This is a genomic window from Pseudomonas sp. FYR_2, from assembly GCF_043106425.1.
Taxonomy (GTDB): Bacteria; Pseudomonadota; Gammaproteobacteria; order Pseudomonadales; family Pseudomonadaceae; genus Aquipseudomonas; species Aquipseudomonas monteilii.
In genome coordinates this window covers 1-45,745 of the sequence record NZ_JBICMM010000003.1, presented here as the reverse complement: position 1 = coordinate 45,745, position 45,745 = coordinate 1, and the positions used below count along the sequence as shown (strand labels likewise).

Here is a 45,745-nt window from a genome sequence, read left to right as displayed (position 1 = left end):
CCGGACAGGAAAAGATTTGTCTCCAAGCGTGCCACGGTCCGTGCCACGCCCCGTGATATGGTTCCGCATCTGAACCAACTGCCTTCCAGGGAATGCTCAATGGCTATTACCACGCTCCACCCAGGTTTCATGATCGTCCACGGCAACCGCCTCGATGACCTACGCAGCCTGGTGGTGAGCTGGATGCGCCGTTACCCCTTGGCACCTTTGGAAAACGAAATCGCCCTTGTCCAAAGCAATGGTATCGCCCAATGGCTCAAACTGGCCCTGGCTGAAGACCCGCTGGAAAATGACCTGGGTGGCTGCGGCATCGCTGCCGCAATCGATGTGCAATTGCCTGGCAGCTTCATGTGGCAGCTGTACCGCAGCGTGCTGGGCCATGACGAAATTCCCGAAGTATCCCTGCTCGACAAGGCCCCACTGACCTGGCGCCTGATGCGCCTGCTGCCAGCCCTGATAGAGCGCCCGCATTTCGAGCCGCTGCAGCGCTTCCTCAATGACGACAGCGACCTGCGCAAGCGCTACCAGCTCGCCGAGCGACTGGCTGACCTGTTCGACCAGTACCAGGTCTACCGCGCCGACTGGCTCAAGGACTGGGCTGCCGGCAATCATATCCTCAATACTGCCCGTGGTGAGCGCAAAGCCCTGCCGCCGGGCAATCGCTGGCAAGCCGAGTTGTGGCGAGCCTTGTTGGAGGATGTTGGTGAGCAGGGGATGGCTCAAAGCCGCGCCGGGGTACATCAGCGCTTCACCGAGCGCATTAACAACCTGGAACAGGCACCTGCGGGGCTCCCATCGCGGGTGATCGTATTCGGCATTTCCTCGTTGCCTGCACAGGCCCTGGAAGCATTGGCAGGCCTGGCGCGCTTTAGCCAGGTATTGCTGTGCGTGCACAACCCCTGCCGCCACCACTGGGCCGACATTGTTGCCGACAAGGACCTGTTGCGCCACCAGTACAAACGCCAGCAACGCAAACAGGGCATGCCCCTGCAACTGGACGAGCAGTCGCTGCACCAGCATGCTCATCCGTTGTTGGCTGCCTGGGGCAAACAGGGCCGCGACTACATCAACCTGCTCGACAGCTATGACGACCCAGGCAGCTACCAGGGTGCGTTCAGCGATGGGCGCATCGACCTGTTCAGCGACGGCTCGCCCACCACATTGCTCAACCAGTTGCAGGACGACATTCTTGAACTGCGCCCGCTCGCCGAAACCCGTGAGCTGTGGCCGCCAGTCGACCCAGGCAAAGACCGCTCGATCCGCTTCCACATTGCACACAGCCCGCAACGCGAAGTGGAGATTCTCCATGACCAGCTGCTGGCCCGCTTCAGCGCCGACCCTACGTTGCGCCCGCGTGACGTAATCGTCATGCTGCCAGCCATCGACACTTACGCGCCGCATATCCGCGCCGTGTTCGGCCAGTTGCAGCGCAATGACCCGCGCTACATCCCGTTCACCCTCACCGATCAGGGACAGCGCGGGCGTGAGCCTTTACTGATCGCCCTTGAACACTTGCTCAAACTGCCGGATAGCCGTTTCGCGGTGAGCGAAGTGCTCGACCTGCTTGACGTACCGGCAGTCCGTGCCCGCTTCGGTATCCGCGAAAACGACTTGCCTACGCTGCACCGCTGGATCGAGGGCGCCGGTATCCGTTGGGGCCTCAACGCCGAGCAGCGGGCCAGCCTGGGTTTGCCCGCCGGGCTTGAACAGAACAGTTGGCGCTTCGGCCTGCGGCGCATGCTGCTGGGCTATGCCGTAGGTGTGGGAGAGGCCTGCGACGGCATCGAGCCCTACGATGAAATCGGCGGCCTGGACGCAGCACTGATTGGTCCGCTGGTTGCACTGCTCGATGCACTCGACGTCGCTTGTCAGGCATTTTCCGAGCCCGCCACTGTCAGTCAGTGGGGAGAGCGCCTGCACGCCTTGCTGCAGGTATTCTTCCTCGCCGAGGATGAGCACGACGAATTCCTGCTGATGCAGCTACAGGACCTGCGCGATGGCTGGCTCGAAGTGTGCGAGGCTGTTGGGCTGAATGATCCGTTGCCGCTGACCGTGGTGCGTGAAGCCTGGCTGTCAGGCCTCGACCAGGGCAAGCTGTCGCAACGCTTCCTCGCCGGTTCGGTTAACTTCTGCACCCTCATGCCCATGCGCGCCATCCCGTTCCGCGTAGTCTGCCTGCTGGGCATGAACGATGGCGACTACCCGCGCGCCCAGCAACCACTGGACTTCGACCTGATGGCCAGCGATTACCGCCTCGGTGACCGCTCACGCCGCGAAGACGACCGTTACCTGCTGCTCGAAGCGCTGCTGTCGGCACGTGACCAACTGTATGTCAGCTGGGTTGGGCGCAGTATCCGCGACAACAGCGAGCGCCCCGCCTCGGTACTGATCGGCCAGTTGCGCGATCACATCGCTGCGGGCTGGCAGTTGACCAGCGTCGAGCAAGGGCAACCCGCGCAGCCGGGCGAGCACCTGCTGCACGGACTGACCCAGGAGCACCCGCTGCAGCCGTTCAGCCCCCGCTATTTCCAGAAGGGTAGCCCGCTGTTCAGTTTTGCCCACGAATGGCAGGTGCTGCACCAGCAAGGCGAGGAGCAAGGGCAGGGCGACCCAGGCTTGCCACCTTATCTCGACGATGAAGCCCTGAGCCTGACCCAGCTGAATGACTTCCTGCGCCACCCGGTAAGGCACTTCTTCAGCCAGCGTTTGAAGGTGTACTTCGAAGCATTGGAGGCGCCGACCCCGGACGAAGAACCTTTTGTCCTCGATACCCTGCAACGCTACGGTGCCAGTGAGAGCTTGCTCGGCGCCGCCCTGGCCGAGCCGGGCAACGCCGAACAGGCCTTGCAGGCCCAGGCCCGGCGCCTGCAAGCCTGCGGTTTGTTGCCACTGGCCGGCTTCGGCGAGCTACTGCAAAACGAGCTGATCGAACCGCTACCTGACCTGCTGCAACGTCACCAGCAGTTGCTGCAACGCTGGCCACAGCTGGTCGAGGGCGCTTTGCCGGTGCATTTCGAGCACGGCCAGCACCGGCTCGAAGGCTGGCTGGGCCGTGTGTTCCAGGCGAATGACCAGAGCCTGCTCAGCATCACCACCGTACCCAACACCATCAGTGCCGGGCGCAACAACCTCAAGTGGCACCGGCTGATTGCCCCTTGGGTCACGCACTTGGCCGCCTGTGCGGCGGGCTACCCGTATAACAGTGCGCTGGTAGCCAGTGACCTGACCCTGTTGCTTGCCCCGCTGCCGCCCGAGCAGGCCACGCAACTGTTGGGCGATTTGCTGGTGGCCCGTCAGGCAGGGATGAATGCGCCTCTGCCCGTTGCAGCCAAAACCGCGTTTGCATGGTTGGCCCAGGACGATGCCGACAAGGCCCTTGCCGCCGCAGCCCGCGCCTACGAAGGCGACGAGCGCACCAGCTTTGGCGAGCGTGGTGAAAGCATTGCCCTGGCTCGCCAGTTCCGTGACTTTGCCGCACTCACCGCTGACGAAACCTTCGAAGGCTGGTGCGAAACCTTGTACCGCCCGTTGTTCACCGCCCCTTGGCAGACCTTGGGCAATCCGGAGAAAGGCGTATGACCCAGGCCCGTCCCTTGGCACTGAGTTTCCCCCTGCACGGCAGCCAGCTGATCGAGGCCAGCGCCGGTACGGGCAAGACCTTCACCATTTCGGCGCTGTACCTGCGCCTGATCCTCGGCCACGGTGGCGAACAGGGCTTCGACCGCGAGCTGCTACCACCACAAATCCTCGTGGTGACCTTTACCGACGCTGCCACCAAAGAGCTGCGCGAGCGCATTCGTGCCCGCCTGGCTGAGGCTGCACGGTTTTTCCGTGGTGAACTGGAAGGCGCCGACCCGTTGTTGCATCAGCTGCGTGACGATTATCCACAAGAGGCCTGGCCGCGTTGTGCCGGCCGCCTGGAAATCGCAGTGCAGTGGATGGACGAAGCGGCGGTATCGACCATCCATGGCTGGTGCCAGCGCATGCTCCGCGAGCATGCCTTCGACAGTGGCAGCTTGTTCACCCAAACCCTGGAAACCGACCACAGCGAGCTGCTGGGTCAGGTGATGCGCGATTACTGGCGGCGTTTCTGCTACGGCATGCGCGGTGATGCGCTGGCCTGGGTCCGCAGCAATTGGGGGAGCCCCGATGCCTTGCTGCCGCGCATCCGCCCGCTGTTTGGCCGTATACGCGCTCAGCACGACGGGCCAGAGCCCGCTGCGTTGATCCAGGCGTCGCTGCAGCAACGTGGCCAACAGCTGGCCCAGCTAAAGGCGCCGTGGGCGCAGTGGGCCGAAGAGCTGCGCCAAATCTGCCGCGATGCACTGGCCGCCAAGCAGGTCGACGGCCGGAAGATGCAGGCCCGTTACTTCGAACCCTGGTTCGACAAACTTTGCGCCTGGGCAGCCGATGAGCAACAGGTGGAGCTCGACCTGGGTACCGGCTTCACCCGCCTCACCCCGGCGGGCATGGCTGAAGCCTGGAAGGGCGAACCGCCCGAGCACCCGGCCCTCGACGCCATGCAGACGCTGCAACAGCAATTGCAGGCCTTGGACAACCCAGATGCGCCGTTGCTTGAGCATGCTGCCGGCTGGGTATCGACGCGATTCGAAGTGGAAAAGCGCCGCCGTGCGGAAATGGGCTTCGACGACATGCTCGTGCGCCTGCAGCACGCCCTGGCCAGCGAGGCCGGTGAGCGCTTGGCCAGCCTGATTCGCGAGCAGTTTCCGGTCGCGCTGATCGACGAATTCCAAGACACCGACCCGGTGCAGTACGGGATTTTCGAGCGCATTTACCAGATCAGCGAAAACCGTGCGCAAACCGGCCTGTTCATGATCGGTGACCCCAAGCAGGCGATTTACGCCTTCCGGGGTGCCGACATTTACACCTACCTTGCTGCGCGGCGCGCCACCAGTGGCCGCCTGCACAGCCTGGACACCAACTACCGCTCCAGCAAAGCCATGGTCGCGGCGGTCAACCAGGTGTTCCTGCAGGCCGAAGCGCGTGAAACGGGGCGGGGTGCATTCCTGTTCCGCGAAGCTGATGACAACCCGTTGCCGTTCGTCGAGGTGCATGCCAAGGGCCGTAGCGAACAGCTATTGATCGACGGTGAGGCCAGCGCAGCCCTGCAGTGCTGGCAGCTGGAAAGCGAAGAGCCGGTTTCCAGCAGCGTCTACCGCCAGCAACTGGCCGCCAGCTGCGCCAGCCATATCGTCGCCTTGCTCAACGGTGGCCAGCAGGGCACGGCGGGCTTCCAGAATGCCGAGGGCGAATTGCGCCCCTGCCTGCCTTCGGACATCGCCATCCTGGTGCGTGATGGCCATGAAGCACAGATAGTTCGCGCCGAGCTGGCCGCGCGTGATGTGCGCAGCGTGTACCTGTCCGACAAGGATTCGGTGTTTGCCGCCCAGGAAGCCCACGACCTGCTGGCCTGGCTCAAGGCCTGCGCCGAGCCAGACTCGGAACGCCTGCTCAAGGCCGCACTGGCCAGCCTCACACTGGGCCTGTCGCTGGCCGAACTGGACCGGCTGAACCAGGACGAGCGGGTCTGGGAAGGCTGGGTCATGCGTTTTCGCCTTTACCGCGACACCTGGCAGCGCCAAGGGGTGCTACCGATGTTGCGCCACCTGCTGCACGACTTCCACCTGCCGCGCACGCTGATTCGCCGCAGTGATGGCGAACGGGTGTTGACCAACCTGCTTCACCTGGCCGAGCTGTTGCAGCAGGCTGCAGGTGAGCTGGACGGTGAGCAGGCGTTGATCCGCCACCTGGCCGAGCACCTGGCCAGTTCCGGCCAGGCCGGTGAAGAACAGATCCTGCGCCTGGAGAGCGACGAACAGCTGGTCAAGGTCGTAACGATCCACAAGTCCAAGGGGCTGGAATATCCCTTGGTCTATCTGCCGTTCATCTGCACCAGCAAGCCTGTCGACGGCACCCGACTGCCGTTAGCCTGGCATGACAGCGACGGTAATGCCCACCTCACACTCACGCCGAACCAGGAGCAGATCGAGCGCGCCGATGACGAGCGCCTGGCCGAAGACCTGCGCCTGCTCTACGTAGCCCTGACCCGTGCACAGCATGCTTGCTGGCTGGGTGTGGCCGACCTCAAACGTGGCAACCAGAAGCGTTCGCAGCTGCACCGCTCGGCATTTGGCTACCTGCTGGGGGGCGGCCTTGCTCTGGCCGGATCGACGCAGTTGACGGACTGGTTGCAGGCGCTGGCAGCGACGTCCCCGCATATCACCTGCCCAGGTCTGCCGCAGGCGGATGAGCAGGTGTATCGCATGCCGCATGCCGAGCGTGAGCTGCTGCCCGCACGCAAGCCTCGCCGCGCAGCAGCCGAGCATTGGTGGATCGCGTCGTACAGCGCCCTGCGCGTCGGCGACCAGACCCTCGGCGCCGACAGCTCGCAGGCCCAGCAATTGCTGGATGACGAGGTGCTCGATGCCCAGGTGTTGCGCGAGGTCCCGCCCGAGAGCGGCGATATCCACCGCTTTCCACGGGGGCCGAACCCGGGCACCTTCCTCCATGGCCTGCTGGAATGGGCTGGGCGCGAGGGCTTCAGCCAGGTCACCGGCAACTCACAGCTGATCGAGCGAACCGTTGGCCAGCGATGCAACCGCCGTGACTGGACCGGCTGGATTCCCACGCTCACCCAGTGGCTGCAACGCTTGTTGAGCGAGCCGCTGCCGTTGCCGGGCAACGACTTGAGCGTAACGCTCGGTCAGTTGCGCCATTACCAGATCGAAATGGAGTTCTGGTTCGCCAGCCACCAGGTCGACGCCGAACAACTCGATCGCCTGGTCGCTCGCCACACCCACCCTGGCCTGTCACGCCCGGCAGCGCAGCCGACCGTGCTCAACGGGATGTTCAAAGGCTTTATAGACCTGGCGTTCGAGCTGGATGGGCGGTACTACGTGACCGACTACAAGTCCAACTGGCTGGGCCTGGACATCCAGGCCTACGACACAATGGCCATGGAAAAGTCCATCATCGAGCACCGCTATGACCTGCAGTACGTGCTGTACCTGCTGGCCCTGCACCGCCAGCTGCGCGCACGTCTCCCCGATTACGATTACGACCGCCATGTCGGTGGCGCCCTGTTCATCTTCCTGCGAGGCGCCAGCAGCAGCGGCCACGGCGTGTACCACGCCAAGCCACCGCGTGAGCTGATTGAGCGCTTGGATGCGCTGTTCCGTGGCGAGCGCGCGCCCGCACAGCAGGACCTGTTAGCCGGAGTCGCGCCATGAGCCGAAGCCTAGTCGACCTTTTGCCCACGCCATTGCACGCCGAGCACCTGTTGGCGCTGGCACCTCAGCATGACAGTGGTGACCTGCTGCAACTGCTCGACCGCTGGGTGGAGCGGGGATGGCTGCGTGCCCTGGACCGGGCATTCGTGTCGTTCCTTGAAGAGCGCGCCCCTGGCAGTGACCCCTTGCTGTTGCTGGCGGCAGCGTTGGCCAGCCACCAACTGGGCCATGGCCACGTGTGCCTCGACTTGCAGCAAACCCTGGCCGAGCCCGACTTTGCGCTGTCGCTGCCACCGGAGGGTGACGCCTTGACTGGCCCTCTGCTGTTACCCTCGCAGCTGCTGGCCAACCTCGACTTGAATGCCTGGCGACAGCGCATTGCCGCCAGCTCGCTGGTGGCACTCGGCGATAACCCAGGCCAGCAAGCGCGGCCGCTGGTGCTCAGCGGCGAGCGCCTGTACCTGCGCCGTTACTGGCGCTACGAGCGGCGTATCGACCATACCCTGCGCCAGCGCCTGACCCAGGCCGAATCGCCGCTGACCGACCTGTCAGATCGCCTGTCGCAGCTGTTCGCGGGCGGTGCGCCAGCAGGCCAGGTGGACTGGCAGAAGCTGGCGTGTGCGCTGGCCACCCGTGCCGGTTTCAGCATCATCACGGGCGGCCCCGGCACGGGTAAAACCACGACCGTCGTACGCCTGCTGGCCTTGCTGCAGGGGCCGGCGGTAGAGCTGGGCAGGCCGCTGCGCATACGCCTGGCAGCGCCGACCGGCAAGGCTGCTGCGCGCCTGACCGAATCCATTGGCCAGCAAGTCGAGCGGCTGCAAGTCAGCGCCGAAGTCCGCGGGCAAATTCCCACTGATGTCAGCACCGTACACCGGCTGCTCGGCAGCCGCCCAGGCTCGCGGCACTTCCGCCACCATGCTGGCAACCCGTTGCCGCTGGATGTGCTGGTGGTCGACGAGGCGTCGATGATCGACCTGGAAATGATGGCCAACCTGCTCGATGCCTTACCGCCACGGGCACGCTTGGTGCTGCTGGGGGACAAGGACCAGTTGGCCTCTGTCGAGGCCGGCGCGGTGCTGGGGGATTTGTGCCGGGATGCCGAGGAGGGCTATTACTCGCCGGCAACTACCGCTTGGCTGGAACAGGTCAGCGGCGAGTCGCTGGCCGGCAGCGGGCTCAAGGCTGGTGATGAGCAGCGCAACCCGCTTGCCCAGCAGGTGGTAATGCTGCGTTTTTCACGACGCTTCGGCGAAGGCAGCGGGATTGGTCAACTGGCCAGGCTGGTCAATCGCCAGGACGCCTACGCGGCACGCAACCTGCTGTCCACGCCACCGGACGACGTGCACAGCCTGGCGCTCAAGCACGAGCAAGACCGTGCTTTTGACCGCCTGCTGCTCGACGGCCTGAACCGTGGTGCCGAAGGCCCGCAAGGCTATCGCAGCTACCTGCGCACCCTTGGCCGCTACAGGCCGGCACTCGAAACCGCATTTGACGACCCGGCATGGGAGCAGTGGGCGGGCAAGGTGCTGCACAGCTTCGAGGCCTTCCAGTTGCTCTGCGCGGTACGTCGCGGCGCCTGGGGGGTCGAAGGCCTCAACGAGCGGGTGGCGCGGGTGCTGCACAATGCCGGGCTGATCGACAGCCAGCAGCCCTGGTACGAAGGGCGCCCGGTGCTGGTGACCCGCAATGACTACGGCCTGGGCCTGATGAACGGTGACATCGGCATCGCCCTGCGCCTGCCGGATGAGCAAGGCGAGCCGCTGCTGCGCGTGGCCTTCCCGCGTAACGATGGCAGTGGCGGGGTGCGCTTCGTCCTGCCGAGCCGGCTTAACGAAGTGGAAACGGTGTTCGCCATGACCGTGCACAAGTCCCAAGGCTCGGAGTTCAGCCACACCGCACTGGTTTTGCCGGATGCGCTCAACCCGGTGCTGACCAAGGAACTGGTGTATACCGGCATCACCCGCGCCAAGCACTGCTTCAGCCTGGTCGAGCCACGCCAGGGCATTTTCGAAGAAGCGGTGGCGCGCAAGGTACGGCGTATTTCCGGGTTGATGCTGGAGCAGGTCTAGGGGCATGCAACCTGATGCACCTGGCCGCTCTTCCATACAAGGAAGCGGCCATGTGCTATCGTTGCGCCGTTACCGGAAAGGACCATAAGAGATTTCCCACATGAACGTGGCCGGGAGGCGAGCGCCAAGCTGTGCACTGTCGCTGTTGCTGGCCGCCCTGTTCATTTCCATGGGCTGCGCCCGGGCAGATACTGCCACAACCACTGCCCAGGCCCAGCAACGCGCCAAGGCCGTAACCCAGGTCGTACTGGGTATCTTCAGCTATGCCCGCTGGCCGGTCGAACCATCCCCCTTGCGCTTGTGCCTGGTTGGCCCCACCGAGTATGCCGATGACCTGATCAAAGGCCATGTACAGGAGTCCGGCCGCCCGCTGCAGGTGCGGCGGCTGCTGGCAGAGGATACCCAGGTCGCCCAGGCCTGCGATGCCATCTACATTGGCAAGCTTGACCAGGGCCAGCGCGACAAACTGTTCGAGCGCATCAGCGGCCACCCGGTTCTGAGCATCAGCGAAGCGAACGACCCCTGCACGGTCGGCAGCCTGTTCTGCCTGAGGGTCAGCGACCAGCAGGTGGCCTTTGAAGTCAACCTGGATTCGGTGGCGCGTTCCGGCGTGCGCATTCACCCCAGCGTGCTGCAACTGTCGCGGCGCCGGGCGGTGCAGCCATGAAGCCGACCCGCAAGCAGGGCGTGCGCCCGACCCTGCGTTCGGTGCTGGGCCGTGGCCACCTCAGCGTTGCCTTGCTCGCGGTAGGCCTGGCCGGTATTTCGCTTACGCTGCTGGGTGTGCTCGCCCTGCGCGTCTATGCCAATCACAACCTGCACCTGATCGCCCGCTCGATCAACTACACCGTAGAGGCGGCGGTGGTGTTCGATGACAGTGCAGCGGCCAACGAATCACTGGCGCTGATCGCCAGTAACGAGGAGGTGGCCGAAGCCAAGGTCTTCAACAACGAAGGCGAACTGCTGGCGCACTGGCAACGCGGTGATACGGGCATGCTCGGCAAGCTCGAAGTGCAGGTGGCCACGGCCTTGCTGGATGAGCCGGTCAACTTGCCGATCCTGCACCAGCAGCAAAAAGTCGGGCACACCGAACTGGTCGGCCAGGGCCGTAGCCTGCTGTTGTTCCTGCTCAGCGGTCTGGCCGGAATTCTGTTCTGCACGATACTCAGCGCTTTGGCTGCCCAGTATCTTTCGCGGCGCCTGCTCAGCAATATCACCCGCCCGCTGCGCGGCCTGGCCAGTGTCGCCCACGCCGCCCGCCGCGAACGCAGCTTCGACCGGCGCGTGCCGGAAGCGCCAATTGCCGAACTCAACGAACTGGGCAACGACTTCAATGCCCTGCTCGACGAACTGGAGGTGTGGCAAAGCCACCTGCAGAACGAAAATCAGACCCTGGCCCACCAGGCCAGCCACGACAGCCTTACCGGTTTGCCCAACCGCGCTTTCTTCGAAGGGCGTTTGAGCCGCAGCGTGCGTAATGCGGCGCGGCAGCAGGATCACCTGGCGCTGCTGTTCCTCGACAGCGACCACTTCAAGCAGATCAACGACACCCTCGGCCATGCCGTGGGCGACGAAGTGCTGATCAGCGTCGCCGACCGTGTGCGCGCCCAGGTGCGTGAACACGACCTGGTAGCCCGCCTGGGTGGCGACGAGTTCGCGGTGCTGCTGACGCCGTTGCAGTCGCGCCAGGACGCCGAACACATTGCCGACAAGATCGTGGCCAGCATGAAGCTGCCGGTGCAGCTGGACAGCGGCCGCAGTATCGCCACCTCGTTGAGTGTTGGTATCGCCTATTACCCTGATGATGGCGCTGACCCCGCCAGTCTTCTCAATGCCGCCGATGCGGCGATGTACGAGGCCAAGCGTAAACGCCGTGGCCATTGGCAAGTGGCGCAGACGGAACGGTCCGCCAGTGAAATCAAGAACAGGAGTTGAACCCGTGATGCACGCTATACGTTTTCCCCTGTGGGCCTTGTTGCTCGCCGTGCTGGCGCTGACCGGTTGCCAGAGCGCCCCCCCCAAGGGCCTTACCCCTGAACAGATTGCCGTACTCAAGCGCGAAGGCTTTACCCCCACCGATGAAGGCTGGGCCTACGACCTGTCTGGCAAAGTGCTGTTCGGCAGCGACCTTGACAGCCTAAACGGCCAGAGCCAGGCGATTGTCGAGCGCATTGGCAAGGCGCTGCTGGGTGTTGGTATCCAGGGCGTTCGGGTAGACGGGCATGCCGATTCGTCCGGCAAGGCGGCGTATAACCAGCAACTGTCCGAGCGCCGTGCCCAAAGTGTGGCCAAAGCGCTGGTCGGGGTGGGCATGCAGGCCCAGAACATTCAGCGCCGTGGCCTGGGCAGCACGCAACCGGTAGCAGACAACCGCACCAGCGCCGGGCGTACCGAGAACCGGCGGGTGTCTATCGTGGTGGCGTCTTACTGACTGGGTATATCAGGGCGCAGAGCGCCCTGATCATTCCTGAGCAAAACTCATCTCCCGCGTTCCCCCCATCAGCAACGGTGCATTCGCCTCGGTCACCCCCCGGATGTAATCCCACAGCAGGGTTATCCGCTTCAACTTCCTCAAATCTTCCCGGCAATACATCCAGAACTGCCGCGTCACCTCGATCTCCTCCGGCAACACCGTCACCAAACGCGGGTCCTGCGCAGCCAGGAAACACGGCAATATCGCCAACCCACGCCCCTGCAACGCCGCCGTGTACTGCGCAATCACACTGGTGCTGCGCAGGTGCGCAGTGGCACCGGGAATCAGGTTGGCAAGGTACAAAAGCTCCGAACTGAACGCCAAATCATCCACGTAACTGATAAAGGGATGTTTGGCCAAGTCCGCCACCTGACGAATCGGCGCGTGGCTGTCCAGGTAATCCTGCGTCGCATACAGCCGCAAGCGGTAATCACAGAGCTTGCAGCATACATAAGGCCCATGCTCCGGCCGCTCCAGCGCGATGACGATGTCCGCCTCACGCTTGGACAGGCTGATGAAGTGCGGCAGCGGCAGGATGTCCACCGAAATCGCCGGGTAGGCATCAACGAAGTGGCTCAGCTGCGGGGTAATGAAGAAGCTGCCAAAGCCCTCGGTGCAGCCCATGCGTACATGCCCCGACAGCGCCACGCCCGACCCGGATACCTGCTCGCAGGCCATGTGCAGCGTGCTTTCGATCGACTCGGCATAGCCCAGCAGGCGCTGACCTTCGGCGGTGAGCACAAAGCCGTTGGTCCGCGATTTTTCGAACAGCAACGTACCCAGCGCCCCCTCCAGCGAGCTGATGCGCCGCGACACCGTGGTGTAGTCCACGCTCAGCCGTTTGGCGGCACTGCTGGCCTTGCGGGTGCGGGCCACTTCAAGGAAAAACTTCAGGTCGTCCCAGTTGAGTGCGCTCAGGGATGTGAGGTCTTTTTGCATGATGATCCGGTTTTTTTGTGCGTTCTTGTTGGATGTTTGCACATCTATACTCGAAAAAAGCCTCAGGACGCCACCTTGCGTTTGCTTGGCGCTGGCGATCTCGTCCCGACAATAATTCCAAGGAGAACGCAGATGAACGCACCGCAATCCCCGAACCCGACCAAGGTCGAGCAGGTCAAGCTGCTGATCGACGGCCAATGGGTCGAGTCGAAGACCACCGAATGGCGCGACATCGTCAACCCTGCCACCCAAGAAGTACTGGCGCGCGTGCCGTTCGCCACTGTCGAAGAAGTCGACGCTGCCGTGGCTGCTGCCCATCGCGCTTTCCAGACCTGGCGCGACACCCCGATTGGTGCACGCATGCGCATCATGCTCAAGCTGCAGGCGCTGATCCGCGAACACACCAAACGTATTGCCCAGGTGCTCAGCGCCGAGCAGGGCAAAACCCTGGCTGATGCCGAAGGCGATATCTTCCGTGGGCTGGAAGTGGTCGAGCACGCCGCCTCCATCGGCACCTTGCAGATGGGGGAGTTCGCCGAGAACGTCGCAGGCGGTGTCGATACCTACACCCTGCGCCAGCCGATTGGTGTATGCGCCGGCATCACCCCGTTCAACTTCCCGGCGATGATCCCGCTGTGGATGTTCCCCATGGCCATCGTCTGCGGCAACACGTTCGTGCTCAAGCCGTCCGAACAGGACCCTCTCTCGACCATGCTGCTGGTCGAGCTGGCGCTGGAAGCTGGCGTACCGGCGGGTGTGCTGAACGTGGTGCACGGTGGCAAGCAAGTGGTGGATACCATTTGCACCCATCAAGACATCAAAGCCATTTCCTTCGTAGGCTCCACCGAAGTCGGCACCCACGTGTACAACCTGGGCAGCCAGCACGGCAAGCGCGTGCAGTCGATGATGGGCGCCAAGAACCACGCCGTTGTGCTGCCCGATGCCAACCGTACGCAAACCATCAACGCCCTGGTCGGTGCTGCCTTCGGCGCTGCAGGCCAGCGCTGCATGGCCACCTCGGTGGCGGTGCTGGTGGGCAAGGCTCGCGAATGGCTGCCGGATATCAAGGAAGCGGCCAGCAAGCTCAAGGTCAATGCCGGCTGTGAGCCTGGCACCGATGTAGGCCCGGTAGTGTCCAAACGCGCCAAGGAGCGTGTGCTGGGCCTGATCGAAAGTGGCATCAAGGAAGGCGCCAAGCTGGAGCTCGACGGCCGCGATGTCAAGGTGCCGGGCTACGAGCAGGGCAACTTCGTCGGCCCAACCCTGTTCTCGGGCGTGAAGACCGACATGCAGGTGTACACCCAGGAAATCTTCGGCCCGGTGCTGGTGACCCTGGAGGTCGATACCCTCGACGAGGCCATCGCCCTGGTCAACGCCAACCCGTTCGGCAACGGCACCGGCCTGTTCACCCAGAGCGGCGCGGCCGCGCGCAAGTTCCAGAGCGAAATCGACATCGGCCAGGTCGGTATCAACATCCCGATCCCGGTACCGGTACCGTTCTTCAGCTTCACCGGTTCGCGTGGCTCCAAGCTCGGAGACCTCGGCCCGTACGGCAAGCAGGTGGTGCAGTTCTACACTCAGACCAAGACCGTCACCGCCCGCTGGTTCGATGACGACAGTGTGAATGACGGTGTGAACACCACCATCAGCCTGCGCTAAGGAGACGTCATGCGTATTGCATTCATTGGCCTCGGCAACATGGGCGCGCCCATGGCCCGCAACCTGATCAAGGCCGGGCACCAACTGAACCTGTTCGACCTGAACAAAACCGTGCTGGCCGAGCTGGCAGAACTGGGCGGGCAGATCAGCCCGTCGCCCAAGGACGCGGCGGCCAACAGCGAGCTGGTCATCACCATGCTGCCGGCGGCGGCCCATGTGCGCAGCGTATACCTGAACGACGACGGTGTGCTGGCCGGCATTCGCCCCGGCACGCCAACCGTGGACTGCAGCACCATCGACCCGCAGACCGCACGCGATGTGTCCAAGGCCGCAGCGGCCAAGGGTGTGGACATGGGCGACGCGCCAGTGTCCGGTGGCACCGGCGGCGCGGCTGCGGGCACCCTGACCTTCATGGTCGGTGCCAGCGCCGAGCTGTTCGCCAGCCTCAAGCCAGTGCTGGAGCAGATGGGCCGTAACATCGTGCACTGCGGTGAAGTCGGCACCGGGCAGATCGCCAAGATCTGCAACAACCTGCTGCTGGGCATCTCCATGATCGGCGTCTCCGAGGCCATGGCCCTGGGTAACGCCCTGGGCATCGACACCAAGGTGCTGGCCGGCATCATCAACAGCTCGACCGGGCGTTGCTGGAGTTCGGACACCTACAACCCGTGGCCGGGCATCATCGAAACGGCGCCGGCATCGCGTGGCTATACCGGTGGCTTTGGCGCCGAGCTGATGCTCAAGGACCTGGGGCTGGCCACCGAAGCGGCACGCCAGGCACACCAGCCGGTGATCCTCGGGGCCGTGGCCCAGCAGCTGTATCAGGCCATGAGCCTGCGCGGCGAAGGGGGCAAGGACTTCTCGGCCATCGTCGAGGGGTATCGCAAGAAGGATTGACGAGCGAGGTGGGCTTCTTCGCGGGCCAGGTGGCCTTCCCTCTGTAACTGCGCACCAGAGGGAAGAGCGCCTGCCCCGCGATTTTTTTTGTCAGGCGAAAACGAAATACTTGCGTACAGTCTCGACCACTTCCCAGGTGCCTTTCATCCCCGGTTCGATGACGAACACGTCACCGGCTTTCAGGTGCTTCGGCTCTTCGCCTTCCGGGGTGATGATGCAGTAGCCATCGAGGAAGTGGCAGAACTCCCACTTCTCGTAGTTGACCTCGAACTTGCCCGGGGTGCAGATCCAGGTGCCCATGATCTTGCTGCCGTCGGCCGACAGGTAGGCATTGAGGTTGACGGTGTGCGGATCGCCGCCGATGCGCTTCCACTTGGTGGCGTCCACGACCGGCGTCGGGCAGGTTTCGCGCAGGACGGTGATGAAATCGGACATGGCACAACTCCTGGTGACTGGCTGAATGACTCGTCACCATAGGGCTATCGGCCGAGCCGCAGTTGCCTGGGCTCGACGTCCAGCTGTCTGGTCGCGCTATGCCAGGCGGTTTACCTCGACGGTGACGTGCGCCAGTTCTTCATGCACACCCAAGGCCTGGCGCACGCTGTCGGCGCTGAGGGCACTTGAGGTGGCCAAGCCAAGAATGCAGGCGTACTGGTCCTTGCCCACCCGCCATACATGCAGGTCGGTGATACTGGCCGGCACCGGCAGCTGCGCCACCACTTCGCGGATTTCTGCTACCACCGGCGCGTCCATCTCCGCATCCAGCAGCACCCGGCCGGTATCGCGCAGCAGGCCGCGGGCCCACAGCGCCACCAGCAGTGCACCCACCAGTCCCATGACCGGGTCGAGCCAGCTGGCGCCCCAGAACTTGCCGGCCAGCAAGGCAACGATGGCCAGCACCGAAGTGGCGGCATCTGCCATCACGTGCAGGTAGGCCGAGCGCAGGTTCAGGTCGTCGTGGTGATGGCCGTGGTCATGGTGATGGTCGTGCCCATGATGATCATGATGGTGATGGTCATCGCGCAGTAGCCAGGCACAAATCAGGTTGACCGCAAGGCCGATCACGGCGATGAAGATGGCCTCGTCATAATGGATCGGCCCCGGTGTCAGCAGCCGCTCCACCGACTGGAACACCATCAGCCCGGCCACGCCCAGCAACAGCAGCGCGCTGGAATAACCACCGAGAATCTCGATTTTCCAGGTACCGAAGGCAAAGCGTCGATCAGCGGCATAGCGCCGTGCGGCGGCGTAGGCCAGTAGCGACAGGCCAAGGGCCAGTGCGTGGGAGCTCATGTGCCAGCCGTCGGCCAGCAGTGCCATGGAGTTGAAGAACCAGCCACCGGCAATCTCCGCCACCATCATCACGGCGGTCAGCCACACCGCCAGGCGGGTCTTGCGCTCGGCGCCCAGGTTGCTGGTGTGGAACTGATGGCTGTGCTGCCAACGGTCTGAGGTTTGTGTCGCCATGGTTTATCATGCTCCCGGAAGATCGAGAAATATACTATACCCCAGTATACCTAGCATGGTGTGGAATCCAATGGCACATACCCTGAAGAGCAAGAAGCAACTGCTGACCCGGGTGCGCAAGATCAAGGGCCAGGCCGCTGCGCTTGAGACGGCGCTGGAGCAGGACAAGGACTGCCTGGCGATCCTGCAGCAGATCGCCGCCGTGCGCGGCGCGGTGAACGGGTTGATGGCCGAAGTGATGGAAGGGCATATCCGCGAACATCTGGTGGCGGACGGGCTGAGCGCCGAGGAGCGCCAGGATGAGGCGGACAAGGTGGCGGCGTTATTGCGGTCTTACCTCAAGTAAGTTTTGTGGTGTGCCACGCCCCTCAATGAAGGAGCAACTGTGTTGTTCTGACGCTGAAGTTTGCGCGGTCTCTGTGGGAGCGGGCTTGCCCGCGAACACCGGCGAAGCCGGTGCCACGCACCGCGTCGCATTCTTCGCGGGCAAGCCCGCTCCCACAGGAGTCGTGCAGGTTTCTGGATTTTGGGCAGAGCCTCTGATGAATACCCCCCAGGGGTATGTGGCTACGCCCACCAATACCGCACAAAGTGGAAGAACACCGGCGCCGCAAAGCACACCGAGTCCATGCGGTCGAGCATGCCGCCATGGCCTTCGATCATGTGTCCCCAGTCCTTCACCCCACGGTCGCGCTTGATCGCCGACATCACCAGCCCGCCGAAGAAGCCCATGGTGTTCACGGTCAGGGCCATCAGTGCGGCCTGCCAGAAGGTGAACGGGGTGATCCAGCACAGCAGGGCGCCTATCAGGGTGGCCAGTGCCACGCCGCCGGCCAGGCCTTCGACGGTTTTGGACGGCGACAGGTTGGGGGCCACCTTGTGTTTGCCGAACAGTTTGCCGCATACGTACTGCAGCACGTCGCTGATCTGCACCACCAGGATCAGCCAGGCGATCAGCAGCAGGTTGCGGCCCTCGTAGCCCGGGATCTCCAGCGTCATCAAGGCCGGCACCGATGACACGCAGTACACCGCGATCATCAACCCCCACTGTACCTTTGACGCACGTTCAAGGAAGCGTGTGGTATCGCCGCCAAAGCTGGACAATATCGGCAGCAGCAGGAACAGGTACACCGGGATGAAGATGCTGAACAGGCCGTACCAGTCCATGGCGATGAGCACGTACTGCACCGGCAGCGCCACATAGAACGCCGCCACCAACGCCGGGTAGTCGCTGCGCCGGGTCGGGGTAAGGGTCATGAACTCGCGCAGGGCGTAGAACGACACGCCGTAGAACAGCACGATCACACCGTACTTGCCGAACAGGAAAGCGATGCCGATGACCAGCACCATCACCCACCAGGCGTTGATGCGGGCGTTGAGGTTGTCGATTACCGCGTGTGGCGCTGGGCCTGCCCGCCACTTGAGCAGGCGGCCGATCACGCTGGCGAGCAGCAGCAGGGCGCCGATGCCGGCGAACAGGGAAAGGGTGTTGTCGTCCATGTCAGGCATCCTTCGGGGCCAGGGTCAGCAGGGCCTGGCTGGCCCGCGCTAGAAAGGCCTGCTTGCTTTCATCAGCCTGCAGGTGCAACGGTTCGCCAAAGCTCAGTGTGCAAAGTAGGGGCAACGGAAGGGCACGGCCCTTGGGCATCACCCGGTTGAGGTTGGCGATCCAGACCGGCACCAGCTCGACGTCGGGGTTGGCTGCCGCCAGGTGGTACAAGCCGCTTCTGAACGGCATCAGCGGCTCGTCACCCAGGTTGCGCGTACCTTCCGGGAAGAAAATCAGCGAGTCGCCCTGGGCCACGGCTTCGAGGATCGGTTGCAGCGGGCTGCCCTGGCCTTCACTGCGTTGCCGATCAATCAGCACGCCGTTGAACACCTTGCGAATGAGAAAGTCGCGAATGCCCGGTTTGGCCCAGTAGTCCGCGCCGGCCACCGGGCGGGTGCGCTTGCGCAGCGGCTGCGGCAGGGAGGCCCACAGCAGCACGAAGTCACCGTGGCTGCTGTGGTTGGCGAAGTACAGGCGCTGCACCGGCAGCGGCGTGCAACCCAGCCACAGGGCGCGGGCGCCGGTGATCAGGCGGGCGGCGGAGGTGATGACATAGGCGGTCAGGTTGGCGAGCATGGGGCGTTCGTTATCCCTTCAAAGGCAGTGTCAGCAGGGTAGCCAAGGCTAGCGAGAGCTGCAGGCCCAGGCATACGGCCTGACGGCGCAACAGGCCTAGTGCGGCCTGGCTGCGGGCAGGCCATGTGCGGCCGTCGGTGGCCTGTGGTTTGAGTTTCAGTTCGAAGAGGGCGTGGTCCAGGGCCTGGGTGTCTGCCGCCAGGTCTTCGCTATTGGCTAGGTGGGCAAACAGTTCGGCATCGATCGCCACGCGGATGGCCCAGTACTTGTGCAGCATGCCGAGCGCCAGCAGCACGCTGCACAGCACGCTGGCCAGCGGTGCCAGAGGGAGACCCAGCAAGGGGGTGAGGCCATAGGCTAGGGCCAGCAGGGTGAGGCCGTCGGACAGGCGTTCCAGCTGCTTGCCTCGGCCCAGCAGGCTGGCCACTACACGCAGGTTCATGGCTGTGCTCCCAGTTGCTGGAGAGCCTGGCGATGCGCGTTGCGCAGGACGATGCCGGGGCGTGCTTTACGGATAAGGGATTCTGCCTGCTGGGCGTCATCGCAGCGGCCGGTCACCACCAGCCAGGCCGCCACGGCGCTGGCGCTGCGTGAATAACCCAAAGCGCAGCAGACCAGCACGGGGCCTTTGGCATGGCAGTGTTCGATGGCGTTAGCGGCCTGCTGTAGCAGGATGCCGTCGGGTGCTATCAGGTCAAGGGTGGGGAAATGCAGGTAATCCTGCGTAGCCAATACTGTGCACGGCAGCTCCGCACACAAATCGACAATCGCAGCAAATTGCTCTCCCTCGCCACGTCCTGGAATCCGCCCAAGGTACACGCCATCGCATACCTCATCCGCCTGCGGGTGGCGCCTCGTCCACATCCGCGAATTGAGCCACGTACCTGCCAGATAGGGCGCTAGTAGCCACCGGCCGGCATTCGACAAGTGCCCGTCGGAACCCTTTTGAAAACCGCCCGCCCCGAACACGGCATAGTTCAGCGCCACCAGCCCCAGCGACACGGCCGGCCAACTTAACCACAGCCCGGTACCGCCCAGCGCAACAGCTGCAAGCGCACACAGCAGCGCGCCCACAGCATAGCAACCGGCGATCTTCCAACGCTTGGCATCCCGTGCAAGGTGGGCCGCTTGAAAAGGCAGGCGCCCCTGACATGGCCACAGCCACAGGCAGGCAAACCCCGCCAGCGCCCCCGTGGGTACATCGATGAAATGATGCTGCCAAGTGGTCAGCACCGACACCCCGATCAGCGCCATCCAGCCATGCATCAGCCAACGCCAGGGCTGGTGTTGCACATGCCGGGCAAACATCGTCCAGATGACCACCAGCAAAGCGATGTGCAGCGAAGGCGCCTGGTTGAAGGGCTTGTCGAAGCCCATCAACACATCGAACAGCCAGCCGAACAGCCCGTCCAGGTCCGGTCGCTCGAAGGTGAAGCGCAACGGCCACAGCAGGAAGCAACTGACGCTGATCACCTGTGCGCTGAGCAGCGCCAGCGCGTGGCGGTCCATTTCCTGGCGTGTGCGCGGCAGCGGGAAGGACAGCCCGTAGAGCAGGTCGATCGACCAGTATGGGATGATCGTCCAGGGCCACAGCGGCATGCCGTGCTCCCAGCCGAACACCAGGCTGCCGACATCACTGCGCCCGGCCGTGTAATGGTTCGCCAGCCCATAGCTGAGGAAGAACAACGGCCCCAGCAGCAGAAGCCAGAACACGCCCCGGCGAATCAGCCCAGGCTCGCGTGGCAGGCTCACTCAGCGTACCCGCTGTGCCAGGCTGACGCTGAAAATGCCCCATTCATCGATACGCTGGGCCAGCTTGCGGAAGCCCGCTGCCTCGACCAGCTGGTCCATCTCGGCCTGGCTGCGGCGGCGCATCACCCAGGCCTCGCCACCCCGATGGCTGGTGAGGGCGCGGGCAATCATCTCCAGTTGCGGGTGCCACGGCTGGCCGGTGTAGACCAGGTAGCCGCCATCCTCTACGGCGTCGGCCAGCCCGGCCAACGAGTCGCCCACCAGCTGGTTACTGGGGAAGAGTTCGTACAGCCCTGACACCACGGCCAGCGATGGGGGTTGTTCAAGTGTGGCCAGGCTCTGGCGAGCGAAAGCATCGCCCTGGACGAAGCGGGCGATGTCGGCCAGGCCCTTTTCGCTGATCAGCGCGCTGCCTTGCTGAACGTTCAGTTCGCTGTAGTCGCGCAGCAGGATCGAATCCGGCAGCTGCTCAAGGTCTTGCAGGGCTTCGAGGATGTAGCGGCCATGGCCGGCGGCAATATCGACAATGTGCACGGGCCGTTGTTGTTCACGCAGGCGGGCGATGGCCAGGCGCAGCAATTCTTCGACGTGCAGCTTGCGCTGGCGAATGCCACGCCAGCCGATGGCGTCGAGGTAGTTCTGGTCGATCAGGCGGCCCAGTTTGCCCTTGCCGGTCGGCTGGTTGCGGTACACGTAGTCGAGGGTGCTGCCCGAGTCGAAGCCGGTGTCGAAGCCCAGCTTCACGCCTTCGGACAGCCCCTTGCCCAGCTGCAGGCCCGCGCGGGTGGCGCGCCAGTAAAGGTCGCGGGGCGAATTGCGTGGCAAGGGTGCGGCCAGGCCCTCGGCCTCGGCGCAGCTGGCGCCGGTCTTGTCGGCATCCAGCAATGACGGCTGTGCGGCGGGGTGGGTGAAGCAGTGTTCGACAAACCGTTCGATACGCCTCAGCGCATGGGCCCGATCACGTTCACCCAAGGTGTCGTGGAAGAACCCGGGCAGTATGTGCATTTCCTTGCGAGCACTGCCCAGCCGTTCGAAAAAGCGCTCCTGTGGCTGGCGCTCGACCACGAAGTCGGCCCCCGAGACCAGCAATTGGGTCGGTACCTGAATGGCCTGAGCGTCTGCTACTACCCGGTCGGCGGCTTCGTACAGGCCCAGCAGCATGGTCACTGAAATCGGCCGACTGATCAGCGGGTCGGCCACGTACGACATCACCCGCTCCGGGTCATGGGTAAGCAGGCGCGGCTTGACGTAGCTGTTGACGAAGAAGTTGCCGCGCAAGGCCTTGAGCAGTTTCAGGCCGGGGCGGGCGAACGGCACGTACAGCTTGACCTTGAATGCCGGCGAGGCCAGCACCAGGCAGCGCACCTTGGGCGCGTAGTCGTGCGCCCAGGTGGCAATCAGCACGGCGCCGACGCTTTGCGCCAGCACCACCACGTCCTGCTCGGCGATACCGTGGTGGGCCTGGATATGTTCGATGAAGGTTTGCACGTCGCGCACGCTGGTGGCGAACCCCGGGCTGTCGCCGCGCGCACCTGGCGACTGGCCGTGGCCGCGCGCATCCCAGGCGAAGAAGTCGTAGCCCGGCATGTCCAGTTCATCGGCCAGGTGGGCCATACGCCCGCCGTGTTCATGGCCTCGGTGGAACATCACCACGGCCCGGCGTGGCTGGTGTTCGTTGCGGGTGGCAGGCCAATGACGGTAGTGCAGCTCGACACCGTCATGGGTGGAGAAGTGCAGCGCTTGCGCTTGGCGCATGGTCAACGTCCTTTTGCGACGATTTTAGGCTCTGCGGGTTTCGGCCAGCCCTTGGCGAACCCGGTTGTAGAGGGTATAGAGCGAGAGCGCGAGGATGACCAGCAGCAAGCCATTGATCCAGCTGCCGTTCAGCAGGCCAAAGGCGACGCCGGTGCCGAGCACGCCGAAGGCAAAGGCGCGGTCGCTTTTGCCCATGGGGCCGTCATAACGCCGCGATGCGCCGGCCAGCGGGCCCATGACCCCGGCGTACTCGCTGAAGGTGGCGCACAGCACCACCAGCACCACCAGCGTAGGTGACACGCCAGCCAGCAGGGCGAAGGGCAGGTACAGGGCGGCGTCGGCGATCACGTCGCAGAGTTCGTTGAGGTAGGCGCCGAGGGTGGATTGCTGGCCGAACTCCCGGGCCAGCATGCCGTCGACGGCATTCAGCGCCATGCGCAGCAGCATCCACACTGGCACCAGGATGAACAACCAAGTGGCATGGGGCAGGGCGGCCAGCAGCAGGCCCAGCAGGATCGATACCACGGCGGCGGTGACGGTGACCTGGTTGGCGGTGACGCCCCGGTCATGCAGGCGCTGGACGGTTGGGCGCAGCAGGGCCTGGAAGCGTGGTTTGAGCTGGTAGATCGATGCCACTGGAAAGTCCTTTTTAGTGGTGCGATGGGCCGATTGTGTGCCGAGGATTTTGCTGGCTGCAAGTGAGTGGCCGAGAAATTGCTCACATTGGTTGAGGCCGGGGTTTTCAGCGCGCTCGGCGCACGCCATTATCGGCCCATGACTACCTTGCTCGCTTTCTACCAGAACATTGGCCCAGCGCTCTCGCTTCTGGTGGTGCTGACCTTCCTGCTGGCCGGCGCCGTCAAAGGGGTGATCGGCCTGGGTATGCCGACCATCGCCATGGGCCTGCTGGGTCTGGCGATGTCACCGGCGCAGGCTGCTGCGCTGCTGATCGTGCCTTCGACCCTCACCAACCTTTGGCAATTGGCAAGTGGTGGGCACCTGCGAGCGTTGCTGGCGCGGTTGGTGCCGATGTTGGCGCTGATCTTCATCGGCACCTTGCTGGGCAGTGCCTGGTTGGGGATCAACAGTGGCCCATGGGCCGTGCACGCGTTGGGTGCGGCCTTGCTGGTGTATGCAGTGTACGGGCTGCTCGGCCCAGGCTTGCATCTGGCGGCGAGGCACGAACGTTGGCTGGGGCCAGCCTGCGGGCTGGTGACGGGGGTAATCACGGCGGCAACCGGTGTGTTCGTGATACCGGCTGTGCCCTACCTGCAGAGCCTGGGGCTGAGCCGCGAGCAAATGATCCAGGCCTTGGGCCTGTCGTTCACGGTTTCGACCCTGGCGCTGGCCGTTGGCCTGGCCGGGCAGGATGCCCTCGGTGGCCAGGCGTTGGGAGCTTCGCTGCTGATGCTGGCGCCAGCCCTGCTCGGCATGCTGGTGGGCCAGTGGTTGCGTCAACGCATCAGCGCGCTGGTGTTCAAACGTTGCTTTTTCATCGGCCTGGCCGCACTGGGCGGCCATTTGCTGATCAACGGCTAGCGCTTGAGGCGCTGAGCATGTCGACCCGCTGGATATCGAAATCGCGCTCCAGGTAATCCATGCGCTTTTCGAAGAACGCGGCCATGTGCGGCAGGGCCGAATGCACATCCAGCGCAGCCTGGTCGGCCCACACTTCGAAGAACACGAACAGGCTCGGGTCCTGCTGGTCACGCAGCATGTGGTACTCGATGCAGCCCGGCTCCTGGCGGCTTGGCTCGACATAAGGGCGGAACAGGTTTTCGAAGGCGTCAGCCATTTCCGGGCGGGTCTTGGCTTTGAGGATGAAGGCGAACTGCTCGCTCATGGGGCGCTACTCGGTGATGGGAAGGTGAACCGATTCTACGGCAATAATAAGGTGCGCATTCGTGACTTCTGGTCAATTGTATTTTGCCTCGTTACCGCTATATCCCACCCCCATGAGTCTCTAACCTGCCGGCATGAATTCTGACCCGGCCGGGGAGGCCAGCATGAAAAAGATCCTTCTGCTCAATGGTGGTAAACAGTTCGCTCACTCCGATGGTCGCCTCAACGCGACCTTACACGAAGCGGCCATCGCTCACCTGGACCGCGCCGGTTTCGATGTGCAGGAGACGTTCATCGACGGCGGCTACGACGTGCAGGCTGAAGTGGAGAAGTTCCTCTGGGCCGATGTCATCATCTATCAAATGCCGGGGTGGTGGATGGGCGCGCCCTGGACCGTGAAGAAGTACATCGATGAAGTCTTCACCGCTGGCCATGGTAGCCTTTACGCCAACGATGGCCGCACCCGTTCGGACCACTCGCAAAAGTACGGCAGCGGTGGTTTGGTGCATGGCAAGCAGTACATGCTGTCGCTGACCTGGAACGCGCCGCAGCAGGCATTCGATGACCCTGCCGACTTCTTCGAAGGCAAGGGTGTGGATGCCGTGTACTTCCCGTTCCACAAGGCCAACCAGTTCCTTGGCATGACCGGCCTGCCGACCTTCCTGGCGGTGGATGTGATGAAACGCCCGGATGTACCGGCGGCACTGGCGGCTTATGAGGCACATCTGGACAAGGTGTTCGGCAAGGCGATCTAATCCAGACAAGTAGCTGCCGCAGGCCAGAATGTGAAAACCCGATCCGAAGAGCTCCAGGTGTTCGTCGCCGTCATCGACTGCGGCTCGATCTCTGCCGCTGCCGAGCAGATGGGCCAGACCCCGTCCGCCGTCAGCCGTACCTTGTCGCGCCTGGAGGGCAAGCTCGGCACTACCTTGGTCAACCGCACCACCCGGCGTATGGACCTGACCGAGGAAGGGCGCTTTTTCCTTGAGCGTTCGCGGCAGGTACTGGAGCAGATGGACGAGATGGAAGAGCGCCTGTCGATGAACCGCCAGACCGCTACCGGGCGCCTGCGCATCAATGCGGCCGCGCCGTTCATGCTGCATGCCATCTTGCCGTGGATCGGCGAGTTTCGCCGCCAGTACCCGGGTATCGAGCTGGAGCTGAACACCGACGACCTGATCATCGACCTGCTGGAGCAGAGCACCGACGTGGCCATCCGCATCGGGGAGCTGGCCGACTCCAGCCTGCACGCACGCAACCTCGGTTGCAGCCCGGTGCAGGTGCTGGCCAGCCCGGCTTACCTTGAGCAGCACGGTACACCGCAGCAGGTCGAGGACCTGGCCAACCATTGCCTGCTGGGTTTCAGCCAGCCCGAATCGCTCAACCAGTGGCCACTGCGCCATGCCCAGGGTGACCGTTGGAGCATTCGCCCGGCGCTGATCGCCTCCAGTGGCGAGACCCTGCGCCAGCTGGCGCTGGCCGGCGAGGGCATCGTCAGTCTGTCGCACTTCATGACCCACGAGGACATTCGCACCGGGCGCCTGCAGGTGCTGCTGAGCGAGGCCAACAATGGCTATCGCCAACCGATTCACGCGGTGTACTACCGCAACACCCAGCTGGCATTGCGTATCCAGTGCTTCCTTGATTTCATCCAGCGCAAGCTGGCGATGTACGCCTGCTGAGTTGCCTGAACGCGACAGATCCTGTCCGCAGGCGGCGAAACTTCCTGCGTGTTATTGCGCAGTCGAACCGCTTCGGCCTTACTGACTGCTCAACAAAAACAACACCAAGGAAGTGTCATGCGTATTGTTCCGTTCCAGTACCTGGCTCTCGCAGCCTCGATCCTGAGCTGTTCCTCGGTTTACGCCGCCACGCTGGAGGGTGGCGCGGTGGCTGCCCCCGATCAATATGGTGCACAGGTGGCTGCCGATGTTCTGAAAAAGGGTGGTAACGCGGTGGATGCCGCGGTGGCCACTGCCTTCACCTTGGCGGTGACGTACCCTGAAGCTGGCAACATTGGTGGTGGCGGGTTCATGACCCTGTTCGTCGACGGCAAGCCTTACTTCCTCGATTACCGCGAAGTCGCGCCAAAGGCCGCCACGCGCGACATGTACCTGGATGACAAGGGCGAAGTCATCGAGAACCTCAGCCTGGTCGGGGTGCGTGCAGCAGGTGTGCCCGGCACCGTGATGGGCCTGTGGGAGGCACACAAGAAGTTCGGCAAGCTGCCCTGGAGCGAGCTGCTGACCCCGGCCATCGGCTATGCGAAAAACGGCTTCAAGGTGGCGGAAAAGCAGTACCAGTACCGCAACGATGCCCAAGGCATGTTCAAGACGGCGACCAACTTCAACGACTATTTCGGCAGCATGAAGGTCGGTGAACTGTTCAAACAGCCAGAAATGGCCCAGACACTGGAACGTATCGCTGACAAGGGCGTGAGCGAGTTCTACCAAGGCAAGACCGCCGACCTGCTGGTGGCGCAGATGAAGGCCGACAAGGGCCTGATCACCAAAGATGACCTGAAGGACTACAAGGCCGTATGGCGTGAGCCGATGGCCGTGAGCTGGCGTGGCAACGTGGTCTACACCGCGCCACCGCCAAGCTCTGGCGGTGTGGCCCTGGCCCAGCTGCTGGGCATCAAGGAAGACCGCGCGGCGGACTTCAAAGGGGTAGCGCACAACTCTGCGCAGTACATTCACCTGTTGGCCGAGATCGAGAAGCGCGTGTTCGCCGACCGCGCCGACTACCTCGGTGACCCGGCGTTCACCAAGGTACCTGTGGATAAACTGGTGGCCAAGGACTACCTGGCCAAGCGTGCCGCGCAGGTCAACCCGAAGGCCATTTCCGACACCGACAAGGTCAAGCCGGGCCTTGAGCCGCACCAGACCACGCACTTCTCCATCGTCGACAAGCAGGGCAACGCGGTCAGCAACACCTACACCCTCAACCTCGACTACGGCAGTGGCGTGGTGGTGAAGGGGGCAGGCTTCCTGCTCAACGACGAGATGGATGACTTCAGCGCCAAGCCGGGGGCGGCGAATGCCTTTGGTGTGGTGGGGGGCGATGCCAATGCCATCGAACCGGGCAAGCGTATGCTGTCGTCGATGAGCCCTAGCCTGATGACCCGCGATGGCAAGGTGGTGCTGGTAATCGGCACGCCGGGTGGCTCGCGGATCTTTACCTCGATCTTCCAGGTGATGAACAACCTGTACGACTACGGCATGCCGCTGGACAAGGCGGTGGCGGCGCAGCGCGTGCACCATCAGTTGCTGCCCAAGGACACCATTTACTTTGATGCCTATGCGCCGTTGACCGGGCCGGAGGCAGATAAGTTGAAGAAGATGGGTTATGTGCTGGAGGACCAGGGCTGGGAGATGGGGGATATCCAGGCGATCCGGGTGGACGGGGCGAAGCTTGAGACCGCCTCCGATCCGCGTGGGCGTGGGGTGGGGATGATCGTCAAATAGAGCACTGTAGGCAGTGCTGACGCATTCGCGGGCAAGCCGGCTCCCACAGGGTTCGTGCAATCTTCAGATATTGCGCTGTACCTGTGGGAGCGGGCTTGCCCGCGAATGCTATCTTATGGTCAGACGCGGAACTGGCTGACCAGCGTCTGCAACTGCCCACCCAGCCGCGCCAGTTCCACACTGGACGCCGCGGTTTCGTCACTGGCCGCTGCCGTCTGCTCCGACACATCACGCACATTCAGAATGCTGCGGCTGATCTCTTCAGCCACCGCGCTTTGCTGCTCTGCCGCCGCCGCAATCTGCTGGTTCATCGACTGGATGCTCGACACCGTGCTGGTGATGCTCTCCAGCGAAGCCCCGGCCTTGCGTGCCAGCTCGACACTGCTGTCGGTGAGGGTACGGCTGCCCTGCATGGCGTTCGCCACTTGCTGGGTGCCATGTTGCAGGCTGGCAATCAGCTCTTCGATTTCTTCGGTGGACTTCTGCGTGCGCTGGGCCAGGCCGCGTACTTCGTCGGCGACCACGGCAAAACCACGCCCGGCCTCGCCGGCACGCGCGGCCTCGATCGCCGCGTTCAGCGCCAGCAGGTTGGTCTGTTCGGCCACCGACTTGATCACGTCCATCACGCTGCCGATCTTCTGGCTTTCCTGCTGCAGCAGGTTCATGGCTTCGGTGGAGCGGTGCATGTCTTCGGCCAGGCGCTCGATCTGGCCAATCGCCTCGCCCACCACGCGATCGCCGGCACGGGCTTCGTCGTCGGCACCGGTGGCGGCATGCGAGGCCTGCTCGGCGTTGCGTGCCACTTCCTGAACGGTGGCGGCCATTTCGTGCATGGCGGTGGCCACCTGGTCGGTCTCGACCTTCTGGCTGTTGGCGCCCGCGCTGGTCTGTTCGGTGACTGCCGACAGCTCTTCGGCGGCGCTGGCGATCTGGGTGACGCCATCGCGAATGCCGGTGATCAGCTCGCGCAGGGTGGTGCCCATGCGTGCGATGCCTTGCTGCAACACCCCCAACTCATCGCGCCGGGTGACGCGCAGGTGTTGGGTAAGGTCGCCGCTGGCGATCTTTTCCACCGCGCCCAGGGTTTCACGCAGCGGGCCGGTGATCTGGCGGGTGATCAGCACCGCTGCCAGCACGCCAACCAGCAGGGCCAGCAGGGTAGCGATGGCCTGCAGGCTGCGGGCCTGGGTGCTTTCGATGTCGCGGCGCTCCAGCTGGATCTGGTACAGCGCATCACTGCGCTTGACGATGTCGGCACCCTGTACGGTCATTTCGGCGCGTGAGGTGGTGATGTCGGAGACTGCGTCGCGGAATTGGCGGACGGCGTCGCGGTAGGCCAGCACCGAGCGCTCGAACTGTTGCAGGCGGGCATCTTCGGCGGGCAGCTGGCGCTTGAGGTTGTCGATATCGGCCAGCGCCGCATCCAGCTGGCGCAGGGCCGCCTGCTCGTTGGCGGCAGTGTTGTCGGCAATGTAGCCGCGCACATCGATGCGCACCTGCAACAGTTGCTGGCGGGCCTTGCTGATCAGCTGGTACTGGGCCAGGCGTACGCTGTCGGCCTCGGGGCGAGCCATCACTTCCTGGCTGAGGATGTCCATGGCCTGGTCGGCGCGGGTTGCTGAGCTGTCCATCGCCGTGCGCGCGGTACGGGTGGCGTCGTAGCCCTGGCGCATCTTGTTCAGCGACAGCTTGTAGGCGCTGATGGTTTCGCCCAGTTCATTCAGCAGCTTGATGTTTTCCGGGCTCTTGAAGGTGCTGGCCAGGTAAGCCTGTTGCTTGCTGAAGGCGTCCAGTTTGGTCTGGGTGTTGGCGGCGGCGGCATCGTCGCCGTTGGCGATCATGTACTGCAGGCGCGCAATGCGCAGGTCGGTGAGGTCCTTGTTCAGCTGGCCGATGTCGCCCATCCAGTTGCTGCGGTCGATCAGGCTGCCCAGGCTGGTCCAGCCGGTGAGGGCCAGCAGGCCGGTGAGGACCAGCACCAGGCCGAAGCCCAGGCCGAGTTTGAGGTTGACGCTGATGTTGGCGAACCAGCTGTTCATGCACGCACTCCAGAAGTAGTTTTTGCTCTCTTGATCTTCGATCGCAAGGCGTTGTTGTTCTGGGTGCCCGCTGACTCGTGCAGGGGTTATCGGCAATGAACAGTGAAGCTGAAACGCTTTTTCAGCAGATTTGTAATTGGATAAATTGGGGCTGCAATGCAGCCCCGGCATTTTCAGAGACTACGCGCGCTGAAGGTATCGCAGCTGTTCACCTCACCTTGGGCAAACCCGGCTTTGAACCAGCGCACCCGCTGTGCCGACGTGCCATGGGTGAACGAGTCCGGCACCACGCGCCCGCGGCCTTGCTGCTGCAGGCGGTCATCGCCAATGGCATTGGCTGCGTTCAGCGCTTCCTCGACGTCGCCTGGTTCCAGCCAGTTCAGGCGCTTTTGCGCCTGGTAGGCCCACACACCGGCCAGGCAGTCGGCTTGCAGCTCCTGGCGCACCAGCAGGCCGTTGTCGCCTTCCATGCGCTGGCCGTTGCGGCGCGCGGCATCCACCTTGGCCGAAACGCCCAGCAGCGTTTGCACATGGTGGCCGATTTCGTGTGCGATCACGTAGGCCTGAGCGAAGTCGCCAGCGGCAGCAAAGCGGGTTTCCATTTCGCGGAAGAACGACATGTCCAGGTACACCCGCTGGTCTGCCGGGCAATAGAACGGCCCCACTGCCGCCGAGGCGAAACCACAGGCTGAATTGACCTGGCCACTGAACAGCACCAGCTTGGGGTCGCGGTACTGTTGGCCGGCTTCGGCAAACAAGGCTTTCCAGGTGTCTTCGGTGTCGCCCAGGATCGAGGCAACGAATTCGGCCTGCTGGTCATTGGCCGGTGGCGCCTTGCTACCCGCACCACTCGGTGCAACCTGCGTCTGTTGCTGCTCCATCTGGCCGGCGAGCTGGCCAAGAATCTGCAGCGGATCCTGCCCGGTGAGCCAGCCGATGCCGACGATCAGCAGGATCGCCCCAAGCCCCAGCCCCTTGCCGCCGCCGAAACGCATGCCGCCGCCACCGCCACCTTCGCCTCGGGCATCGACCACGTTGTCGCTGCGTCGGCCTTTTCGCCATTCCATGAGTGCTCTCCCGAGCGTGAAACAAGAAGACAAAGATTAGTTCACGACAGCAGCAGGTGTCAGGCCAAGGTGTTAATCCATAACCAAATGGTTATGTTAGAGAGGGCTGATTTCAATATTCATCGCGCGCGACATGCCTGAAACTGCAAGTCCGCCTGCCACGCCCAGGCGTTCACATAATTCCAAGAGAGGAAACCGGCATGCCCGCACAGGACAACAGCCGCTTCGTGATCCGTGATCGCAACTGGCACCCCAAAGCCCTTACGCCTGACTACAAGACGTCCATTGCCCGCTCGCCGCGCCAGGCACTGGTCAGCATTCCACAGTCGATCAGCGAAACCACGGGGCCAGACTTTTCCCACCTGGGCTTCGGTGCCCACGACCATGACCTGCTGCTGAACTTCAACAACGGTGGCCTGCCAATCGGCGAACGCATCATCGTTGCCGGCCGCGTCGTCGACCAGTACGGCAAGCCTGTGCCGAACACCCTGGTGGAGATGTGGCAAGCCAACGCCGGCGGCCGCTACCGCCACAAGAACGACCGTTACCTGGCACCGCTGGACCCGAACTTCGGTGGCGTTGGCCGTTGCCTGACCGACCGTGACGGCTACTACAGCTTCCGCACCATCAAGCCAGGCCCGTACCCATGGCGCAACGGCCCGAACGACTGGCGCCCGGCGCACATCCACTTCGCTATCAGTGGCCCGTCGATTGCGACCAAGCTGATCACCCAGCTGTACTTTGAGGGTGACCCGCTGATCCCGATGTGCCCGATCGTCAAGTCGATCGCCAACCCGCAAGCCGTGCAGCAGCTGATCGCCAAGCTCGACATGAGCAACGCCAACCCGATGGACTGCCTGGCCTACCGCTTCGACATCGTGCTGCGTGGCCAGCGCAAGACCCACTTCGAGAACTGCTGAGGACCCCGCCATGCCAATCGAACTGCTGCCGGAAACCCCTTCGCAGACCGCCGGCCCCTACGTGCACATCGGCCTGGCCCTGGAAGCGGCCGGCAACCCGACCCGCGACCAGGAAATCTGGAACCGCTTGGCCAAGCCAGACGCGCCGGGCGAGCACATTCTGCTGATCGGCCAAGTGTATGACGGTAACGGCCACCTGGTGCGCGACTCGTTCCTGGAAGTGTGGCAAGCCGACGCCAACGGCGAATACCAGGATGCCTACAACCTGGAAAACGCCTTCAACAGCTTTGGTCGCACCGCCACCACTTTTGATGCCGGTGAGTGGACCCTGCATACGGTCAAGCCGGGTGTGGTGAACAACGCGGCTGGCGTGCCGATGGCGCCGCACATCAACATCAGCCTGTTCGCCCGTGGCATCAATATCCACCTGCACACGCGCCTGTATTTCGATGACGAAGCCCTGGCTAACGCAAAGTGCCCGGTGCTGAACCTGATTGAGCAGCCACAGCGGCGTGAAACCTTGATTGCCAAGCGTTGCGAAGTGGACGGGAAGACGGCGTATCGCTTTGATATCCGTATTCAGGGTGAAGGTGAGACGGTGTTCTTCGACTTCTGATGAAAACCTGGGGCCGCAAGGCGGCCCCGGGCTATCAGCTGTTCACAGGCTTCAGGTCAAACGCATCGGCCTGGTACTGGAACAGCAGGCAATCGGCCGCCGCAGTGCATCCGCTTTCATGCACCAGGTCGGCCGGCAGCTTGTAGTAGGATCCTGCGGGAAACTCAGTGCGCTTGCCGTCGATCACCGCGTAGAAAGTACCTTTCAGGACAACGGTCGGCAGTGCCTGGCTGTGCTGGTGCTGGTCGTTGTCGGTACCCTTACTGAATTTCACATAGGCCGAATAAGGCCCCTTGCCGAAGATATCCCCTTCAACATTGGCGTAGCTGACTGCACCGTTGGTGTTGGGTACGTCCTGCCATTTCAGCGCTGCGCTGTCGGGTACTGACACGGTTTTTTCTGCCGCGTTGATGCCAACGGCCAGGGTGGCGAGTGCCACGCCCGTAATGATCGCCTGCAATGCTTTCATGGTAGTGCTCCTTCGTTGAGTGACAGTGCAACGAAGCCTAACCAAACAGTTTCTGCACAAATACGCCTCTCGGAGCGCATGACTTGTTCATGTTCTGCACAGATCAGTCCTGCCATCTCGGCTGTGCGTAGTAGGTTTGCGCATAGTCCAGCAACGCCCGCACCTTGGGTGCCAGGTAGCGGCTTTGCGGGTACACCGCATACAGGTTGCGTGGTGGCAGTTTCCAGCCTTTGAGCACCGGCACCAGGCGCCCGTCCAGCAAGGCGTCATGCACGATGAAACGATCAAAGCTGGCAATGCCCAGCCCGCCGATGGCAGCAGCACGCAAGGCCATCGGCGAGTTGGCGCTGAGGCGCCGGGGCATCAGGATATTGCGCTGTTCACCCTCGGGGTTGGTCAGATACAGACGCTGTGGGTGAGGCAGATTGCTGTAGCCGAGCAGGGGATGGCCAACCAGCGTGTCGAGGGAAGTAGGCGTGCCGTGGCGTTCAAGGTAGCGTGGCGCAGCCACCAGCAGCACCTCGCTGCGGGCCAGCAGGCGGGCTACCAGGCTGGAGTCAGGCAGATGATCGGTTATCCGAAGGCAAATATCGATTTGTTCTTCCAGCAGGTCGATGAAGCGATCGCTGCAATGGAGCTCGACCTGCAGGTGCGGGTGGTGCTCGACGAAGTCCGGCAGCCAGCGCCCCAGTTCAAGTTCGCCGAAGGCCGTGGCCACGCCCAGGCGCAGGGTACCCGTGGGCTGCTGCTGATGTTCGGAAAGCTCCAGGGTCATCGCCTGCATCTGCTCGAGGATCTGCACGCAGTGGCGGTAGAAGAGTGTGCCGGCTTCGGTCAGGTGCAGGCGGCGGGTAGTGCGGGTGAGCAGTTGCGTGCCCAACTGGCGTTCCAGCTGTTTCACTTGGCGTGACAGCACGGTATGGGACAGGCCGGCCTGGCTGGCGGCGGCACTGAAGCTGCCGAGGTCGACGACCCGGCGAAAGGCCTGCATGGCGTTCAACTGGTCCATCGGCACAGCTCTCCTGAGGCGCCCGGTGGAGCCTTGAAGGCCCCACCGGGTAGCGGATCAGCGCCGGACCAGCAACACGCCGCTTTCCATGTGATGGGTGTACGGGAACTGGTCGAACAGCGCGCAGCGTTCGATACGGTGGGTATCTTGCAGCTGGGCAATGTTCTGCGCCAGTGTCTCGGGGTTGCAGGAGATGTACAGGATCCGCTCGAAACGCCGGGTCAGCTCGCAGGTGTCAGGGTCCATCCCCGCACGCGGCGGGTCGACGAACACAGTACCGAAGTCATAGCTTTTCAGGTCGATGCCTTCCAGGCGGCGGAACGGCCGCACCTCATTCAGCGCCTGGGTCAGCTCTTCGGCCGACAAGCGCACCAAACGCACGTTATCCACAGCGTTCTCGTCGAGGTTGCTGAGCGCGGCATTGACCGAGGTCTTGCTGATTTCGGTCGCCAGCACCTGGCGCACGCGGGTGGCCAGCGGCAGGGTGAAGTTGCCGTTGCCACAATACAGCTCCAGCAGATCGTCCTGGCGCTCGCCAATGGCCTCGAAGGCCCAGCTCAGCATCTTCTGGTTCACCGCGCCGTTGGGCTGGGTGAACGCGCCTTCCGGTTGGCGATAGCTGAACACACGGCCAGCCACGTCGAGTTTTTCCACCGCGTAGTCGCGGCCGATCACCAGGCGCTTGCCCTTGGAACGGCCAATGACGCTCACGCCCAGCGTTTCAGCCAGTTGCCGCGCTTCTACTTCCCAGGCCTCGTCCAGCGGGCGGTGGTAGCACATGGTGATCATCGCATCGCCGGCCAGGGTGGTGAGGAACTCCACCTGGAACAGGCGGTTGCCCAGTTCCTCGCTGGCCTGCCAGGCCGCCTTCAGGCGCGGCATCAGTGCATTGATGCGCTGGCTGGCAATGGGGAAATCGTCGATCAGGATCGCCTTGTGCTTATCGCCCGGGGCAAACATGGCGTAGTGGCGCTGGCCATCCTCGCGCCACAGGCGGAACTCGGCGCGCAGGCGGTAGTGCTCGCGCGGCGAGTCGAAAACAGCCGGCTCTGGTGCGCCGAACGGCGCCAGCAGCTCGCGCAGCCGGGCTACCTTGGCGTCCAGCTGGGTGGCGTAGGAGGAGGGGTCGAAAGCAGCACTCATGCGTTGAACCAGCCCAGCTTGATGACGAACAGGATGGAAAGGATCACCAGGGCCGGGTTCAGGTCGCGGTGGCGGCCGGAGATCAGCTTGACGGCGGTCCAGGAAATGAAGCCGAAGGCGATACCGTTGGCGATCGAATAGGTCAGCGGCATGGCCAGGGCGGTCACGACCACTGGCGCGGCTTCGGTGACATCGTCCCAGTTTATTTCTGCCAGGCCCGAGGCCATCAGCACGGCGACGAACAGCAGCGCCGGAGCGGTGGCGAACGCAGGCACGCTTCCGGCCAGCGGGGCGAAGAACAACGCCAGTAGGAACAACACGGCAACCACGATAGCGGTCAGACCGGTGCGGCCACCGGCGCTGACGCCCGCAGCGGATTCAATGTAGCTGGTGGTGGTCGAGGTGCCCAGCAGCGAACCGGCCATGGCGGCGGTGCTGTCGGCGATCAGGGCGCGGCCCATCTTCGGCATGTGGCCGTCCTTGCCCATCAGCCCGGCGCGCTTGGCCACGCCGATCAGGGTGCCGGAGTTGTCGAATAGGTCGACGAACAGGAAGGCGAAGATCACGCTGACCAGGCCCACGTCCAGCGCGCCGGCGACATCCAGCTGCAGGAAGGTCGGTGCCAGCGAAGGCGGCATGGAGACGATGCCGGCAAACGGCGTCACGCCCATCACGATTGAGGCGATGGTCACTGCCAGAATGCCGATCAGCACGGCGCCGCGTACTTTCAGCGACTCAAGCCCCACGATCAGGAAGAAGCCCAGGGTGGCGAGGATCGGTGCAGGCTGCTTGAGGTCGCCCAGGCCAACCAGGGTTGCCGGGTTATCGACGACAATGCCGGCGTTATGCAGGGCGATCAATGCCAGGAACAGACCAATACCCGCGGCAATCGCCGAACGCAGCGGCAGCGGGATGCTGTTCACGATCCATTCGCGGATGCGGAAGATCGACAACAGGAAGAACATCACCGCCGACAAAAACACCGCGCCCAGCGCAACTTGCCAGGTGTGGCCCATGTGCAGCACCACGGTGTAGGTGAAGAACGCGTTCAGGCCCATGCCCGGCGCCAGGGCGATCGGGTAGTTGGCGATCAGGCCCATGGTGGTGGACCCGATGGCCGCTGCCAGGCACGTGGCCACAAAGATCGCGCCCTTGTCCATCCCGGTCTCGCCGAGGATGCTCGGGTTGACGAACAGGATGTAGGCCATGGCCAGGAAGGTAGTGACGCCCGCAAGAATCTCCGTGCGTACGTTGGTGTTGTGTGCTCTTAGTTGAAACAGCCTTTCCAGCATGCCCGCTCCCCAAGGCGCCCCCGGCGCCATGAATGTATCGACCCCATCAGCAAAGCACAGACCGTACCGGTTGCCGTGGTTTTGTGTGGGGAGGAAAAAAGCCGCGCATGATACCAGCATGCTCGGCGGGGGCCTATGGCCGTTGGGGAATGGGTTTTTATTAGCCTGTGCAATCCCTGTGGGAGCGGGCTAGCCCGCGAAGAGGCCGGCATAGGCCACCCATTCAGTTGTTATGCAACCGATCCCGTTTTGCCAGTGTTGGGAACAGTTTTATCCACACCCCGGTCACCACCAACGTGCCCACTCCGCCCATCACAACCGCTGGCACTGTGCCAAACCAGTGCGCCGTCACCCCGGATTCGAACTCACCGAGCTGGTTCGAGGCACCAATGAACAACCCGTTCACAGCGCTCACCCGCCCGCGCATTTCATCCGGCGTTTCCAGTTGCACGAAAGCCCCGCGAATCACCATGCTGATCATGTCCGCCGCGCCCAGCACCACCAGCACCGCCAGCGAGAACCAGAACGAGGTCGACAGGCCGAAGGCGATGGTCGCCACGCCGAACACGCCGACTGCCGTGAACATGGTGCGCCCCACATTGCGCTCGAACGGGAAGCGCGCCAGCCACACCGACATCAGCAATGCGCCCACTGCCGGCGCCGAACGCAAAAGGCCGAGGCCCAGCGGGCCGGTCAGCAGGATGTCCTTGGCGAACACCGGCAGCAGCGCGGTGGCCCCACCCAGCAGAACGGCAAACAGGTCCAGCGAGATTGCGCCGAGGATGTCAGGCCGGCTGCGGATGAAGCGCATGCCGGCCAGCAGCGATTCGATGCTGGCCCGCCCGCGCTGCACGACCTGGCCGCGTGCCTGCAGGCTCAGGGTGAGCACGCAGGCGATGGCGTACAGGGCCACGGTGGGGCCATACACCCAGATGCTGCCAAAGGCATACAGGAAGCCGCCCACCGCTGGCGCCACGATAGTCGCCGACTGGGTGGCTGACGCCGACGCCGCCACCGCCCTTGGGAACAGCCCAGGCGGCACCACGTTGGGCAACAGCGCCTGAGTCGCCGGCATTTCGAACGAGCGTGTGGCACCCAGCAGGAAGGCCAGGGCGAAAATGAGTTCTCGGGTGACGCTGTCAGTCGCGCTGCCCACCGCCAGCGCCAGGGCGATCAGCCCCTGCAGGCTCTGGCACAGGGCGGCGACTTTGCGCCGGTCATAGCGGTCGGCCACATGCCCGGTGTGCAGCATGAACAGCACCCGTGGTGCAAATTCCACCAGGCCGACAAGGCCCAGGTCCAGCACGTTGCCGGTCAATTGATAGAGGTGCCAGCCAATGGCCACGGTGAGCATCTGGAAGCCGCTGGCGGTAAACACACGGGCCAGCCAGAACGCCAGGAAAGGGCGGTGGTGACGTAACAACTGCGGTGCGGAATCAGACATCGGAAACCAGGGGCCTCGGCGCAGTAGAGGGGGGCGCAGCGTATCATCTGTTTGTAACAAACGGTTACTGTTTGCCCGGATCTGCACTTTTTCACTCGTAATGAAAGAGGGTGGGGCAACCGGTCACGCGGCAATCAACCACACGGCTTGCCGGGCCATTCGGGACTATGCTTCCTAGCATTCGTTGATCTGGATCAATCGTTCCAGATTCAACGAATAGGCCCTTTGGGCCGGAATCCCTGCGATCGAACAGAACAATTCCAACACGCCGTACTCGACCCAGTGGGGGCAGTGGGCGACTGAGGCCACAAGCCCGGACGCCGGATTATCTGAAGAGGAAGCACCATGTTCGGAATAGAGGCCCTAGAGCTCGCCCGAATGCAGTTTGCCTTTACCGTGTCGTTCCACATCCTGTTCCCGGCCATCACCATTGGCCTGGCGAGCTACCTGGCAGTCCTCGAAGGCCTCTGGCTGCGGACCCACAACCAGGTCTACCGTGACCTCTATCACTTCTGGTCGAAAATTTTCGCCGTCAATTTCGGCATGGGCGTGGTCTCGGGCCTGGTCATGGCCTACCAGTTCGGTACCAACTGGAGCCGCTTCTCCGAGTTCGCCGGCGCCGTGACCGGGCCATTGCTGACCTACGAGGTGCTGACCGCCTTCTTCCTCGAAGCGGGCTTCCTCGGCGTCATGCTGTTTGGCTGGAACCGTGTAGGCCGCGGCTTGCACTTTTTCTCCACCTGCATGGTCGCACTGGGCACGCTGGTATCCACCTTCTGGATTCTCGCCTCCAACAGCTGGATGCAAACCCCGCAAGGCCACGAGATCATTGATGGCCGGGTGGTGCCGGTGGACTGGTTTGCGGTGGTGTTCAACCCCTCCTTCCCCTACCGCCTGATGCATATGGCCACCGCTGCGTTCGTCTCCACGGCGTTCTTCGTCGGCGCCTCGGCGGCTTGGCACCTGCTGCGCGGGCGTGACAACCCGGCGGTGCGCAAGATGCTGTCGATGGCCATGTGGATGGCGTTGATCGTGGCCCCGATCCAGGCGGTGATAGGCGACTTCCATGGCCTGAACACGCTCAAGCACCAGCCGGTGAAAATCGCTGCCATCGAAGGCCACTGGGAGAACGTGCCCGGCGAGCCGACCCCGTTGATCCTGTTCGGCATCCCCGACATGAAGGCCGAAACCACGCACTTCAAACTGGAAATCCCGGCGCTCGGTAGCCTGATCCTCACCCACAGCCTGGACAAGCAGGTGCCGGCGATGAAGGAATTCCCACCTGAGGACCGGCCCAACTCGACCATCGTCTTCTGGTCGTTCCGCATCATGGTCGGGCTTGGTTTCCTGATGATCTTCGTCGGCCTGTGGAGCCTGTGGCTGCGCAAGCGCGGCACGCTCTACACCTCGCGCCCGTTCCTGTACCTGGCGCTATGGATGGGGCCTTCCGGGCTGATCGCCTTGCTGGCCGGCTGGTTCACCACCGAAATAGGGCGCCAGCCTTGGGTGGTGTATGGCCTGATGCGTACGGCGGATGGTGTGTCCAACCACAGTTATGCACAGCTTGGCTTCACCCTGGTGGCGTTCGTGGTGGTGTACTTCGCCCTGTTCGGTACCGGCCTTGGCTACATGATGCGCCTGGTGCGCAAAGGGCCCCAGACCGGCGAAGGCGACGAACACACACCGGGCGGCCCTGGCCAGAAACGTACGCCGGCGCGGCCGTTGTCTGCCGCCGATGATGGCCATGAGGCCAAGACTGCCAGCCTGAGCAAGGAGGACTGAGCCATGGGTATCGACCTTCCGCTGATCTGGGCGGTGATCATCATCTTCGGCGTCATGATGTACGTGGTGATGGACGGCTTCGACCTGGGTATCGGCATGCTCTTCCCCTTCGTCAAGGGCGAGCAGGACCGTGATGTAATGATGAACACCGTCGCCCCGGTGTGGGACGGCAACGAAACCTGGCTGATCCTGGGCGGGGCGGGGCTGTTCGGGGCGTTCCCGATGGCCTATGCCGTGGTGCTCGAAGCCCTTTACCTGCCATTGATCCTGATGCTGATCGGGCTGATCTTCCGCGGCGTGGCCTTCGAGTTCCGCTTCAAGGCCAAAGCTGACAAGCGCCACATCTGGGACAAGGCGTTCATCTGGGGGTCGCTGGTTGCCACCTTCTTCCAGGGCGTGGCCCTGGGTGCCTTCCTTGAAGGCTTCAAGGTGGTCGACCGCCATTTTGCCGGTGGCACCCTCGATTGGCTTACCCCGTTCAGCCTGTTCTGTGGCTTGGGGCTGATCGTGGCCTACACGCTGCTGGGCTGCACCTGGCTGATCATGAAGACCGAAGGGCCGCTACAACAGAAGATGCACGACATGGCCCGGCCGCTGGCGCTGGTACTGCTGGTGGTGATCGGTATCGTCAGCCTGTGGACACCGATCGCTTATCCACAGATCGCCGACCGCTGGTTCAGCATGCCTAACCTGATCTGGTTCATGCCGGTACCGCTGCTGGTGCTGGTGACCTTCTACGGGTTGCTCAAGGCGGTGGCGCGCAACGCACACTACACGCCGTTCCTGCTCACTCTGGTGCTGATCTTCCTTGGCTACAGCGGCCTGGGCATCAGCCTGTGGCCGAACATCATCCCGCCGTCGATCTCAATCTGGGATGCTGCGGCGCCACCGCAAAGCCAGGGCTTCATGCTGGTGGGCACGTTATTCATCCTGCCGTTCATCCTCATGTACACCTTCTGGAGCTACTACGTGTTCCGCGGCAAGGTGACCCATGAAGACGGCTATCACTAGGAGGGCCGCATGATGACCGGCAAACATGGCTTGGAAGAGAAGAAGCCGCTGTGGCAGCGGCTGGGTTGGCTGTTGCTGATCTGGGCGATGAGCGTGGCGGCGCTGGGTGTAGCGGCGTGGGTGATGCGGCTGTTCATGGGGGCTGCGGGCCTTACCACCCACTGATCCTGCGGACTGGAACTGTGGGAGCGGGCAAGCCCGCGAAGCAAGCGACGCGGTGTATGGCACCGGCTCTGCCGGTGTTCGCGGGCATGCCCGCTCACACAGGGGCGGCGCAGGTGCTTACTTGCGGGCTTTCAGGATTACAAACTTGGGCGTCGCTGCCACCTGCTCCACCCCCCGGAACAACCGCGCCAGCTTGCTGTGATACCCCAGGTGCCGGTTACCCACGATGTAGAGCGCCCCACCCACCACCAGCGCCTCACGCGCCTGCTGGAACATGCGCCAGGCCAGGAAATCCCCCACCACCTGCTGCTGGTGGAACGGCGGGTTGCACAGCACCACGTCCAGCGACTGCTTCTCCACCCCGGCCAACCCATCGGCTGCGACGAAGGTTGCCGGGCGTTCGCCCAGTGCAGCCTGCCAGTTCTCCCGCGCCGATTGCACTGCCATGTACGACTCATCGACCAGCGTGTACTGGGCATCCGGGTTGGCCAATGCACTGGCAATCGCCAGTACGCCATTACCGCAGCCCAGGTCTGCCACCCTCGCGTTGCCCAGGTCACGTGGCAGATGCGGCAAGAATGCCCGGGTGCCGATATCCAGCCCTTCACGGCAGAACACGTTGGCGTGGTTCACCAGCTCCAGCGCAGGCACTTCAAGGCGATAGCGGCTAGGGTAGGGCGAGCGGGCGGCCGGCAGTTCGGCCACCGTTGCCGTCAGCAGGCGCGCCTTTTTCTGCGCCAGCGAGGCCTGCACCGGGCCGATGTATTTTTCCATCAGGTCACCGGCCGCGCGCGGCAAGTGCTTGATCATTGCCCCGGCAATCACCTGTGCCCCTGGCGCCAGGTGGCCTTGCAGGCGAATCAGTTGCTCTTCGAGCAGCGCCAGGGTTTTTGGCACGCGCACCAGCACCCGGTCGAATGGGCCTTGCCAGTGTTCACTGGCCGGTACGAACGGCACGCTGTCGAACGGCAAGCCATTGCGCGCCAGGTTTTTTTCCAGCGCCAGGTGCGCCAGGTGCGAATCGCCACTGCTGACTACCTGCAGCTGGCCCGCCAGGCTGGCGGCCAGGGCACCAAAGCTGTCATTGAGCACCAGCACCCGGCAGCTGGCGTCGGGTGCCTGCTCGTGCAGCTGCGCAAGCAGGTACTCGTCGGCGGCGTCGAAAGCCTGAAGCGGGTCGTTGGCCTGCTCCGGCTGGCGGATCAGGTCGAGTTCGGCGTAGGGGGTGGTCAACAGGGGCATGGCGTATGGCTCGGGTATGAAACTGCCCGTTGCGGTTCGCCCCGAGCTTTGCCAGACGATTCTACAGGGCTTTGCCCAAGGTCGCAGGTTTGTAGGTCAGATCCAGCCACGCAGGGCGGCGATGGCGATGGCACCGGCTTTGTTGGCTGCGTTGGTTTTGGTGATCACGCTGCGGATATGAAAGTTAACCGTGCTTTGCGACAGCGACAGAATGCAGGCCACGTCGGCAGCGGTCTTGCCGGCGGCTGACCATTTCAGCACTTCCAGTTCCCGATCGCTCATTTTGGGTTGGGGTGGGCACAGTGCGTTCAGGTGGTGCTCTCCCAGTACGGCGTGAAGGGTGTGGCACAGCCACTGCACGCTGCCGGCTTTGTCGTAGAGTTCGGCAATGTCGATGTTACCGGCGGGTCTGGCTACGCTGATCTGGCTCTCGTTGTGCTGTAAGTCGTGCAGCGACTGTGTCCAGCCATGACGCAGGCCATATTGGCAAGCCTCTTCGCGAAACCGAGGGGCTTCGCGATACAGGTCGTCTGTCCACAGCACTGGCATCGTCGAGCTGTGGCTCACGTTTGCGGCGGGGTCCTGTTTGTAGAACTCGTCACGCTGATAGCGCTCGATCCATTCGTTTGGGTAATTGCTGTAGAGGTAAATCTTGGGTGTCTGCGTGGCGATCTGAATGCGAATATTCAGCCCGAGGTATTCCATGCCCAAGTCCTGAGCCAAGTGCACTGCGATGTCGAACAACTTCCTTGGCCGTCGCTCGCTGACGAACACATGCAGGTTTCGGGTCTCCAATGCAGCATTTGAAGGACTCCTTGGGTGTCAGGATCCAATCCGTTTGAGTACCCGGAAGAGTGTAGGAAAAGTCCTAGCATTGCGTTGGGAATTTTTTGTTATAGCGATCGGGATTATCTGAACGTTCAGCACGATCGCCCTTGATGAGGCCCTACAAAGCGGTGGTTTTTATCCAGGCCACTTTAAGCGACACTGTGCACTCGCCAACCCTGGAGCCCGATATGACCGCAAGCGCCGAAAAGTTCACCCGCCAGACCCTGCTCGATGTTCAGCCGTTGACGCCGAATCTCTTCAGCCTGCGGGTTACGCGCGATGCGGGGTTCCGCTTCCGTTCCGGCCAGTTTGCCCGCCTGGGCGTGACCAAGGCCGATGGTAGTGTGGTGTGGCGCGCCTATTCCATGGTCAGCGCACCCCATGACGAGCACCTCGACTTCTTCTCCATCGTGGTGCCGGGCGGTGAATTCACCAGCGAGCTGAGCCGGTTGGGTGCAGGCGACACCCTGCTGATCGACCGCCAGGCGTTTGGTTTCCTCACCCTCGACCGCTTTGTCGGGGGACGTGACTTGTGGTTGCTGGCGACCGGTACTGGCATCGCACCATTTATGTCGATCCTGCAGGACTTCGAGGCCTGGGAGCGTTTCGACAGCATCAAGTTGGTGTACTCGGTGCGCGAAGCGAAAGAGCTGGCTTATGTGGATGAAATCGCCGGGCTGGAGCAGCGCGACTACCTGGCCGAGTTTGCTGGCAAGTTGCAGTTCATCCCGGTGGTGACCCGTGAGCAGCACCCGGGTGCGTTGAACCTGCGTATTACCACGCTGATCGAGAATGGCGAACTGGAGAAGGCCGCAGGGCTGGAGCTGTCACCGGAGCATTCGCGAGTGATGCTGTGTGGCAACCCGGAGATGATCGACGAGACGCGTAAGGTACTGAAGGCACGTGACCTGCAACTGAGCCTGAGCAAGCGGCCAGGGCAGGTGGCGGTCGAGAACTACTGGTAGTTGCAAGCTGCAAGCTGCAAGAAAGAGCGGATTGGCGCTGCGTCCGCTTTTTCTTGAAGCTTGAAGCTTGAAGCTTGAAGCTAGTTCTCAGGGCAAGCGGTTCTGGTTCTGTGTCTTGAGCAAATCGCGAATCTCGGTCAGCAGCGTTTCCTCGGCAGTCGGCACAGGCGGCGCAGTCGGTGCCACGGCTTCTTCACGCTTGAGCCGGTTGATTGCCTTCACCCCCATGAAGATGGCAAAGGCCACGATCAGGAAGTCGATCACGGTCTGGATGAACTTGCCATATGCCAGCACCACCGCCGGTACATCACCTTCGGCAGCCTTCAGGGTAATGGCCAGGTCGCTGAAGTCCACCCCCCCGATCAACAGGCCCAGTGGCGGCATGACCACGTCTCCGACGAAGGACGAGACGATCTTGCCGAAGGCCGCGCCGATGATGATACCCACCGCCATGTCGACGACATTGCCTTTGACCGCGAAGGCCTTGAACTCACTGATCATGCCCATGTTTGGTTCCTTGTAACAAAAGGTAAGGTTAACGCAGTGTAAGCCACTAAAACGCTTCATGCGTGGTGTTCAGGGCTACTGACTGCAGTTGGAACGAATAGTTTTGTCGCATCCCGAAGCGTTCGAGACACGTTCGGCTCGGCTATCATGGCGGTTTTTTCCAGGAGACCCACCCATGGCCAAGGCCAAGCGCTTGTATGGCTGCACCGAGTGCGGCGCGACCTTTCCCAAATGGGCCGGCCAGTGTGGCGAATGCGGGGCCTGGAACACCCTGGTCGAAACCATCATCGAGAGCGGCGGCTCAGCGGCGCCCAGCAGCGGCCGCGCCGGCTGGACCGGGCAGCAGGCACAGATCAAGACCTTGGCCGAAGTCAGCGTCGAGGAAATCCCGCGCTTCACCACCAGCAGCACCGAATTGGACCGCGTGCTGGGTGGCGGCCTGGTGGATGGCTCGGTGGTGCTGATTGGTGGCGACCCCGGCATCGGCAAGTCGACCATCCTGTTGCAGACCTTGTGCAACATCGCCGTGGGCATGCCGGCACTGTATGTGACGGGTGAGGAATCGCAGCAGCAGGTGGCCATGCGTTCGCGGCGCCTGGGCTTGCCCCAGGACCAGCTCAAGGTGATGACCGAAACCTGCATCGAGACCATCATTGCCACAGCCCGCGTCGAGAAGCCACGGGTGATGGTGATCGACTCGATCCAGACCATCTTCACCGAGCAGTTGCAATCAGCGCCCGGTGGCGTGGCCCAGGTGCGTGAGAGCACGGCGCTGCTGGTGCGTTACGCCAAGCAAAGCGGCACGGCCATCTTCCTGGTCGGCCATGTGACCAAGGAAGGCTCGCTGGCCGGCCCTCGGGTACTGGAGCACATGGTCGACACCGTGTTGTATTTCGAGGGGGAGTCCGATGGCCGCCTGCGCTTGCTGCGGGCGGTGAAGAACCGCTTTGGCGCAGTCAACGAACTGGGTGTGTTCGGCATGACCGACCGCGGCCTGAAAGAGGTGTCCAACCCGTCGGCGATCTTCCTCAACCGTACCCAGGAAGAAGTGCCGGGCAGTGTGGTGATGGCGACCTGGGAGGGCACCCGCCCGATGCTGGTCGAGGTGCAGGCACTGGTCGACGACAGCCACCTGGCCAACCCTCGGCGGGTGACCCTGGGCCTGGACCAGAACCGCCTGGCCATGTTGTTGGCGGTGTTGCACCGCCACGGTGGGATTCCTACCCACGATCAGGACGTGTTCCTCAACGTGGTGGGGGGGGTGAAGGTGTTGGAGACGGCCTCGGACCTGGCGTTGCTGGCGGCGGTGATGTCCAGCTTGCGTAACCGGCCACTCGCCCATGGGCTGCTGGTGTTTGGCGAGATTGGCTTGTCGGGCGAGGTGCGGCCTGTGCCCAGTGGGCAGGAGCGGTTGAAGGAGGCGGCCAAGCACGGTTTCAAGCGTGCCATCGTGCCCAAGGGCAATGCGCCGAAAGAACCGCCAGCGGGGTTGCAGGTGATTGCCGTAACCCGGCTGGAGCAGGCCCTGGATGCATTGTTCGAGTAATT

Annotated in this window: 39 protein-coding genes and 1 pseudogene; 20 read left to right on the top strand and 20 right to left on the bottom strand. The window is 63.2% G+C overall.

The window, feature by feature from the left end:
- The first annotated feature begins 99 nt into the window (after positions 1–99).
- From recC to ACF8R4_RS00720, 6 genes are all read left to right on the top strand, one after another.
- Positions 100–3,579 (top strand): exodeoxyribonuclease V subunit gamma, encoded by a 3,480-nt coding sequence (gene recC / locus ACF8R4_RS00745; RefSeq protein WP_392491474.1) that lies wholly within the window; start codon positions 100–102, stop codon positions 3,577–3,579.
- On the top strand, positions 3,576–7,250 hold the full coding sequence (recB, locus tag ACF8R4_RS00740) for an exodeoxyribonuclease V subunit beta (protein WP_060500013.1): 3,675 nt from the start codon (positions 3,576–3,578) through the stop codon (positions 7,248–7,250). The genes recC and recB overlap by 4 nt, the downstream gene beginning before the upstream one ends.
- A complete protein-coding gene (gene recD, locus ACF8R4_RS00735; RefSeq protein ID WP_060500012.1) occupies positions 7,247–9,322 on the top strand; it encodes an exodeoxyribonuclease V subunit alpha in 2,076 nt (691 codons plus the stop codon). Before recB ends, recD begins: the two co-directional genes overlap by 4 nt.
- Before the next feature lie 100 nt (positions 9,323–9,422).
- On the top strand, positions 9,423–9,989 hold the full coding sequence (locus ACF8R4_RS00730) for a YfiR family protein (protein ID WP_060500011.1): 567 nt from the start codon (positions 9,423–9,425) through the stop codon (positions 9,987–9,989).
- A complete protein-coding gene (locus tag ACF8R4_RS00725) occupies positions 9,986–11,257 on the top strand; it encodes a diguanylate cyclase domain-containing protein (protein ID WP_060500010.1) in 1,272 nt (423 codons plus the stop codon). The genes ACF8R4_RS00730 and ACF8R4_RS00725 overlap by 4 nt, the downstream gene beginning before the upstream one ends.
- A 4-nt stretch (positions 11,258–11,261) precedes the next feature.
- Entirely contained in the window at positions 11,262–11,753 is a 492-nt protein-coding gene (locus ACF8R4_RS00720; RefSeq protein ID WP_060500009.1) for an OmpA family protein, read from the top strand.
- A 30-nt stretch (positions 11,754–11,783) separates the two neighbouring features.
- Here ACF8R4_RS00720 and ACF8R4_RS00715 read toward each other — a convergent pair whose 3' ends face one another.
- Positions 11,784–12,734 carry a LysR family transcriptional regulator gene (locus ACF8R4_RS00715; RefSeq protein ID WP_060500018.1) on the bottom strand — a complete coding sequence of 317 codons (951 nt, stop codon included), beginning with the start codon at positions 12,732–12,734 and terminating at the stop codon, positions 11,784–11,786.
- A gap of 132 nt (positions 12,735–12,866) precedes the next feature.
- On the opposite strand from ACF8R4_RS00715, the gene ACF8R4_RS00710 reads away from it, so the two are divergent.
- Together ACF8R4_RS00710 and mmsB are read left to right on the top strand one after the other, a co-directional pair.
- The gene (locus ACF8R4_RS00710; protein WP_060500008.1) at positions 12,867–14,393 is read left to right on the top strand and encodes a CoA-acylating methylmalonate-semialdehyde dehydrogenase; all 1,527 of its coding nucleotides are present in this window, start codon (positions 12,867–12,869) and stop codon (positions 14,391–14,393) included.
- Between the two features lie 9 nt (positions 14,394–14,402).
- Positions 14,403–15,290, top strand: a complete 888-nt coding sequence (gene mmsB, locus ACF8R4_RS00705; protein WP_027609099.1) for a 3-hydroxyisobutyrate dehydrogenase — start codon at positions 14,403–14,405, stop codon at positions 15,288–15,290.
- Positions 15,291–15,380: 90 nt separating this feature from the next.
- Here mmsB and ACF8R4_RS00700 read toward each other — a convergent pair whose 3' ends face one another.
- Positions 15,381–15,725, bottom strand: a complete 345-nt coding sequence (locus ACF8R4_RS00700) for a cupin domain-containing protein (protein ID WP_003258412.1) — start codon at positions 15,723–15,725, stop codon at positions 15,381–15,383.
- A gap of 96 nt (positions 15,726–15,821) precedes the next feature.
- Positions 15,822–16,757 (bottom strand): CDF family Co(II)/Ni(II) efflux transporter DmeF, encoded by a 936-nt coding sequence (dmeF, locus tag ACF8R4_RS00695; RefSeq protein ID WP_060500007.1) that lies wholly within the window; start codon positions 16,755–16,757, stop codon positions 15,822–15,824.
- 70 nt (positions 16,758–16,827) lie between these two features.
- Here dmeF and ACF8R4_RS00690 point away from each other — a divergent pair, with 70 nt between their 5' ends.
- A complete protein-coding gene (locus ACF8R4_RS00690) occupies positions 16,828–17,103 on the top strand; it encodes a metal/formaldehyde-sensitive transcriptional repressor (protein ID WP_060500006.1) in 276 nt (91 codons plus the stop codon).
- Between the two features lie 221 nt (positions 17,104–17,324).
- Here the strand turns inward: ACF8R4_RS00690 and ACF8R4_RS00685 are convergent, their stop codons facing one another.
- Genes ACF8R4_RS00685 through ACF8R4_RS00660 form a run of 6 tightly spaced genes read right to left on the bottom strand, consistent with a single transcriptional unit; the run spans position 17,325 to position 23,025 of the window.
- On the bottom strand, positions 17,325–18,257 hold the full coding sequence (locus tag ACF8R4_RS00685; RefSeq protein ID WP_060500005.1) for a phosphatidate cytidylyltransferase: 933 nt from the start codon (positions 18,255–18,257) through the stop codon (positions 17,325–17,327).
- Between the two features lies 1 nt (position 18,258).
- Positions 18,259–18,882, bottom strand: a complete 624-nt coding sequence (locus tag ACF8R4_RS00680) for a lysophospholipid acyltransferase family protein (RefSeq protein ID WP_060500004.1) — start codon at positions 18,880–18,882, stop codon at positions 18,259–18,261.
- 10 nt (positions 18,883–18,892) lie between these two features.
- The gene (locus tag ACF8R4_RS00675; RefSeq protein WP_104833948.1) at positions 18,893–19,324 is read right to left on the bottom strand and encodes a hypothetical protein; all 432 of its coding nucleotides are present in this window, start codon (positions 19,322–19,324) and stop codon (positions 18,893–18,895) included.
- On the bottom strand, positions 19,321–20,634 hold the full coding sequence (locus ACF8R4_RS00670) for a phosphatase PAP2/dual specificity phosphatase family protein (protein ID WP_392491467.1): 1,314 nt from the start codon (positions 20,632–20,634) through the stop codon (positions 19,321–19,323). Before ACF8R4_RS00670 ends, ACF8R4_RS00675 begins: the two co-directional genes overlap by 4 nt.
- A complete protein-coding gene (locus ACF8R4_RS00665) occupies positions 20,635–22,389 on the bottom strand; it encodes a bifunctional alpha/beta hydrolase/class I SAM-dependent methyltransferase (protein WP_060500001.1) in 1,755 nt (584 codons plus the stop codon).
- Between the two features lie 24 nt (positions 22,390–22,413).
- The gene (locus ACF8R4_RS00660) at positions 22,414–23,025 is read right to left on the bottom strand and encodes a CDP-alcohol phosphatidyltransferase family protein (protein ID WP_060500000.1); all 612 of its coding nucleotides are present in this window, start codon (positions 23,023–23,025) and stop codon (positions 22,414–22,416) included.
- Between the two features lie 138 nt (positions 23,026–23,163).
- Between ACF8R4_RS00660 and ACF8R4_RS00655 the strand changes: the two genes are divergently transcribed.
- Positions 23,164–23,928: a sulfite exporter TauE/SafE family protein gene (locus ACF8R4_RS00655; protein WP_060500017.1), complete on the top strand. Its 765-nt coding sequence runs from the start codon at positions 23,164–23,166 to the stop codon at positions 23,926–23,928.
- On the opposite strand, the gene ACF8R4_RS00650 is transcribed toward ACF8R4_RS00655, so the two are convergent.
- Positions 23,918–24,232 carry a putative quinol monooxygenase gene (locus tag ACF8R4_RS00650; protein WP_016713437.1) on the bottom strand — a complete coding sequence of 105 codons (315 nt, stop codon included), beginning with the start codon at positions 24,230–24,232 and terminating at the stop codon, positions 23,918–23,920. The two genes, ACF8R4_RS00655 and ACF8R4_RS00650, sit on opposite strands and share 11 nt — an antisense overlap.
- A gap of 163 nt (positions 24,233–24,395) precedes the next feature.
- Between ACF8R4_RS00650 and ACF8R4_RS00645 the strand changes: the two genes are divergently transcribed.
- The 3 genes from ACF8R4_RS00645 (at position 24,396) to ggt (ending at position 27,698) form a co-directional block, all read left to right on the top strand.
- Positions 24,396–24,986, top strand: a complete 591-nt coding sequence (locus ACF8R4_RS00645) for an NAD(P)H-dependent oxidoreductase (RefSeq protein ID WP_060500016.1) — start codon at positions 24,396–24,398, stop codon at positions 24,984–24,986.
- Between the two features lie 30 nt (positions 24,987–25,016).
- Positions 25,017–25,913 carry a LysR family transcriptional regulator gene (locus ACF8R4_RS00640; RefSeq protein ID WP_028699858.1) on the top strand — a complete coding sequence of 299 codons (897 nt, stop codon included), beginning with the start codon at positions 25,017–25,019 and terminating at the stop codon, positions 25,911–25,913.
- Between the two features lie 117 nt (positions 25,914–26,030).
- A complete protein-coding gene (gene ggt / locus ACF8R4_RS00635; RefSeq protein WP_392491464.1) occupies positions 26,031–27,698 on the top strand; it encodes a gamma-glutamyltransferase in 1,668 nt (555 codons plus the stop codon).
- Positions 27,699–27,817: 119 nt separating this feature from the next.
- On the opposite strand, the gene ACF8R4_RS00630 is transcribed toward ggt, so the two are convergent.
- Both ACF8R4_RS00630 and ACF8R4_RS00625 read right to left on the bottom strand, forming a co-directional pair.
- Positions 27,818–29,737, bottom strand: a complete 1,920-nt coding sequence (locus tag ACF8R4_RS00630; protein ID WP_392491463.1) for a methyl-accepting chemotaxis protein — start codon at positions 29,735–29,737, stop codon at positions 27,818–27,820.
- A 173-nt stretch (positions 29,738–29,910) separates the two neighbouring features.
- Positions 29,911–30,804 (bottom strand): neutral zinc metallopeptidase, encoded by an 894-nt coding sequence (locus ACF8R4_RS00625; protein ID WP_392491461.1) that lies wholly within the window; start codon positions 30,802–30,804, stop codon positions 29,911–29,913.
- Positions 30,805–31,004: 200 nt separating this feature from the next.
- Here ACF8R4_RS00625 and pcaH point away from each other — a divergent pair, with 200 nt between their 5' ends.
- Entirely contained in the window at positions 31,005–31,724 is a 720-nt protein-coding gene (gene pcaH / locus ACF8R4_RS00620; RefSeq protein ID WP_003251597.1) for a protocatechuate 3,4-dioxygenase subunit beta, read from the top strand.
- A gap of 10 nt (positions 31,725–31,734) precedes the next feature.
- Positions 31,735–32,340: a protocatechuate 3,4-dioxygenase subunit alpha gene (gene pcaG / locus ACF8R4_RS00615; protein WP_104833953.1), complete on the top strand. Its 606-nt coding sequence runs from the start codon at positions 31,735–31,737 to the stop codon at positions 32,338–32,340.
- Between the two features lie 34 nt (positions 32,341–32,374).
- Here pcaG and ACF8R4_RS00610 read toward each other — a convergent pair whose 3' ends face one another.
- The 5 genes from ACF8R4_RS00610 to ACF8R4_RS00590 all read right to left on the bottom strand — a co-directional run bounded on the left by ACF8R4_RS00610 (position 32,375) and on the right by ACF8R4_RS00590 (position 37,697).
- On the bottom strand, positions 32,375–32,809 hold the full coding sequence (locus ACF8R4_RS00610) for a cupin domain-containing protein (protein ID WP_104833954.1): 435 nt from the start codon (positions 32,807–32,809) through the stop codon (positions 32,375–32,377).
- A 103-nt stretch (positions 32,810–32,912) separates the two neighbouring features.
- Positions 32,913–33,818: a LysR family transcriptional regulator gene (locus tag ACF8R4_RS00605; protein WP_060499994.1), complete on the bottom strand. Its 906-nt coding sequence runs from the start codon at positions 33,816–33,818 to the stop codon at positions 32,913–32,915.
- A gap of 57 nt (positions 33,819–33,875) precedes the next feature.
- Positions 33,876–34,961, bottom strand: a complete 1,086-nt coding sequence (gene trmA / locus ACF8R4_RS00600; protein ID WP_060499993.1) for a tRNA (uridine(54)-C5)-methyltransferase TrmA — start codon at positions 34,959–34,961, stop codon at positions 33,876–33,878.
- A complete protein-coding gene (locus ACF8R4_RS00595; protein ID WP_060499992.1) occupies positions 34,958–36,253 on the bottom strand; it encodes an NCS2 family permease in 1,296 nt (431 codons plus the stop codon). Before ACF8R4_RS00595 ends, trmA begins: the two co-directional genes overlap by 4 nt.
- A 223-nt stretch (positions 36,254–36,476) precedes the next feature.
- Complete coding sequence (locus ACF8R4_RS00590; protein ID WP_186723113.1) at positions 36,477–37,697, bottom strand: MFS transporter; 1,221 nt, start codon at positions 37,695–37,697, stop codon at positions 36,477–36,479.
- 345 nt (positions 37,698–38,042) lie between these two features.
- On the opposite strand from ACF8R4_RS00590, the gene ACF8R4_RS00585 reads away from it, so the two are divergent.
- Genes ACF8R4_RS00585 through ACF8R4_RS00575 form a run of 3 tightly spaced genes read left to right on the top strand, consistent with a single transcriptional unit; the run spans position 38,043 to position 40,655 of the window.
- Positions 38,043–39,479: a cytochrome ubiquinol oxidase subunit I gene (locus ACF8R4_RS00585; protein ID WP_025754001.1), complete on the top strand. Its 1,437-nt coding sequence runs from the start codon at positions 38,043–38,045 to the stop codon at positions 39,477–39,479.
- Between the two features lie 3 nt (positions 39,480–39,482).
- Positions 39,483–40,490 (top strand): cytochrome d ubiquinol oxidase subunit II, encoded by a 1,008-nt coding sequence (gene cydB / locus ACF8R4_RS00580; RefSeq protein ID WP_016713450.1) that lies wholly within the window; start codon positions 39,483–39,485, stop codon positions 40,488–40,490.
- A gap of 9 nt (positions 40,491–40,499) precedes the next feature.
- Complete coding sequence (locus ACF8R4_RS00575; RefSeq protein ID WP_016713451.1) at positions 40,500–40,655, top strand: DUF2474 domain-containing protein; 156 nt, start codon at positions 40,500–40,502, stop codon at positions 40,653–40,655.
- Positions 40,656–40,772: 117 nt separating this feature from the next.
- Here the strand turns inward: ACF8R4_RS00575 and ACF8R4_RS00570 are convergent, their stop codons facing one another.
- A complete protein-coding gene (locus tag ACF8R4_RS00570; protein WP_104833955.1) occupies positions 40,773–41,897 on the bottom strand; it encodes a methyltransferase in 1,125 nt (374 codons plus the stop codon).
- A 96-nt stretch (positions 41,898–41,993) separates the two neighbouring features.
- Positions 41,994–42,700, bottom strand: a pseudogene (locus ACF8R4_RS00565) (autoinducer binding domain-containing protein).
- Positions 42,701–42,913: 213 nt separating this feature from the next.
- Here ACF8R4_RS00565 and ACF8R4_RS00560 point away from each other — a divergent pair.
- The gene (locus ACF8R4_RS00560) at positions 42,914–43,690 is read left to right on the top strand and encodes a ferredoxin--NADP reductase (RefSeq protein WP_060499988.1); all 777 of its coding nucleotides are present in this window, start codon (positions 42,914–42,916) and stop codon (positions 43,688–43,690) included.
- 87 nt (positions 43,691–43,777) lie between these two features.
- Here the strand turns inward: ACF8R4_RS00560 and mscL are convergent, their stop codons facing one another.
- Complete coding sequence (mscL, locus tag ACF8R4_RS00555) at positions 43,778–44,197, bottom strand: large-conductance mechanosensitive channel protein MscL (protein WP_060499987.1); 420 nt, start codon at positions 44,195–44,197, stop codon at positions 43,778–43,780.
- A 175-nt stretch (positions 44,198–44,372) separates the two neighbouring features.
- Between mscL and radA the strand changes: the two genes are divergently transcribed.
- Complete coding sequence (gene radA / locus ACF8R4_RS00550; RefSeq protein WP_060499986.1) at positions 44,373–45,743, top strand: DNA repair protein RadA; 1,371 nt, start codon at positions 44,373–44,375, stop codon at positions 45,741–45,743.
- The last annotated feature ends 2 nt before the right edge of the window (positions 45,744–45,745 follow it).

Excerpts from the sequence above, each read along its gene's own strand:
- recC (WP_392491474.1), top strand. The coding sequence starts at position 100 with ATGGCTATTACCACGCTCCACCCAGGTTTCATGATCGTCCACGGCAAC.
- recB (WP_060500013.1), top strand. The coding sequence starts at position 3,576 with ATGACCCAGGCCCGTCCCTTGGCACTGAGTTTCCCCCTGCACGGCAGC.
- recD (WP_060500012.1), top strand. The coding sequence starts at position 7,247 with ATGAGCCGAAGCCTAGTCGACCTTTTGCCCACGCCATTGCACGCCGAG.
- ACF8R4_RS00730 (WP_060500011.1), top strand. The coding sequence starts at position 9,423 with ATGAACGTGGCCGGGAGGCGAGCGCCAAGCTGTGCACTGTCGCTGTTG.
- ACF8R4_RS00725 (WP_060500010.1), top strand. The coding sequence starts at position 9,986 with ATGAAGCCGACCCGCAAGCAGGGCGTGCGCCCGACCCTGCGTTCGGTG.
- ACF8R4_RS00715 (WP_060500018.1), bottom strand. The coding sequence starts at position 12,734 with ATGCAAAAAGACCTCACATCCCTGAGCGCACTCAACTGGGACGACCTG.
- ACF8R4_RS00710 (WP_060500008.1), top strand. The coding sequence starts at position 12,867 with ATGAACGCACCGCAATCCCCGAACCCGACCAAGGTCGAGCAGGTCAAG.
- mmsB (WP_027609099.1), top strand. The coding sequence starts at position 14,403 with ATGCGTATTGCATTCATTGGCCTCGGCAACATGGGCGCGCCCATGGCC.
- ACF8R4_RS00700 (WP_003258412.1), bottom strand. The coding sequence starts at position 15,725 with ATGTCCGATTTCATCACCGTCCTGCGCGAAACCTGCCCGACGCCGGTC.
- dmeF (WP_060500007.1), bottom strand. The coding sequence starts at position 16,757 with ATGGCGACACAAACCTCAGACCGTTGGCAGCACAGCCATCAGTTCCAC.
- ACF8R4_RS00690 (WP_060500006.1), top strand. The coding sequence starts at position 16,828 with ATGGCACATACCCTGAAGAGCAAGAAGCAACTGCTGACCCGGGTGCGC.
- ACF8R4_RS00685 (WP_060500005.1), bottom strand. The coding sequence starts at position 18,257 with ATGGACGACAACACCCTTTCCCTGTTCGCCGGCATCGGCGCCCTGCTG.
- ACF8R4_RS00680 (WP_060500004.1), bottom strand. The coding sequence starts at position 18,882 with ATGCTCGCCAACCTGACCGCCTATGTCATCACCTCCGCCGCCCGCCTG.
- ACF8R4_RS00675 (WP_104833948.1), bottom strand. The coding sequence starts at position 19,324 with ATGAACCTGCGTGTAGTGGCCAGCCTGCTGGGCCGAGGCAAGCAGCTG.
- ACF8R4_RS00665 (WP_060500001.1), bottom strand. The coding sequence starts at position 22,389 with ATGCGCCAAGCGCAAGCGCTGCACTTCTCCACCCATGACGGTGTCGAG.
- ACF8R4_RS00655 (WP_060500017.1), top strand. The coding sequence starts at position 23,164 with ATGACTACCTTGCTCGCTTTCTACCAGAACATTGGCCCAGCGCTCTCG.
- ACF8R4_RS00650 (WP_016713437.1), bottom strand. The coding sequence starts at position 24,232 with ATGAGCGAGCAGTTCGCCTTCATCCTCAAAGCCAAGACCCGCCCGGAA.
- ACF8R4_RS00645 (WP_060500016.1), top strand. The coding sequence starts at position 24,396 with ATGAAAAAGATCCTTCTGCTCAATGGTGGTAAACAGTTCGCTCACTCC.
- ggt (WP_392491464.1), top strand. The coding sequence starts at position 26,031 with ATGCGTATTGTTCCGTTCCAGTACCTGGCTCTCGCAGCCTCGATCCTG.
- ACF8R4_RS00630 (WP_392491463.1), bottom strand. The coding sequence starts at position 29,737 with ATGAACAGCTGGTTCGCCAACATCAGCGTCAACCTCAAACTCGGCCTG.
- ACF8R4_RS00625 (WP_392491461.1), bottom strand. The coding sequence starts at position 30,804 with ATGGAATGGCGAAAAGGCCGACGCAGCGACAACGTGGTCGATGCCCGA.
- pcaH (WP_003251597.1), top strand. The coding sequence starts at position 31,005 with ATGCCCGCACAGGACAACAGCCGCTTCGTGATCCGTGATCGCAACTGG.
- pcaG (WP_104833953.1), top strand. The coding sequence starts at position 31,735 with ATGCCAATCGAACTGCTGCCGGAAACCCCTTCGCAGACCGCCGGCCCC.
- ACF8R4_RS00610 (WP_104833954.1), bottom strand. The coding sequence starts at position 32,809 with ATGAAAGCATTGCAGGCGATCATTACGGGCGTGGCACTCGCCACCCTG.
- ACF8R4_RS00605 (WP_060499994.1), bottom strand. The coding sequence starts at position 33,818 with ATGGACCAGTTGAACGCCATGCAGGCCTTTCGCCGGGTCGTCGACCTC.
- trmA (WP_060499993.1), bottom strand. The coding sequence starts at position 34,961 with ATGAGTGCTGCTTTCGACCCCTCCTCCTACGCCACCCAGCTGGACGCC.
- ACF8R4_RS00595 (WP_060499992.1), bottom strand. The coding sequence starts at position 36,253 with ATGCTGGAAAGGCTGTTTCAACTAAGAGCACACAACACCAACGTACGC.
- ACF8R4_RS00590 (WP_186723113.1), bottom strand. The coding sequence starts at position 37,697 with ATGTCTGATTCCGCACCGCAGTTGTTACGTCACCACCGCCCTTTCCTG.
- ACF8R4_RS00585 (WP_025754001.1), top strand. The coding sequence starts at position 38,043 with ATGTTCGGAATAGAGGCCCTAGAGCTCGCCCGAATGCAGTTTGCCTTT.
- cydB (WP_016713450.1), top strand. The coding sequence starts at position 39,483 with ATGGGTATCGACCTTCCGCTGATCTGGGCGGTGATCATCATCTTCGGC.
- ACF8R4_RS00575 (WP_016713451.1), top strand. The coding sequence starts at position 40,500 with ATGATGACCGGCAAACATGGCTTGGAAGAGAAGAAGCCGCTGTGGCAG.
- ACF8R4_RS00570 (WP_104833955.1), bottom strand. The coding sequence starts at position 41,897 with ATGCCCCTGTTGACCACCCCCTACGCCGAACTCGACCTGATCCGCCAG.
- ACF8R4_RS00560 (WP_060499988.1), top strand. The coding sequence starts at position 42,914 with ATGACCGCAAGCGCCGAAAAGTTCACCCGCCAGACCCTGCTCGATGTT.
- mscL (WP_060499987.1), bottom strand. The coding sequence starts at position 44,197 with ATGGGCATGATCAGTGAGTTCAAGGCCTTCGCGGTCAAAGGCAATGTC.
- radA (WP_060499986.1), top strand. The coding sequence starts at position 44,373 with ATGGCCAAGGCCAAGCGCTTGTATGGCTGCACCGAGTGCGGCGCGACC.